Below are 57,091 nucleotides of genomic sequence, written 5' to 3' on the forward strand. Positions count from 1 at the left end.
GATCGACGGCGGCGCGCTGACTTTCGCCGCGCGCCGGAATTTGACGATCGGCGGCTCGTTCGATTTCAGCGCCGGCGAGAGCCCGCTCGCGCCGAGCCTCGGGGGCGTCGGCGGACAGCTGGCGATCAGCGCCGAGAAGATTCTCGTCACGGCTGCGAGCGGGACGCCGGGACGAAGCGGCTATCTCGCCATCGACGCCGAGGGGATCAGCAGGGTCGGAGCGACCACGGTGCTGATCGGCGGCTCGTCGAGCGTCGATGCCTCGGGCCGTCTCGTCGTGACGAGCGTCGCGACCGACGTCGAGATCGAGACGAACGCTGCGCTCCGATTGAGAGCTCCCGAGCTTCTCGTCGTCACGCAATCGGGCGGCGGCGGCATCGTCGTCGACGACCGCAGCTCTATCGCAGTCGGGGTCCACGACTCCGGAACGGCGCCGAGCGGCGGCGAGCGCGACATCGTCGTCGAAGGCGACGGCTCGCTGCTCCGCGCCTCGACGGGCTCCATGGTCGCGATCGCGCGCGCCGGCGCCACGGCGCAGGACGGCAGCATCGTCCTCGGCGCGAGGGTCACGATCGCGGCCAATGCGCTCACGCTCGATTCGAGCGGCTCCAACCGGCTCGGCGACAATGTCGCGCTCACGGCGAAGGCGTTCGACCTCTCCGCGAAGATCATCGATTTCGGCGGCGACGGCGCTTCGGGCGGGCTCGTGCTGAGCGACGCGCTCATCGCCAATTTCGCGGGCGCGGATTCCGTGAGACTGCGCAGCGCCTCGGCGATCAATTTCCACGATGCGGACGGGCTTTCGATCGGCGACGCCGTGCGTCCGATCGGCGCGCTGATCCTCGACGGCGGCGGACTCTATGGCGAGGGCGGCGTGACCAGCCTGTTCGCGTCGAACATCGTGCTGACCAACACGGGCGGCGCCTCGACGACCGCCAACGGGCTCTCGGGACGCAATGGCCGCCTGACGCTCGACGCGACCCAGACGATCACGCGGAGCGCCGGCGCCATGACGGCGAACGGCTTCCGCCGGATCGACCTCGAGGCGGGCGAGGACATCCGTTTCTCCGGCGCGGGCGCGCTCACGGCGAGCAACGGCTCTGGCGACGCCGATGTCGTTTTCTCGACCCCGAATGTCATCGCGACGGCGGGAAGCGCACAGTCGCTGACCGCGAGCGGCGCGCTGACGATCCGTTCGACCGGAGCGGCGGCGGCGGTCGCTCCCACCGAGATCGGCGGCAGCCTGTCGCTGACCGCGGCGAGCATAACGAGCTCCGGCGTGCTGACGGCGCAGGGCGGAACCTTGTCGCTGACGGCGACCGAGGGCGACGTCACGCTCGCCGCCGGCACGGTGGCGAACGCCGCCGGCACGCGCATCATTCTCGGCGACGTCACGCAGGACACGCCCGGCGGAACGGTGCGGATCATCTCGCAGACGGGCGATGTGACGATCGCCGAGGGGGTGCAGATCAGCGTCGCGGCGTCGGGCAGAGGCTATGCGGGCGGCGTCTATATCGCGACGGGCGCCGGCGGCGTGACGACCTTGCGCGGCGCGTTCGACGGTTCCGCCGAATTCAAGGATTCGGGCGGAGCCTTCGTTCTGAGCACGGGGCGCATCGTCGGCGATCTGCCCTGGAACGGCTTCACGCGCCGCTTCGAGGCGGCGATCCACCAGCCGGGCGATCTCGTCGTGCCGACCGGCGTCACGCTCGAATCCGCCGAGGTCCGGCTCGTCGCCGATCGAGGCAGCGTCATCGTCGATGGGACAATCGACGCGAGCGGCCCGACCGGCGGCGTCATCGGGCTCTATGGCGCCGGCAGGACGGTCGATGGCGTGACGACCGGCGGCGTCACGATCAATGCGGGCGCGAAGCTTCTCGCCCGCTATGAGGCGCCGACGCCCGATGATCCCGGCTACGCCAATGGCCAGGCCGCGCTCAATCCGAATGGCGGCCGCATCACGCTCGGCGTGACCGGATATTGGGACGGCGTCTCGCTCAACGCCGACGGCAGCGAGCGCGTGACGCGCGAGGGCTCGGGCAAGATCACCGTGGCTTCGGGCGCGACGATCGACGTGAGCGCGGGAGCGGGCGGGACCGGCGGGACCGTGTCGCTGCGCGCGCCGGTGGTCACCGATGCGAGCGGCCTGCGCGACGTCGATGTCAGCTTCTACGAGAATGCTTCCGATAGCGTCATCGGCGCGAGCGGCGTCACGTTGAACGCTTTCGCCGTATGGAGCACGACCGATCCGACGACGGCGGGGGCGGGCCGGCATTTCGACGGCGTCATCGATCCGGCCGGCTGGTTCGCCGCCGATGGGACGCGGATCGCCGGGACGACCGATCCCGAGACCGGCATTTTTACGCCGACCGGCCCGGTCAACGCCGATCACGTGACCTTCTATCAGCAGACGCTGCTCGGCTTCGTCAACGATCCCTTCGGCGGAGCGAATGAGGCGGTCGCCGCGCATTTCGGCCAGAATGTGCGGAGCTCTCTGCGTCTGCGGCCGGAGATCGATCTCTACAATCCGAACGCCGAGGTCAATCACGGCGACATCACCGTCGCCAGCAATTGGAATTTCGGCGCTGGCTCGCTCGACAGGTCGGGCGCGTTCAACCTGCTCTATCGCACGACCAATGGCGGCGAACCGGGAACGCTGGTCCTGCGCGCCGCCAACAACATCGACGTGAAGGCCACGATCACCGACGGCTTCTACGTGCGCTACGACGTCGGCGGCGCAGAAGCGACCGATGCGGCGACGCTCTACAACAACGAGATCGCGTCCGGTCTCTATCAGACCTATCTCACCATGTTCTCGAACGGCGCGCTGCACTATTCGGCGAGCGGCCTCAACGATCTCGTCGACGCGGTCGCGTCGTGGGAGGATTTCGGCCTGACGGGCCCCGCGGACTCCTCCGCGGCGAGCGCAGGCTTCTTCAGTCTGCCACAAACCGTCTTCGACGGGCTGCAATTCCGTCTGCGCGCGCCGACCGTGATCGCGGGATCGAGCCAGGTCGTGGATCAATACAATCAATATTACGCCAAATATCTCGAGCTGTTCCGCGCCTATGAGACGGAGATCACGGGGCTCGACGCGCATGGCATCGACGTCAATGCGAGCAACAGCGACATCCCCGGCGTCACGGGCGGCAATATCGTCTCCTATTCCGATTATTCCGCCATCATCGGCGCCGTGTTCGGCGGCGTCGAAATCGATCCGTCGACGCTCGTCATCCCCACGGCCCCGACGACGGGCTCGGCCTATTACAATCTCCACGACGGATTGGGAGCGATCCATTTCGCCGAGAACGGCTCCGCGACGGCCTCCTCGTCCGACTACGCCACGCAATGGGCCGCCTATTTCTACAATGTGATCAATCTGAACCTCTACAACACCTCGCGGACGACCCTCGTGGAGCTGTTCGGCGATCCCACGCTCGCTCAGGCCGCCGGCGCCGATGCGGCGCACGGCATCCTCGCCGCCGTCGCCGTCACGCCGCCCTTCGCGCCGCCGGCCTATACGACGCTGCAGCCGGGCTATGTGTCGTCCACCGAGATCAATCCGCCGCACCCCGCCGATCGCATCGCCAATAATCCGGCGATCTACAGCGTCGGCAATGTCGCGGTGACGAACACGACCTCGGCGGCGAGCCTGATGCCGGCGAGCTTCGGAGGCAGCTTCTCCTACGATCTCGTCGCAGGGGCGAGCTTCCTGTCCGGGAACAAGGCGTCGGTCGACCCCAATGCAGTCGTCTCGCTCGCGCAGGCGGTCGATCCGAAGGCGCCCACGGCCAGCATCGTGATCGACGGACACACGAGCTACGCCTTCAGCTACACGGACACCGAGACGCACACGACGACGATCCATATACCGACGCTGGTGCGCACCGGAACCGGATCGATCACGCTCGCCGCCGCAGGCAATGTGGAATTCGTCGACCCGGTCGTTCAAGGCGCCGTCTATACGGCCGGCGCCGCGGCGGCGACGCCCGCCGGCTATGTCGCGCCGTCGTTGACGAGCGCCTATCTCGCCAATCCCAACGGGCTCGTTTCCGCTCCGGCCTGGGGGACAGGCGGCGGATCGGTGGATGCGACGGCCGGAGGATCCATCATCGGCCTCGCCTCGGCGACGGTGAGCGAGACATGGGCGGATTGGCTCATTCACTACGGCTCTTCGGACGGCGATGGCACGCCGTTTTCCTCCTGCGCCGGCGGCGCGACCTCCTGCCAGACGGCGGCGTGGGTCAATTATGCGACCTTCTTCCAGCATTTCGGCGCGCTCGGCGGCGGCCACGTCACGCTGCGCGCCGGAGGCGACATCACCGACATTTCCGCATCGCTTCCCGAGACGATGGCGGTCGCCGGCGGCTTTACGGCCGCCGATCCCGCGCATGCGATCTATTACGGCGGCGGCAATCTGCTCGTGCAGGCGGGCGGCGATCTGAACTCCGGCGCTTTCCTCGTCGGACGCGGCGCGGGCCTGATCGAGGTCGGCGGCGCCGTGCGGCAGACGGCCGACAATCCGATCACGAGCGCCGAGGACGCGGCCACCTATCCGCTGCTGCTCGCCGCGCAGGACGGTTATATCTCGGTCGTCGCCAAGGGCGACCTCACGCTCGGGACGATGCTCGATCCGACGACGACGCGGCAATACGAGCTCGATCTCCTATCCTATATCCAGAGCCTCACGCCGACGGCCTTGCTGCCCGGCTTCGACGGCTCGGATAATTTCCTATGGGGCAATAGTTTCACGAGCTATGGCGCACGGGCGGGCCTCTCGCTGCTCAGCGTCGCCGGCGACGTGAATGCGATGACGCTCGCGGTCGACAATAGTCTCCCGGACGGCCCGGGACTCGTCGCCTCGTCGTCTCTGCTGCCCCCGAACCTTTCCGTCGCCGCGCTGCAGGGCGCCGTGACGATCGGCGAAGGCGGCTCGCGGACGATGCTCGCATTTCCGACCGATAACGCCGGCCATGACTCGGCGAGCCTCACGCTCGCCGCGGCGGGTTCGATCTTTGTCCGCCTGACGCTCGACGCGCCGACGGCCGCCGTCGTCGGAACGGCGAGCAACGAAGGAAGCTACGTCAATCCGCTCGGCCTTCCGTCCTACACGCTCGCGCCGACCGCGTGGTCGACGAGCACGCCGGTTCACGTCAGCGCGGGCGTCGATCTCGACGGCTCTCTCTCGGTGGACAGGCCTGCGCAAATCCGCGTCGGCCGCGACATCGGCGCCGGCGACTTCACCTTCACGGGCCTCAATTTCACCGACACGGATGTGACGAGCGTCGTCGCCGGCCGCGACATCGGCGGCGCCTATCATCTCTACGGCCCCGGCTCGCTGCTGGTCCAGGCAGGCCGTAATGTGCGCAAGCCGCTGAACGCTCCGGAGCAGAGCGTGTTCTCGATCTATACGATCGGCAATGGCTCGGGAGGCGTGCTCGCGGACGGCGTCGTGCCGACGCTGCACAGCTATCTCCCCGACCAGGGCGCGAACATCTTCGTGCTCTACGGCGTCGCCAGCGGCGTCGACTACGACAAAGCGATCGCGCTCTATGTCGATCCGGCCTCGACGGCCGCGAGCGGCGTCGATCTCCTCGGCTTCATCGCCGCGAGCCTCGGCCAATCGCGCGCGTCGGCCTGGACCACCTTCAAGGCCCTTTCGGAAGCGCGCCGGCATCTGTTGATCGACGAGGCCCTGCTCTCCTTCCGTTACGACAAGGCGATCAAGCTCTATGTCGATCCCGCCTCGGCGGGGACGAACGGCATCGACTTCCTCTCCTTCATCGCGGAGAGTCTCGGTCAATCGCGCGCGCAGGCCTGGACGACGTTCGAGGGTCTTTCCACGACGCGCCGGCGCCTGTTGATCGACGAGGCCTTCCTTTCGTTCCTGACCCGCGTCGCGACGGATTATCGCGACTCGTCGAGCCCCTATTATCTGAAATATTCACGCGCCTATGAGGCGATCGACACTTTGTTCCCGAAGAGCGAGCGCGACGACCCCGCCGCGGTCGGGCGCCTCGTCATGCCCTATTCGCTGATCGAGACGCAGGCGGGCGGCGACATCAACATCATCGGTCCGGTCGGCGGCATTCGCGTCGGCTCGGCGGGGCGCGACACGCTCACGCCGGACAAGGAGGGCGTTCTGACGCTGCGCGGCGGCGCGATCCGCGTCTACACGGATCAGACCGTGCTGGTGAACCAGAGCCGCATCATGACGCAGCAGGGCGGCAATGTGGAGATCTTCAGCGGCAACGGCGACATCGACGCCGGCTCGGGTCCGAAGACCTATGTCGCCAATCCGGCGCTGAGCAAGGTGTGCAATTATTCGACCGGCTATTGCTCGGTCAATCCGCAGGGGCTCGTCACCGGCGCGGGCATCGGCGCCATCGTCACTCTGCCGACGCAGGATCCGAGCCTGTCCAACGCGGTGCTTTCGGCGCCGCGCGGCACGGTGGATGCGGGCGCCGCGGGCATCAGGGTCAGCGGCAACATCATCATTGTCGCGCAGCGGGTCAACAACGGGGCCAATATCAGCATCGGGGGAAGCGCGTCCGGCCTGCCGACGACCTCCTCCTCGGTCAATATCGGCGCGATGACCGCAGCGTCGAGCACCGCCGGCGCCGCGGCCAAAGCGGTCGAGACGCCGCAAGCGGGCAATGCGGCTTCGGACGCGCCGTCGATCATCACCGTCGAGGTTCTCGGCTATGGCGGCTCCGAACACGACGCGGAGAGCGCGGGCGCCGCAGCGCCGGCGAGCGACGGCGGGTCGGACGACCAGAAATCGCGCCGGAGACGGTGAGCGCGTCTTCATCGACGAGAATTGGAGCCTTTCCGACTCTCGTCGGGCTTCTTCCCGCCCACGAAGCGGCATGACGCCGCAGAGCCGGGAGAGGCGCCGCGACGGGCGCGCCCGGATTTCGACCCGTCTTCGCACAAATATCCGGCATCCTTCGCGACTTTGCGCGTCCGAACTCATGCGCGCCGTCATGCTCGGGCGCGCCGGCGTCGAGTGTGCTCGCTTCGAAAAAGCCCGCTTCGCGATGCGAATGAAAAAAAGGCCGGGCGCGTCTTGCGACGCGCCCGGCCGAATTCGTGCGAGAGCGAAGAACTTACTTCGCGCCGCCCGTCACGTTCCGGCAGCCGTTGACCTTGCTGAGAGCGTTGTAGGCGGTGATCGACGTGGCTTTCGAGCCCTGCAGATATTGCGCCTTGACGTTCTGGATCCAGTTGCTCGACAGAGACCGGAAGCCATTGTTGACGAGGATCTTGCGGGAGCGATTGTCGTCGTAGAACCAGAGCAGGAACGACTTCAGATTCGCGACGCGGGTCGTGGCCGCGCCGACGGCGCCCGGGCCGTAGCAGCTATAGAGATAGGCGTAGGCGGTGCCGACGAGCGGATAGGCGGCGCTGCCCTTCGCCAGAGGCAGGATGGACAGGCCCGAAATATTGACCGCGGTTCCGCTGCCGGGGAGATAAGTGGTCGTCGGGAAGCCCTTGGCGTAGATGTTGTAGTCGTTGTAGGCCCAGCTCGTCGTCGGCGTGACGCCATAGGCGGCGAGAGACGCCCAGGCCACGTCGGCGTTGGACGGAGTTGGGGGGGCGAAGTTCACCTTCGTCTGGCCGGGGTGGTAGACGCCGGCGGCGCGCTGATAGTCGTTCTGCAGCCGCGCGCTGTTCGGGCGCGTCGTCGTGATCGGATTGTAGGGCGCGACGAAGTCGTTGCTCAGATAGCCGATGCGGCCGTGCTTGGCGGGGTCGTTGCCGACCTCCGACGCGACGGCGTCGCTGCCGGACACGCCGACCCAGTTGACGTTGCGGCCAAAGGCCTTGATGTTGTCGACGAGCTTCTGGAAGCTGTTGTCGGGCGCGACGCTGCTCGTGAAGATCGTCTTGTAGCCGAACTTGTTCTTCGGATCGAGCAGCGGGCAGACCGTCCGCAGGTAGTTGGTGAAGATGAAGCTCGTGCCGCTGCCGTCGGAACGATAGACGACCGTGATCGGCGTGCTGATATTGGCGTAGGACGTGCCGCCGCCGGTGCCCGCGGAGGCATGCGCCGCGTGCCAGGTGTTGGACGCGGCGAAGTTCTCCGTGCCGGCCGAGCCATTGGCCTTGAGATAGGGGATGGTGGCCCTGGAGTTCCAATTCGTCACGAGGCCGGAGAAGATCGCGCAGATCTGCGCGGTGGAGAGCTGGATGCGGTCGCCCGGCCCGTCAGCCAGAATCTGCGACTTGATGGTCCATTTGACGCCGTTGACCGTCTTCACGCCGGTGGCGCCGACCTTCGGAAGATTGACGGCGACGGCGACGGGAGCCTCGAACAGCGGCAGCTGGATCGGCTGACCGAACTTCGCGGTGCTATAGGCGACCGTCGAGGTCGTATTGGAGCGCGTGACGGTGACCGAGGCCGCGGATTGCCAGTTGGACGCAGGCTTGACGTTGTAGGCGGCCACGCTGGCCGTGCCGGTCGTGCTGACGAGAGCCGACGGCAGCGGCGAGTCGCCCGCGCCGAAGTCGAGGCTCGGATAGGGATAGGCTTTGAACGGCGCCGGACCGGCGCTCTCGAGAAACTTCGGCGGATCGGCCGGGAGCTGAACCGTCTGTGCGGCGGTGGTGGTGGTCACGCTGCCACGGAACAGCTGGCGGGGATCGTTGGTCACATAGCCGCGCAGGCCCGCGCTGCTGCCCACGGCGCCGTAGAGCAGCAGGATCGGCGAGGCGGTGCAGGTGGTCGGCAGCAGGCTGGGCGTCGGCTTGTTCGGATTGAAGGCGCTGCTGAAGGTGTAGCCGTCGCCGGTCACGGTCTGATTCAGATAGCAGTCGCCGACCTGACGCAAGGCGAGAGAAGCGAGCGAGCTGCCGCCGCCGAAGATGCCCTTGTTCGCGGCGTGGGCCGGCTGCGCGGCGATCAGGGCGACGGTCGAAAGCGCGAGAAGCGAGCTTCCGTCACGCAGACCTTTGCTGACAGAAAAAGCAGACATGAGTTTCTCCCAATGGATCGTCGTCGTAAGGTCGCGCGAACTCAACCGGCTGCCCGTGTTTCGTCGCCGTCACGCCCCCCTACACTTCAAAGACAGCTTCGGATTGGCGATCGCGAAAAAAAATTTCCCATATTTGCAAAAAATATGAGTCGCAGGCGACGGCGAGCTTTTTTATATTTCGCGTCCGTTCGATGCTTGGCGCGGGAGATCGGAAGAGAATGGCCGCAACGTCGGGCGCGATCGAGTCGTCGGTCGATCGCGTGAATGAAAGCGCCGAGACGTCGGGCGCGCGGCTCGCGCGCGGACGCAAATATCATGCGCGCGGGATCGAGCATGCGCGCGCCGACCGCTGGCGGGACGCGCTGCACGCATTCGAAGAGGCCGCCCGCTGCGCGTCCGATCAGCCAGGCTATCATTATGCGCATGGCGTCGCTCTGTGCCGCAACGATCGTTTCGACGAAGCGATCGCCGCTTTCGAGCGCGAGCTCGCCGTGACGCCCGATCATCCGCGGTCGCTCGCCGAGATCGGCACCTGTCTCGCGCGGACCGGACGAACGCGGCAGGGCGTTCCCTTCCTGCAGCGCGGCCTCGCGCTCATGCCGAACCTGCCGCTCGCGCAATACAGCCTCGGCCTCGCGCTGCTCACCGAGAATCGACGCGCCGAGGCGCTCGCGGCGCTCGACCGGGCGCTGACGCTCGACGGCGCCTTCGCCGACGCCTATCGCACGCGCGGCCTCGCCCGGGTGATGGAAGGGGAATATGACAAGGCGGTCGACGATCTGCAGGCCGCCGCCGCCCTGGACAGCAGGAACTATCGGGCAATGCTCGAGCTCGGCGTCGATTTCGGCGCCGCGGCGCGCGACCGGCAGGCCGGACGCCTGTTCGAGATGGCGGCGAAAGTGGCGCCGGATGTGGCGCTGCCGCAATATGTGTTCGGCCAATTCCTCGTCAACCAGCGCTTCTACGAGAAAGGCCTGCAATATATCGATCGCGCCATCGCGCTCGATCCGCTGCAGTCGGAGCATTTTGTCGCGCAAGGGTTCGGTCTGCTCGGGCAGGGACGCATCGACGAGGCCGTCGCCTCCTATCGCCGCGCCTGCGAGCTCGCGCCCGACAGCGCCAACGCCGCGGGCACGCTGCTGTTCGCCCTGCAGCATTATCCGAGCGTCACCAAGCGCGAGCTGCTCGAGGCGCACGAGAAATGGGCGGCGCTCTATCGGCCGAGCGCGCCGCGCGACCGGCTCGCCTTCGGCAATGATCGCGACCCTTCGCGCAAGCCGCGGCTCGGCCTCGTGTCGGGCGACATGCACCGGCATGCGGCGGCTTTCCTCACGCTTCGCGCCTTCGAGCAGCTCGCGGCCTTCGGTTACGAGCTCTACTGCTACAAGACCGACGCGCGGCGCGAGGACGATGATTTCAGCGAGCGCTACAAGGCCGCGGCGAAGAGCTGGAGCGACGTGTCCGGCCTCGACGACGACGCCTTCGCCGCGCTGATCGAGGAGCACGCGGTCGACATTCTGTTCGATCTCTCGGGACACACCGCCGGCAATCGCCTCGCCGTCTTCGCGCGTCGCGCGGCGCCGATCCAGCTCGGCTGGGCCGGCTATGTCGGCACCGTCGGTCTCGACACTTACGATGGGCTGATCGCCGATCCGGTCGAAATTCCGCCGCAGGACGACGCGTTCTATACGGAGCCGGTCATTCGCCTGCCGGATTGCTATGTCTGCTATCATCCGCCGACCTGCGCGCCCGATGTGACGCCGCTTCCCGCGCTCGAGAGCGGCGTCGTCACCTTCGGCTGCTTCAATCGTCCGGCGAAGATCAATCCCGAGGTCGGACGCGCCTGGGCGCGCATCGTCGAGCAGGTTCCCCGCTCGCGCATTCTGATGGTCTATGGCGGGCTCGACGAGAGCGCCACGCAGGACGCGCTCTATCGCGTGCTGGAGCAAGGCGGTCTATCGCGCGCGCATGTCGAGCTCGTCGGCCGCACCGAACAGCGCGACCTGCTCGACTTCTATGCGAAGCGGGTCGATCTCGCGCTCGATCCCTTTCCCTATTCGGGCGGCGTCACCACGCTCGAGGCCATGTGGATGGGCGTGCCGACGGTCACTTTCGTCGGCGACACATTCGCGGGGCGCCATGCGGCGACGCATCTCACCGCCGCGGGCCTCGCGGATTTTTGCACCCATTCGATCGACGACTATGTCGCGCTGGCCGTGGATTGGGCGAAGCGTCCGCGCGATCTCGCCGCATTGCGCGCCGGACTGCGCGAGAAGGTCGCGGCTTCCCCCCTCAATGACCAGCTGCGCTTCGGGCAAAATCTGTCGAGCGAATTGGAACGGCTCTGGACGCAATGGTGCGATCTGGGGCAGGAGCAGGGCAGGACGCAGGGTCGCAGCGCCGCGGAGTTCGCATGAACGATAGGGCCGAGGAGAATGCGCCGGGCGCGCGCCATCCCGATTACATCCGCGCCGTCTTCGAGCGGTCGGTCGCGATGATCGAGGCGGGCCGGCTCGACGGCGCCGATGTCCTGCTGAGGACATTGGGCGAGGAGCCGAGCGCGCAGGAGGCGGTCTCCTATCTGCGCGGCGTGATCGCCGCGCGACTCGGGGAGCGCGAGGCGGCGCAGAGCCTGTTCAAGACGGCGCTCGGGCATAATCCGCACAACGCCGACGCCCATGCGCAGCTCGGCGCGCTGCTGCTCGAGGAGCGCCCGGTCTCGGCCGCCGCGGCTTTCGCCGCGGCTCTCGCGCTCGACGCGAACAGGGCCGACTGGCATTTCGGATTTGCCGAAGCGCTGCGCCGGCTGGGCTTTGCCGATCTCGCGAGGGACAGTCTCGATGAAGCGCGCGCGCGCGGTCACGCGGGAGCGACGCAGGCCTCGGCGAGCCTCGCCGAGCGAGACGATCGGCGAGAGGTCGAGGATCTGTCCTCCGAGGACGAAACGCTGCTCTGCGACGCTCTGTTCTCCGAGGCGACGCGGCGTCTCGGCGCCGGCGACATGGCGCGCGCGAAAGCCGTCTACGAGCGCGTGCTGAAGCGTGCGCCGTCGCATCTCTTCACTCTCTGCAATCTCGGCGCGCTGGAGTGCGCGCTGGGCGATCTCGAGCGCTCGAATTCGCTGCTCGAGCGCGCGATCGGCGTCGATCCATCTTTCGTCCCTGCGCGCCTCGCGCTCGGGGAGACCCATCTCGCCGCGGGCCGCGCGCGCGAGGCGCGCGCGCAATTCTCGAAGGCGATCGAACTCGAGCCGCAGAGCGCCGCGCCTCATGCGGCCTTTGCGATGGCGCTGCAGAAGCTGGGCGCGCCGAAAGAAGCGATCGAGCATTTTCATCGGGCGATCATGATCGATCAGAATCAATCCGCCGAATTCTACGCCTCGCTCGGCGCCGCACTCGAGGCGATGGGACTGCGCGACCGCGCGGAGATCGCGCTGCAACACGCCGCGGCGCTGGCGCAGGCGTCGTGACGACCGGCGTGTCGAGGCGTCGTTTTTCGCTCCGCGCGATCGGCGCGGCGGGCGTCTTCGCCTGCGCCCCGGCCGGCGCGTTCAAATCGCCGAACGACGCTCCGGCCGCCTGGCGGGACTATGCCGTGCTGGTGAAGAGCCGTGTGCAGGACTGGCTCTCGGGCGATGACGAGCCCGCGCGGCGGTTTCGCGCGACGCTGGATGCGCGTGCGCAGGCGCGCGGGGCGACGGCGCGCGTCGTCGCGCGGCTCTGGCTCCTGTCCGACGGCGAAGTGGCGCGCGCCGAATTCGATGGAGTGGACGCGTCGGCCGTCGTCGCGCTGCGCGCGCTGCTGCTGCATCGGCGCATCGGCGCGCCGCCGCCCGCGGATATGCTGCAGCCTCTTCATCTGGCGCTTTCGTTGCAGATCGAGAACCGCGCCTCGATTTTCGTGGAGAGAGGATGAGCGCCTTTCGATCCATATTTGCGCTCGCCCTTCTGGCGACGCCGGTCATGTTCTCCGGCGTCTGCCTCGCGGCGGAAGAACAGGCGCCGCGGCTCGCCGCTGTGGAAGTCGCGCCACGTGCGGAGCCCGAAACGCCGCGCGCATCTGCGGCGGATTATCGTGCGCTGGTTCACGCCGAGGCGAGCCGCGCCGGCCTGCCGGCCGAGGTCGCCGACGCCGTGATGGCGGTCGAGAGCGGCTATGATCCGCATGCGATCGGCTCGTCCGGCGAGATCGGCCTGATGCAGGTGCTGCCGTCGACGGCGCGCATGTTGGGCTTTTCCGGCGGGACCGAGGCGCTCGCGGCGCCGTCGACCAACATCCGTTACGGCGTGACTTATCTCGCGGGGGCCTGGCGGCTCGCGGGCGGCGATCTCTGCACGGCCGTCATGAAATATCGCGCGGGCCATGGCGAGACGCGCTTTTCCCACCGCTCCGTCGACTATTGTCTCGCCGTGCGCGCCAAGCTCGCGGCGCGCGGCTATCATGTGACGGGAACCGTTCCCGTCGCCACATTCGGCGATCCGCCGCCGCGTGGGGCGATCGGCGCGATGCTCGCCTCGCGCTGCCGGCGCGACTGTCTCGCGGTCGCCGCGCGCGGGCCCGATTTCGACGCGATCAACGCGCGTCTCGATCATCTGGTCGCGCAGGCGAGCGCCAATTCGGTGCGGCTGCGATGAGACGTCTTTCTCTCGCCGCGGTCGCGACCCTGCTGCTCGCGGCTCCGGGCCGGGCCGAAGACGCCGCGCCGGCGAAGGAGGAGATCATCATCGGCGGCGGACCGGCGGCGACGTCGACGGGACAATGCGTCGACGTGCAGATCGGCGCCGACCGTTCCTTTGATTGCCTCAATCGGCTGCTGAGACGCGAGGCGAAAAAGGTCGAGCCGCGTCTGCCGGGGCCGCCCATCGACGCGCGATCGTCGGATCTGAAGACAGGCGTGGTCAACATCCCCGCCATACGCCAGCAATATGGACGCAATTTCGGCGTTTCGGCCGTTCCCTACCGCGACCCCGTGGTCTTCGCGCCGCCCGCGCTGCGGCGGTGATCTTCGCCGAATCCGAACCCCGAGAGCGCCGCGCGATCCGGTTCGAACAGCGGCTCCGTCATCGCGACGAGCGCAGCGACGAAGCGACCCGGAGCATCGGCGGGGCCTACCGCTCGACGCCCAAGGCCGTCTCGTCTCGCGCGCGGTGACGCAGACTGCGCGCTCGCGGCTTGACCTTTGCACGCCATTCCCCTCCTACTGCGAAGCGAAAGGCTCCGCTTGCGCAGCGGGGCGCGCTGGCGAGGATTTTTCGTGGTCGTTTCCCTTCATGCGCGCGGCAGGGCGGCCCGCGTCCTCGCGGCCCTCGCGCTGGCTTGCGCCGCGCCGTCCGCCGAGGCGCAGGACGCGCGCGCCGAGCAGGCGCGGCTCGCCGAGGAATCGCGGCTGCACCCGGCCGATTTCGAGATCGCCTATCGCTATGTGCTGATCTCGGTCGAGCTGCGCGATTACGAGGCCGCGATCGGCGCGCTCGAGCGCCTGCTCGCCTTCAATCCGAGGCTCGCGCGGGCGCAGAAGGAGCTCGGAATGCTCTACGCCAAGCTCGGCGCCGGAGAGACCGCCGCCATGTATCTGCGCGCCGCGGTCGAAGGGGGCGCGCTCGGCCCCGCCCAGCGCGCGCAGATCGAGGCCTTTTTGGCGCAGGCGCAGAAGGAGAGCGAGCCGAGCCGCTGGTCGGCGCGGCTGCAGGCCGGCGTGCGCTCGCAGTCCAACGCCTCCTTCTTTCCGAACAACGGGCTGTTCTCCGCGGGCGGCGTCGGACTGGTCTCGCCGCTGCAGCGCCGCGCCGATTTCAACGCCTTCGAGCTCGCCGACATCGCCAACGACACCGATCTCGACACGCAGGGCGAGGCGCAGTTCGAGACGCGCTTCAAAGGCTACGCCACGCAGCAGTTTCACCTCGCGAGCTATGATGTCGGCGTGTTCGGCTTGACGGCCGGCCCGCGTTTCGCGCTCGATCCGGCGGCCGCGCCGGGCGTCGGCGTCAAGCCCTATGTGACCGGCATGACCTCCTATGTGGGAGGCTCGAATTATCTGAATTCCGGCGGCGCCGGCGTCGCGGTGAGCGCGCCCGTCGGCGAAGAGGTCTTCGTCGAGCCCGGCGTCGAATATCGCTATCTCTCGGTCGCCTCGACGGGGCTCTTCCCGTCCGTCTCCGCGCTCGGCACGGGCAGCGCTGTGACCGCCTCGCTCGGCGGCCTGTGGGCGCCGCGCGAGAACATCAGGCTCGAGACGCGCGCGGCCTTCACCCGCGCCAACGCCATCCGTTTGCCGCAGTCCTTCGATCAGGTCGAGGGACAGGCTCTGCTGCGCGTCGATTTCGATCCGCCGCTCGCCGGCGTCGGGCGGAAATGGTCGCTCGCGCCCTTCGGCCGCGTCTTCCACGCTTTCTACGACGCCGCCGATCCGGTCCTCGATCCGTCGCGGGCGCGTCGCGACACGGGCTGGGCGGCGGGCCTCCTCGTCGAGGCGCCGCTCACGCGCTGGGTCGGCATGTCGGCGGCCTTCGAATATGCCCGCTATGATTCCAACCTGCCGAATTTCCGCACCGACAATCTGTCGGTATGGTTCGGCCCGGTGGCGCGGTTCTAGAGGGGAACGGCATGGCGACAGCAGCGAAAATCGCGCTCGCGGCCGGCGTCGCGCTCGCCGTCTCCGCCGCCGCGGCGGAGACGGTCGGCAGCATCGGCGCCGTCAATCAGTCCGCGCGGGGGACGGCGCCCGGCCAGGCGGCGCGCGCGCTCTCGCTCGGCGCGGCGATCGTCGATCGCGAGCGCGTCGAGACCGATCGCGCCGGCAGCGCGCAGATCGTCTTTCGCGACCGCTCGACGCTGACGGTCGGCCGCAACAGCCAGGTGACCATCGACCGCTTCGTCTATTCGGGCAATAGCGGCGGAGAGCAGACGATCAGCGCCGCCAAGGGCGTGCTGCGCTTCGTCGGCGGCGGCGTCAGCCATGGCGGCGGAGCCTCCATCAAGACGCCGACGGCGACGATCGCCGTACGCGGCGGCGCCGTGCTCGTCGATCTGAGCCGGCCGAAATGCGGCGCGCTGATCGTCGACCAGTTCGGCGCGCTGACCATTCGCACGAAGAGCGGATCGCGCGTGCTCTCGCGCGTCGGCGCGGGCGTCTGCGTCTCGCCGAGCGGGGAGATCGGCGAGGCCTTCCGCGTCTCGGCGGAGATCATTGCCGGCCTGCAGAAAGAGCTGGCGAGCGAGCTCGCGCAACATGGCGGCGTCGACGTCCTGCCGACGGAGGAGGACGCCGAGCGCCTGCTCGGCGGCGACCGGCCGCTGCTCGGCTCCACCGAGAGCGACAGGGGGCCGGGGCTCGACACGCTCAATATGTTCTGGGCCGGCCAGTCGCTCGTGCGCAGCCGCGCCCAGAGCCTCCACCAGCCGGCGCCCGCCCCGCATGCGGAGCCGCCGCCGATGGGCGAGGGCGGCGCGGGTGGGGGCGCGGCCGCGGCCGCGGCCGATTGAAAGGGATCGCGGCCGTCGTGCGCGGGCTCTGGCGGCGCACGCCTCTCTATCTCACGCTGTCGGCGGCCGTCGCGGCGGCATGGCTCTCCTTCGGCCGGGCGCAGCCGCGCCTGCTCGACGACCTGCGCAACTTCGTCTTCGATTCCTTCCAGCGTCTCTCGCCGCGCCGCTATGATCCCGACACGCCGGTCCGCGTCGTGGCGGTGGACGAGGCGAGCCTCGCCGCCTTCGGTCAATGGCCCTGGCCGCGCACCCGCCTCGCGGAGCTCACCCGCCGGCTCGCCGCCGCGGGCGCGGGGGCCATCGCTTTCGATTGCGTCTTCGCCGAGCCGGATCGCTCCAGTCTCGAATTCTTCGTGCGCGATCTGCCGGACGGCCCGGCGAAGAAAAAAATCCTGTCCGCGACCGCCGGCGCCGTGCCCAACGACCGCGTCTTCGCCCGCGCCATCGCCGAGGCGCGGGTCGTGCTCGGCATGACGCTGTCGGAGGAAGGGACGGATCGGGCTCCGCCGCTCAAGGCCGGCGTCGCCACGGCCGGCGACGATCCGACGGAATTCCTCGTCGCCTTTCCGGCCGTCGTGGCTCCGCTGCCGGAATTGGCCGAGGCGGCGCGCGGCCTCGGCGCGACCAATTGGCAGCCGGATCGCGACCAGACCGTGCGGCGCATTCCGCTCGTCGGCGTCGGCCCGGCGGGCGTCGTTCCGTCGCTGGCGCTCGAGACGCTGCGAGTCGCGCAGGACGCCTCGACCATCGTGATCCGCTCCTCTAACGCCAGCGGCGAGGCCGCCTTCGGTCGGCGCACCGGGGTCAATGCGGTGAAGGTGGGCGCGCTCGAGATCGCCACCGGCGCCGGCGCCGACATCCGTCCGCGCTACGCCGCGGCTGCGCCGCAGCGGCGCATCTCGGCCGTCGACGTGCTGCAGGGGCGCACGCCGCGCGAGGCGATCGAGGGGCGCCTCATCCTCGTCGGCGTCGTCGCCGTCGGCGCGGGCGACATTCGCGCGACGCCGTTGGAGCCGGCGGCGGCGGGCGTCGACATTCATGCGCAAATGCTCGAATCGCTGCTCTCGGGCGCGCTGCTGTCGCGGCCCGATTGGGCGCCGGGGCTGGAGCTCGTCGGCGCCGGCTTCGCCTATGGGCTGGTCGCGCTGGCGCTGCTGGTCGCCTCGCCCTTCGTCTCGGTCTTCGCCGCAGCCGGCGCGGTCGCGGCGATGTTCGGCGGCGCCTATCTCGCGTTCGAGCGAGAAGGGCTGTTGTTCGATCCCGCCTTTCCGAGCCTTGCCGCTGCGCTCGCCTATGGCGTCGGCGCGCTGACCCTGTGGCGCTTCGACCGGCTCCAGCGCCGGCGCGTGCACAACGCCTTCGGCAAATTCGTCGCGCCAGCCGTCGTCGACCGCCTCGTCGAGCATCCCGAGCGCCTGGCGCTCGGCGGCGAGACCCGCGAACTCACCGTGATGTTCTCCGATCTGCGCGATTTCTCCGGGCTTTCGGAAGGCATGAGCGCGCAGGAGCTCACGCTGTTCATGAATGATTATCTGACGCCGATGACCGACGCGATCCTCGACAGCGAGGGGACGATCGACAAATATGTCGGCGACGCGATCGTCGCTTTCTGGAACGCGCCGCTCGACGTGGAAGACCATCCGCGCAAGGCGGCCCTGGCCGTGCTCGCGATGCGCGTTGCGCTCGCGAAACTGAACGACGAGCGCGCCGCCAGGGCCGCCGCGCAAGGGCGCGCACATCGGCCCGCCGCGATGGGCGTCGGCCTCAATCTCGGGCTGTGCAGCGTGGGCAATATGGGCTCGACGCGCCGCTTCGATTACTCCATCCTGGGCGACGACGTGAATCTGGCCTCGCGCCTCGAAGGATTGTGCAAGACGTTCCGCACCGACATCATCGCTTCCGGCGCCGTGCGCGGCGCCGCTCCCGATCTCGCCTGGCTCCCGCTCGGAGCGGCGATCGTGGCGGGACGCCGCACGCCGACCGAGATTTTCGCTCTGGCGGGCGACGCCTCCGTCGCGGCGAGCGCCGTCTTTCGCGATTGGCGGAGCGCGCACGAAGCGATGATGGAGAGCTACGGCCGCCGCGCTTTCGGGGAGGCGCGCGAACGGGCGGCCGCGTTCTGCGCTCTGGTCGAGCCGAACTGGCGCGATCTCTACGACGTGCTGCTGCTGCGTTTCGCGAGTCTCGAGCAGTCGCCCCCCGGCGACGATTGGACGCCGGCGTGGACGCCCGAACGCAAGTAGAGTTTCTTGGAAGAGGCGATGAACGAATCCATTCGCAGACGCTTTTGGCGCGAGGTGGAAAAGGCGCATGAGCCGAACGCCTACGCCGTTCTCGACGCCGCCTATCGGCAGCCGCATCGGGCCTATCACACTTGGGAGCACATCGACGCCCTGCTGGACGGCCTTCAGCGTTTCGAGCGTCTCGCCGTGCGGCCCGAGCTCATCGCCATCGCCATTTTCTGGCACGACGCCGTGCATCGCGCGCGCGACCCGGACGGGCGAGCGCGCAGCGACGCGCAGAATGTGCGCGACAGCGTGCTGATGTTCCGCCGCTGCACGAGGCTCGGCGAGGCGGAGGCGCGGGCGGTGGAGGATCTCGTCATGGCGAGCGCCGATCATGCCCAGGCAAAGGCTGCGGCCGAGCATTATCCCGGCTTCTCGGGCGATCTCGATCTCTTCGTCGATCTCGATCTCAGCCCGCTCGCCGCGCCCTGGGAGGCTTTCGTCGACAACACGCGCAAGATCCGGACGGAATCGGCCGGCGTCGAGGAGACGAAATTCGCGGCCGATCAAGCGACTATGCTGGAGAGCTTCGCGCGCGGCGGCGCGCCGATCTTCCGCCGCGCCGAGACGCGGGCGCTGTGGGACGCGGCGGCGCGCGCCAATCTCGAGCGCTGCATCCCGCGCCTGCGGGCGGCGGGCGGAAGGTGGTGAGGGCGTGCGACGGCGAAGCGCGGGGCCGGCCGAGCGGGGCGCCGCGACGCTTGCCCGCCCGATCGCGCGGTGCTAGAACAAATACGGAACTGAGCGCAGCCGCCTTTATTGTGGACAACGGAACCGATGTCCGCCGGCGCCGTTGGGTTCGGATTAGAGTGGCCGGGGTTTCTGAGGGGAGACGACAATGGCGGGCAGCGTCAACAAGGTGATCCTGGTCGGCAATCTGGGGCGCGATCCGGAGGTGCGCACGCTTCCCTCGGGCGATCGCGTCGTCTCTTTCTCCGTGGCGACGACGGAGTCCTGGCGCGACCGCAACACCGGCGAGCGGCGCGAGCGCACCGAATGGCACAACGTGTCCATCTTCAACGAGAATCTCGCCAAGGTGGCCGAACAATATTGCCGCAAGGGATCCAAGGTCTATCTCGAAGGCCAGCTGCAGACGCGCGAATATCAGGACAAGGACGGGATCCAGCGCCGCGCGACCGATGTCGTGCTGCAGCGCTTTCGTGGCGAGCTGCAGTTGCTCGACAGCCGCGGCGGGGGAGGCGGCGGCGATTACGAGGGCGCCGGCGGCTCTGGGTCGAGCAGCGGCGGCTCGAGCTTCGGGCGCTCCTCGCCGATGGAGCGCTCCTCCGGCGACCGCGCGTCCGCGCCGGCGGGCGGCGGTCGTCTTTCCGATCAGCTGGACGACGATATTCCGTTCTAGCAACGGGTCGAAGAAAGCGCATCGCGACGTAACGAAACTGTCGTCTATTGTTGACAGCTCCGTAGAGAACGGCCTATCTGCCACGGGGCAACGCGCCCAAGAAGAAGGGTCGAACCCCGAACAGAAAGGGAAGGAAGAATTCGCGTCCCGGCGACGGCGGCCGCGGCCTTCGTGAAAACGCGGCTTCGGCTTTCGCACTCGGATCGAGGGCGCCGTGAGACCGTTCGTGCGTCGAGCCCGACGAGCGCGATCGGCCGCGGCGCCTCGCCCGAGGACGATTTCGCCGTCCGTGCGGCAAGGCGCCGGACGATGTCCGGCGCTATTCCACCGCGCTTGCCGGAAGCGAAGAACTTCTAGAGGATCGATGACGCCGAGGTCACGCTGACAAGAGTGGAACGCCGGCGCAGAGAAGCAAGAATGAAGTCAAGAGAAGAAGAGGGAAGACAGAGATGAGATTCTACGCCCTTATCGCCGCCGCGGCTCTTTTCGTCGGCGCGTCCGGCGCCGCTTTCGCCGAGTGCGACCCCAAGAAGGCCGACACGGATGTGGACAAGCAGGCAAAGTGCTCGGAGAAGTGCGAGGACGGCTGGATCAGCGGCAAGCAGCACTACAACTCCGACATCCCGAAGCTGAAAGCGGAGAGCGCCGCCTGCTTCCAGAAGTGCGATTGCGCCGCTCATGGCGAGAACATCCTGAAGATTCAGTAAGGACGGCGTTCCGCGCGAGCGGAAACGGATCGGCCGCCGCTGGACGAAACGTCCGGCGGCGGATTTTTTTGCGGCGCGTCGGCGGGGCGGGGCGCCGATGTGATATTTGCGAAAGCGATGACCCGCGCCGATTTGCCTCTCGCCCCTCGCGTGCGCCGGCTGCGGCTCTCCGATTTCCGTTCCTATGCCGTGCTCGATGTCGCGATAGAAGCGGCGCTCGTCGTGCTGGCCGGCGAGAACGGCGCCGGCAAGACCAATATCCTCGAGGCTCTGTCCCTCTTTTCTCCCGGCCGCGGCCTGCGCGGCGCGGACATCGCCGAATGCGCGCGACGCCGGGGGCCGGGCGGCTTCGCCGTCTCGATCGATCTCGAAACCGACGGCCGTATCGCGCAGCTCGGCCACGGCCTCGAAGCCGGCGGGCCCGGCGAGGCGGCTTCGCGCCGCTTCCGTATCGATCGCGCGCCGGTCTCCTCCGCGCGCGCCTTTGCCGATCATCTTCGCCCGCTGTGGCTGACGCCGGCGATGGACGGTCTTTTCGCCGGCCCGGCCGGCGATCGGCGCCGCTTCCTCGACCGGCTGACGATGAGCGTCGACGCCGAGCACGGCGCCCGCGCCGCGAGGCTCGAACGCGCGCTGCGCAACCGCAATCGCCTACTCGCCGAGGAGTCGGCGGACGGCCGCTGGCTGGCGGCGGCTGAGCGCGAGATCGCGGCGCTCGCCGTCGCCGTCGCCGCCGCGCGCCGCGACACGGTGGAGCGGCTGCGCGCGCTGATCGCGGCCGGGCGCGACGACACTTCACCCTTTCCCTTCGCCGATGTGACGATCGACGGCGAGCTCGAGCGCATGGTCGGAGAAGAGCCGGCGCTGCGCGTCGAGGATCATTATCGTGGGCTTCTGGCATCGATGCGCCGGCGCGACGCGGCCGCCGGCCGCACTTTGAGCGGACCGCAGGCGAGCGACCTCCTCGTGCGCCATGGCCCCAAGGACGAGGCGGCCCGCGCCTGCTCCACGGGCGAGCAGAAGGCGCTGCTCACCGGCCTCGTGCTCGCCCATGCGCGGCTGGTCGCGGCGACGGCGGGCGTCGCGCCGCTGCTGCTGCTCGACGAGATCGCCGCCCATTTCGATCCGGCGCGGCGGGAGGCGCTGTTCGGCGAGCTCGAGCGGATCGGCGGGCAGGTGTGGATGACGGGCGCCGATCCGTCGGTCTTCGCGTCGCTCTCGGGACGCGCGGACATGCTGCGCGTCACGCCGGGGCGCGTCGCGTAGCGGGCCGGCGCATGTTTTTCGGCGACCGCTCCGCACGCGTCGCAGCACGGGGCAACCGGCCGGGAGCCGCCTCTCTCGTGTTCACCCGATTGTCCGATCCCGGTCAGAAGCGATTTACCGGAAGCGCGAATCCGACTAAGCCTTTCGACCGGCAAGCCCGTGCCTCCGCCCTCCGCTCGGAAAGCATTGTTCGTGCTGGGCCGAACACCGATCGAGCCGACCGTTCGAGCACGAAGCATAAGGAGGGGTTGCGACCTTTGCTCGCTACAGGAGGTTCTCGCGATGAAGCTGTCAGCCCCGATTCATCATCTGAAGCGTAAAGCCAGACGACTGTCCCGCAGAGAAAAGATTCCGCTGCATCGGGCGCTCGACCTCGCGGCCGCCGAAGAAGGCTTCGGCAGATGGAGCCTGCTGGCGTCGAAAGCAGCGGCGGCGACGCAAATCGAAGGCCTCTTCGCACGGCTCGAGCCCGGAGACATGGTGTTGGTCGGCGCGCGCCCGGGCCAGGGCAAGACCTTGCTCGGCCTGAGATTGGCGATAGAAGCCATGCGAGCCGGAAATCCTGCGTTCTTCTTCACGGTCGAATGCACGAAAAAAGATCTCGCCGAACGCTTCCGCGCGATCGGCGTCGATTGGACGCACTTCGATAGACGGTTCGAGTTCTGCGAAGCCGACGCCATCTGCTCGGACCACATCATAAAGGGATTGGAATCGGCGCCCCGCGGCGCCCTGGCGGTCGTCGATTATCTGCAAGCGCTCGACCAGAGAAGGGAAAGCCCAGAATTGACGGCCCAGGTTCGCGCGTTGAGAGCATTCGCACGCGAACGGAGGCTGATCTTCCTGTTCATCTCGCAAATTCACCGATCCTATGATCCGTCGGCGAAGCCTTTCCCCGATCTCGAAGACGTAAGGCTGCCCAATCCCCTGGATTTGACGCTGTTCGACAGAGCGTGCTTCGTGAACGGGGGAGACGTCCGATTTCGCTCGCTGAACTGATCGTTTCGAGGCGGCGGTCGCGGGCTTCCCGGCCCGCGACCGCCGTCGAGAAGACCGCGTCAATCGCCGAACTCGAATGGTCGTTTCAACTCCTGCCGGTAGCGATGCGCCGGATAGACGCCGATGATCTCGAGCTCCTTGGAAAAGAAGCGCAACTCCTCCAGGGCGCGGGCCAGCGCCGGCTCGTCCGGATGGCCGTCGACGTCGGCGAGGAAGCGCGTCGCCGCGAATTCGCCGTCGACCATATAGCTCTCGAGCTTGGTCATGTTGACGCCATTGGTGGCGAAGCCGCCGAGCGCCTTGTAGAGCGCCGCCGGCACATTGCGCACGCGGAAGACGAAGCTCGTCATGGTCGGGCCGTTGTTCGGCGCCGGCCATTGCGGCGTCTTCGACAGAATGACGAAGCGGGTGGTGTTGTGGGCCGCGTCCTCGACATTCTCGGCGATCACGTCGAGGCCATAGATCGAGGCGGCGAGCGCCGGCGCCAGCGCCGCCTTGCTCTCGTCGTTCCACTCGGCGACCTCGCGCGCGGCGCCGGCCGTGTCGCCGGCGGTGTGGGCGGCGAGGCCGAGCTCGCGGATGATGCGGCGGCATTGGCCGAGCGCATGCACATGGCTGTAGACGCTGCGCAGGCTCTCGCGCGTCGCGCCGCGCGGCGCCATCAGCTGAAAATGGATCGGCAGAAAATATTCGCCGATGATGTGCAGGCCGGAATTGGGCAGGAAATGGTGAATATCGGCGACGCGGCCGGCGATCGAATTCTCGATCGGGATCATGCCGAGCGCGGCGACGCCGTCCGTAACCGCGGCGAAAGCGTCCTCGAAGCTCGCGCAGGGCAGGGGCTCGAGCTGCGGATAGGCGTCGCGGCAGGCAATGTCGGAATTGGCGCCGGGCTCTCCCTGATAAGCGATTTTCGGCTTCTGCGTCATCCGATGCGGCTCCGGAAGCGGCGCCGTCGCCAAGCGCGCCGCGGGAGCGGCGCGCCTCGACGGCGCTTCGGGCGAGGGCGTCAATAGGCGTTCTGGTCTTCGCCCACCCAGCCCTTGTCCGAGCGGACGAAATGCAGCGTGCCCTCGCTCTTGTGCACCTCGCCCTTCTTGAAGCTCTGATCCTGCGCGAGGCCGAGGAAGGCGCAGCGACCGCGCAGTTTTTCGTCCGCGCAATGCGCCTCGTAATCCTCGGGGAACTGCACCTCCGCCTCATACCAGAGCTCATAGGCCTCGGCGCTCGGCGTCTTCACATCGCGTCCATCGACCTTCTTGAAGGAGATCAGCTTGGCGCCGACGCCCTGCTTGGAGAGCAGATTGCGCAGCACTTTGGCGCCGACCGCGTCATTGGGCTCCCGTCCGCCGCCGCAGCCGCCGAGCGCGATCGTCGCCGCCGCCGCGACCGCCAAGAGAAGGCCTGTCATATGCATCGAACTTCCTCCCACGCCCTCTCGGCGCTGTTCTTCGCCGGCGGTCGTCGTTCGTCGCGGCTCCGGCCGGGCCGATTTGCCACAAAGCGGCAGTTCGAGCAAAGGGCGAATCCGGTCAGGGGCGCCATGGCGATGCAGACGCTCGCTTTTCGAGAGCGCCGCGGGGAGGAAACACTGCTGCTTGTCGTTACAGAATGTTGATTTTATGTGACAACGTGGAATTTTGTAGAAAATCCTGCTGGAAGGTTGCATTTTTATGCAGCTGAGTTAACCTCATCTCCGCCAAAACGAGGTGCGCGTCTGGCGGCGTCAGCGGCTCAGAAGAATAAACCGTGGCGTGACATTGCGTTCGATGCGTATCGGCAAACAACTTCGAATACCCTGCGGAGTGCTCAGGTCCGCCGCATCTCCTGGGTCCGTGGGGTTGGCCGGCTGGCGTTGGTTGGAGTGGCCTCCTTAAAGCCAGCGCCAGTCGGCCGCCTTCGTTTCGCTCCCGAACGAAGGCCAGCGAGCGGGACGGCCGCTTCATCAGGGAGATCGCCGAACAGGGACGAAATTCTCCGCCTCCGGGCGGAGCAAGGCGCGCGCCTCGTGTCGACGTCGCAGGACTATGATACGCAACGCCCCCGAGAGCCGCATGGCCTCGGGGGCGTTGCGTATCACGCCGATCGGCGTGGCGTCACTTGATCTTGGTTTCCTTGAACTCGACGTGCTTGCGCACGACCGGGTCATATTTCTTGAACGCGAGCTTTTCGGTCTTGGTGCGCGCATTCTTCTTGGTGACATAGAATGTGCCTGTATCGGCGGTCGACAGAAGCTTGATTTTGATCATGGCGGATTTGGCCATTGGGGCTCGGTCCTGTAACTTGAGATGGACTCTCGCTCCGGTCCCGATCCAACCCGAATCCGGCGGCGAATTGTGCGGCACAATACGAAGGCGCGTCGCATTGTCAAGACGGCGCCGGGGACGCGCGGCGGACGCCGCGAGAGGAAGTCTGCGCGGTCTGTCGATGAGGGCTTGGCAAGGCTCCGCCGAGCGGCTATATCGCCGCCACCGTTCCCCGATAGCTCAGCCGGTAGAGCAAGCGACTGTTAATCGCTGGGTCGCAGGTTCGAGTCCTGCTCGGGGAGCCATTTCGGTACGAAACTGCGAACGCCAAACCCCGCAGTTTCCACTCCATGCTTTCCTCCAGATGCCTCGGTGAGGAGCTGGAGGGCCGTCCGCGGATCAAAATCTGGTCCATCTCTGCCCGCTGGACAAGTTTCTGGACGTGGCTCCTCCTGAAGCTGCCGTCTTCCCGCCGAAATCACGCAGTTCCAGTCATCGGGGCACCGGCTTGCTTTCTACGGCGGGCTGCGGTGCGAACTGGGCGCTGCTCTCGACACCGACATCGCCGAGGCTGTGGAGCTTGATCGTCGGGCGCGACGGCAGCCTCACCGTGAGTTCGAGCTGACCGCCGACCGCCTCGACATAGCTGCGCAGCGTCGACAACATGTCAGCCTGCTTTTCGATCTTGGACACCGACGGCTGCTTGATGTTGAGCGCGGTCGCGACGTCCTCCTGAGCCTTGCCAGCGATTTGACGAAGCTCACGAAGGCTCTCCACCTCCTGCTTGAGTTCCTGATAGCGTGCTTCGATCGCCATGCGCCGAAAGCGCCTGCGCGCCTGCGTCGACCCCACACTTTCCGCACAACCTTGTTCGCCGCTTAACGATTTAGGATTGCGCACTGGCTCGACGGTGATCTCCCCGTATCGGCCGATTGCCGGCTTGCGCCGTTGTCCATTGTGGGCGATGTAGGCCACCATGAAAATCTTGCGGCCAGTCGGCGTGACCTTCACAAGGAAACTTGGGTATGGGCGTATCGCGGAGTTCGTAATCGCGCTCCCTCGCGGTCGCGGCGTCTACGACGGTCTTTGTGAGCTTGATTTTGGGCATTCCTAACCTCCGTTGAGGTCGGATTTCAGGTGCAGAATAGGTGCACCCGGAAAGCCGACCGTAGCGAACATTCGGTTAGGTATGAGTGTCCAAAAACCGAAAAAAGCTAGCGTTAGCAATCGGCTATCTGGAAATCGGATACCCCCGGACACACAAAGGATAGGAGATATCCGGTCTCTCAAAATCCGCCATCATCACGGATATGTCGGTTCGAGTCCGACCGCCCGCACCAGCTGTCCCGGCAACGGTCATACGACACGCCGTTTTTCTGCCTGGGCGACGAGTATGAGGGGATAAAGGCCGAGGCGCCGTCCGGCGCGCGAAGCGCGCCGCCGCTCTCGGATCTTGCCGGAAGACGCTTTCGATCGCGACAGCTCGCCGACTCGACATGTCGCGTCGCTCCGCGACAAGCGTCCGGCCAGGCGTGAGGGCCGCAGGATAGAGCGCGCCATCCCGCCCTTGCGCTCGCCGCCTCACGCCGCGCGGCGCTCGCTCTCCGAGGCGCCGCCGAAATAATCGAGATAGCGCGCGTCGAGCTCGGCGACCTTCACGACGACGAATACGTCGGTCGTGTTGAACTTGCGGTCGACCACCGCGCCGTCGCCGAATTTCGCGCCGACGCGCAGATAGCCCTTGATCAGCGGCGGCAGCGCATTCATCGCCTTGCGCGCATCGACCGTCTCCTTCGCCAGCATCGCCATCGGCACATGCAATTCGCGACAGGCGCTGACGCGCCAGTCTGCGTCGGCGCTCGCGTAATGGGCGAGGAAGCTCAGTGTCGCCGCATGGGCGAGCGGATTGGCGCCCTCGAAGCTCGCGCAACCGATCATCGCGTCGATGCGATGATGGCGCACATAAGCGAGAATGCCGCGCCACAAGAGCTCGATCGTGCGCTTGCCGCGATATTGCTCCATCACGCAGGAGCGTCCGAGCTCCAGGAAGCGCAGGCCGGGATGGCGCGCGAGCAGCGGCTCGAGATCATATTCGCCGGCGGAGTAGAAGCCGCCCTTCTTCTGGGCGACGTCGCTGCGCAGCAGGCGATAGGCGCCGACGACCTTGGGCTTGATCTTGCCGAAGCGGGTGCGCGCGGCGTGATCGATGACGATGAGATGATCGCAGAATTTGTCGAAGCGGTCGGCGTCGCGGCGGGTGATCGCCGCCTTGGCGTCGGGAGTCGCGCCGCCCTTGCGGAAGAAGACTTTGAAACGCAGGCGCTGCGCCTTGCGGATCTCCTTCTTGCCGCAGGCGAGACGCACCTCGAGCGGTCCGAGCCGCGCGAGCGGTCCGTCCAGGCCGCTGGTCTTCTTCTTCGGTCTCAGCAACGGAAAGGCGCCGGCGATGATCTTGCGGCCGGCGTCGGCGTCGATCGCCCACATATTTTCTTTCGTCCCCGCTCCTCGCGCGCCCGCCCTGACGGGGAGCGTCCATGGTCTGGTCCTTAGACCATGGACGGGCGAAGCTTTTGTGACGGCGCGCGCTCGACGCGCGCCGTCGCTCTTTGCGTCACTGCGACTGGGAGGTCGACTGCTCCTGTCCGCCGAGCAGCGGCGTGATGCGGCGAACCGTCACGCGGCGGTTCTCGCGCGCGGGGCCTTGGACCTGCACCTTGAGATATTGCTCGCCATACCCCTGCGTCGTCAGATTTTCCGCCGGCACGCCGAAGTCGCGCGTCAATATCGTCGCGACCGATTGCGCGCGGCGATCGGACAGCGACAGATTGTCGACGTCCGAGCCGACGGCGTCGGTGTGGCCTTCGATGAGATAGACCTCGCTCGGATTGCGGCGGATCGCCTCGTTCAGCGCCGCGGCGATGACCGAGAGCCGCTGCGCCTGGTCGGGCGCGACGGTCCAGGAGCCGGAATCGAAAGTGATCGTGTCGATGTCGACGCTGCGGGTGTAGGCGCGCAGGCTCGGGCTCGCGCGCACCTCGTCCAGCGTGTAGCGGCGCGGCACCGGAGCGACCGGCGGCGCCGTCAGCGCCTCATAGACGACCTGCTCGTCCGCCGCGCCATAATCGACGACATAGCGCTCGCGCGGGATTGCGACGGGCGGCGGCGGCGGCAGCACGACCTCCTCCGTGTAACCGCGCGGCGGGCCGCGGAACGTATTGTCGATGATGATGATCTCGCGTCCGTCCGGGAAGCGGCGGATGCGGCGGAGCAGAACGCCATTGGCGTCGGTGTAGGTGACGACCTCGCCGCCGTCGCGCCGCGGATAGACGGTGACGAATTCGTCGCCGCGCCGCTCGCTGCGCAGATCGACGCCGAGGTCGCGGAACCGTTCGTTCTCGTCGTGGCGGATGTGGACCCCGTAGCGGTCGCGCACGATCGTGCGGCCGGGCTCCTCGATGACGGTGTAGCCGTCGCGGTCGAACTGCCGGCGGTGCGCATGGATCTGGTCGACGCGCGCGACTCCGGGCTGGGCCAGCATGAAGCCGCCGACGAGCCCGGCCGCGGCGCCGATCGCCGCCGCCGCTGCGGGCGATAGGCCCGAGCCGCCGCTCCGCGGCGGCGGGGCGGCGGGCGGTCCGCCGGCGACCGGCGGGACGCCGGGTCCGCTGGGCGGCCGGAAGCGGCCATGCCCGCCGGGAACCCGGCCGTCGGGCGCTTGTCCAACAGGAGCGCCGACGTTCGGCGAGACGGCCGGCGGAGCGCCGGGCGCCGTCGTCAGACCGGGACGGCCGCCCGGCGCGTGGCCGTCGGCCCCATGGACCACCGGGACCCCGGGCGGGGCTCCCGCGCCGCCGATCGCCGGCGCGCCGCCGGTGCGGGAGCTTCGAATATGGTCGAGGTCCCCAGGCGCGCCGGGAGCGCCGACCGGCGTTCCTGCGCCGACGGCGGGGGGAGCGGCGGGGCGGTTGCCCGGGATATGATCGGGGGCGCCGATTGCGGGCGCCAGGCCGGGGCGGGCGGCCGGAGCCTCGGCGCCGCCAGGCGCGGTCGGGGCGCGGGCGGCCGGGACGCGATCGGGGACGCGATCGGAAATGACATGGCCGGCGGCGGGGGCGCTCGCCTCGCCGCCGCCCGGCGTATGCTGCGAACCGCCGAGCGCCGCAGGGACGGACGGGCCCCCCGGTCGGCGCGCGCCGCCGTCCGGCGTATCGCCGGGCGCGCGCGGGCCTCCGCGCTGCGCCGCGCGTGGCGGCGTCTGCGGAGCGGCCGGTCCCGGGGCGCGGCCGGGCGTTCCGTCGGCGGCGGGCGCCGGCCGCGTGTGAAATTCCCCGAGCGCGGGCCGTTGCGGCTGGGCCGGAACGGCGTGCGGCGCGGCAAATGGCTGCGCCGGCGCTACGCGCGGCGCGATCTGGGGTGCCGCTTGCGGAACGGGATGGGCGGCAGCCGCCGGCGGCCGGGCCATGGGCGCATGCGGCTGCTGCGGAACGCCGCCGCCCATCGGGGCGGGCGCCCGCGCCGTCGGCGCGGAGCCGCGCGGCTGCGGCGATCGATCCTTCTTGTCCTTGTCGTCGTGGCCGCTCGGCGTCTGAGCCGGTCGGACGGGATCCGGCGTCTGCGCCGTCGCGTTCGGGCCCGCTGCGAGGATCAGCGCCGGCGTCATCATGCCGGCCAGCAAGATATTCGTCGTTCTGCGCATGTTCGGCGTCCTCCCCGGATTCCGGAAACGAATCGCCAGCGCCGGCGCTCGTCGTGTTCACTTATGAACGACCTGTGGCGTCGCCGATGGGCGAAATTCGCGCCTTTTTGTGACGGCGCGGCGCGGCTCAGATCGCCGCGCAGGCTTCGCTGTGTTCGCCGGGAGCGAGCGCCGCCGCGATCGCCGCGGACAGAGCGGGAAACTCCACCGGCTTGGTGAGCAGGGCGTCCACCCCGGCGCCGAGCGCAGCGCGTTCGTCCTGCTCGAGCGCGCTCGCCGTGAGGGCGACGATCGGCAGACGCCGCGCGCCGACGCGCGATTCTTCGGTGCGGATGAGCCGCGTCGCCTCGAGGCCGTCGAGGTCGGGCATGAAGAGATCCATGAGAACGATGTCGAAGGCGCGGACCCGGCCCGCCCACGCCGCGCGTGCGAGTTCGACCGCCTCGGCGCCGTTCTCGGCGCGCGTGACCAGCGCGCCGAGCTTCTCGAGGCGCCGGCACACGATCCGGGCGTTGATCTCATTGTCCTCGGCCACGAGAATATGCAGCCCGCCGAGCGTCGTCTCGGGCGCGACGAAGCCGGCGTCGCTGCGGGCGGGCGGCGGCGCGGGCGACAGGCGCTCGACGAGCGAGGCGGCGCGCGCCGGCTTGACCAGCCAGCCATCGAAACGGCGCAGCGCCGCTTCGCCGAAGGCGCGCCGCTCCATCGGCGAGAACAGCAGCAGGGCGCGTCCCGCTCCCGCGCGGCGCGCCGCATGGGCGAGCCGTTCGGTCGCGTCTTCGCCGAGCGCGCAATCGACGACGACCGAGTCGAAAGCCATGGCCTCGCCCATCATGCGCGCGGCTTCTGCCTCGTCGCGGGCGATTCGGGCCTGTGCGCCCGCCTCGCGCAGAACCTCGGCGATGAACGGACCTTCGAAGATCGTTGCGGAGACGATGAGAGCACGCGTTCCGGCGAGGCGGGCATCGGGTCTTGGGCGCGGCTCATAGACCGCGTTCGGTCCGCGCGGCAGGGTGAAGACGAAGATCGAGCCCGGCCGCGCGCAGTCCTCGATCTCCAGCCGTCCGCCCATCAGTTCGGCGAGATGGCGTGAAATAGCGAGGCCGAGGCCGGTGCCGCCGTGACGGCGTGTCGACGAGCCGTCGCCCTGCTCGAACTCCTCGAAGATGATTCCGCGCGCGCCCGGCGGCACTCCAGGCCCGGTGTCGACGACACGAAAGGCGAGCGCGCCGCCGGCGTCGATTTCGACCCTCAGGCCGACACCGCCCTGCGAAGTGAAATTGACGGCGTTGCCGGCGAGATTGACGAGCACTTGGCGCACGCGCGCCGCGTCGCCCTCGATGCGTTCGGGCGCATCCGCCGAGATGAAGCCGGCGATCTCCAGACCCTTGGCTTCGGCGCGCGGCGCGAGCAGTTCCACGACGCCCTCGAGGAGCGGGGCGAGGGCGAAGGACTCGATGCGCAGCTCGACCTTGCCGGCCTCGATCTTGGAGAAGTCGAGAATGTCGTCGATGAGCTGGGCGAGCGAGCGGCCGGAGGCGGCGATCGCGTCGACATAGCTTGCCTGCTCCGCGTCGAGCCGCGTCGCCGCCAGCAATTGCGCGAGGCCGAGAACGCCGTTGAGCGGCGTGCGAATCTCATGGCTGACGGTGGCGAGAAAGCGGGACTTGGCGAGACTCGCCGCCTCGGCGCGGTCACGCGCCGCGGCGGCGGCGCGCAGCTCCCAAATCTCGTCCCGCAATCCTTCGAGCTCGGACTCGACCGCCGAACGGCGCCGCGACCGCACGAGACGCATGCAGCCGAAGACCGCGACGGCGAGCAGCGCCGCGGCGGCGAGAAAGACGAGCGTCTGGAGCAAGAAGGACATCCGGATTTCCTGATAGGCTTCGACCATGGCGATCATCCGGTATGGAATGGGAGAAAGTATGAATGAAATCGTCGACCGGCGCGACTCAAGCTGCGGCGCGCGCTCCCCTGTGTTCGCCGCGATAGGCGAGGGCTTCGGCGAGGTGGCGGCGCTCGACGGCCTCCGCTCCGTCGAGATCGGCGATGGTGCGGCCGAGCTTCAGCACGCGATGAAAGCCGCGTGCGGAAAGATGGAGCCGATCCGCGGCGTCACGGATCAGCGCCGCCCCCGAAGCGTCGAGACGGGCCGCTTTCTCGATCGCGCCGGCCGGCGCCGAGGCGTTGGTGGTCGTCGGGGAGAGGTCCATGCGCTCATAGCGCAGCCTCTGGCGCTCGCGCGCGGCGGCGACGCGTCGCGCCGCCTGCGCCGAGCCCTCCGCCGGGGGCGGCAGCACGAGATCGGCGGCCGAGACCGCCGGAACCTCGATGCGCAGGTCGAAGCGATCTATCAGCGGACCCGAGAGCCGCGCCGCATATTGCGCGACGCAGCGCTCGTTGGGCTGCCGCCGGCAGGCGAAGCCCGGATCGAGCGCATGGCCGCAGCGGCACGGATTCATCGCCGCGACGAGCTGGAACCTCGCCGGATAGACGGCGCGATGATTAGCGCGCGAGACCGCGACCTCGCCGGTCTCGAGCGGCTGGCGCAGGCTGTCGAGCGCCTGCGCCTGGAACTCCGGCAGTTCGTCGAGAAACAGAACGCCATTGTGGGCGAGTGATATCTCGCCCGGCCGCGCATGCGTCCCGCCGCCGACCAGCGCCGCCATCGAGGCGGAATGATGCGGCGCGCGGAACGGCCGCCGGTCGGTGAGTTCGCCGCCCGCGAGTTCGCCAGCGACGGAATGGATCATCGACACTTCGAGCAGCTCGCGCGGCGAGAGAGGCGGAAGGATCGAGGGCAGGCGCGCCGCCAACATCGACTTGCCGGCGCCGGGCGGCCCGTTCATCAACAGATTGTGGCCGCCGGCCGCAGCGATCTCCAGCGCCCGCTTGGCGCTCTCCTGGCCTTTGATGTCGGCGAGGTCCGGGAGATCGCCGGCTGGCGCGCGCACCGCCGGCTGCGGCCGCGCCAGGACCTGCGTTCCCTTGAGGTGGTTGACGAGCTGGATCAGCGAGCGCGGCGCGACCACCTCCATCTCGTTCGACGCCCAGGCCGCCTCCGGCCCGCATTCGCGCGGGCAGATCAGCCCATGGCCGCGCATATTGGCGGCGACCGCCGCGGGCAGCACGCCGGCGACCGGGGTCAAGGTCCCGTCGAGCGCCAGCTCGCCGAGAACGGTGAAGCCGTCGAGCGCGTCGGAGGGAATGGCGCCGATCGCGGCCATCACGCCGAGCGCGATGGGAAGATCGTAATGGCTGCCTTCCTTGGGCATGTCGGCCGGCGCCAGATTGACCGTCAGGCGCTTCGCCGGCAGGGCGAGGCCCGACGCCGTGAGCGCCGCGCGCACCCGCTCGCGCGATTCGGCGACGGCCTTGTCGGCGAGGCCGACAAGAGTGAACACCACATTGCCGCTGGCGATCTGCACCTGCACGTCGACGGGTTTCGCCTCGATCCCCTCGAAGGCCACGGTTGCGACTCTGACCACCATGCCCGCGCCCCCGCCCGCTGCGCCGCGCCCCAAACCAATTCGACCGTCGCTATGCTAGCGCGCGCCGTCCGTCCGCGCAAGAACAATATGGGAACAGATCGCGGCGGCGCTCGGGCGGAAACGGCGCGCGAGGTCCTGCGCAACTCTCGCTACGCCGGCAACGTCGTGCTAACGCCTCGGCGCCAGACTAGGAAGGGCCGCGCGAGCGATGCAAAAAGGCCGAGAATCGCCGTCAATCTGACCTGCGGACGGACTGTTGCGACGCGCGAAGGCGCGAGATCGGAAGACGTGAGATGAGCCCGCAAAATCAATTTCGAGGAAAGCTTCTGACCGCGACCCTGTCGCTCGCCTTCGCTTTTGCTTCGGTCGCGCGCGCCGCCGAGGGCGCCGTCGATTGCGGACACAACGGCGACGGATTCGAGACCTGGCTCGATTCCTTCAAGCGCGACGCGGCCGCGGCGGGAATTTCGCAGCGCGCGATCCAGGCGTCGCTCGCCGACGTCTATTACGACCGCTCCGTGATTTCGCATGATCGTGGGCAAAAAGTGTTCCGCCAGAGCTTCGAGCAGTTCTCCGGACGCATGGTCAACTCATACCGGGTGAGCAAGGGCCGGCAGTTGGTGCAGCGTCATGCGGCGCTGTTCAAGCAGATCGAACAGCGCTACGGCGTTCCGGGACCGGTTCTGGTCGCGATCTGGGGTCTCGAGACGGATTTCGGCGCGTTCAACGGAAGTTTCGCGACGATCCGCGCATTGGCGACGCTCGCCTACGACTGCCGCCGCGCCGAGCGCTTCCGCGCCGAGCTGCTGGACGCGCTACGCATCGTCGACCGCGGCGATCTCTCGCCGGACAAAATGCGCGGCGCCTGGGCCGGCGAGATCGGCCAGACCCAGTTCATGCCGTCGTCCTATTTGAAATTCGCCGTCGATTTCAACGGCGACGGATCGCGCGATCTCGTCCACGACACGGCCGACGTGCTCGCCTCGACCGCCAATTTCCTGCACGGCCACGGATGGCAGCCGGGCGCCGGCTGGGACGAAGGTCAGCCGAACTTTCCCGTTCTGCTGCAATGGAACAAGGCGAAAGTCTATTCCAAGACCATCGCCCTGCTCGCCCATCGCATCAACGGCGACTGATCTCTTTTCGAACTCGCACGCTCGACGGCGGAGGTCCTCGAAGGCTCGCGAGCCGGCGGCTCACTCGGCCGGCTCGGGCCGCGGCGTCGTCGTCTTGATCGACGTCTTCGGCCGATGTTTCAGATAGGCCCAAAAAACGCCGATCACGCCGAACGCCATCAGAACGTAATAGGGAAGACTGCGAAAGAAGCTCTCGCCCACCGAGAAGGGAAAGCGCGACACCCAGCGCTCGCCGTGCGGACCCGCCGCCGTGACGATGCCGACGAAGAAGCCCGCCTCCGGGAACACATGCTCGAAATTGATCGTGCCGTTCGGATAGATGCGGGGTGGGCGATAGGCGACAGTCACCGCGTCGAGATCAGCGTTCTCCTTCTCCTCGCCGCCCACATCCTTGACGATGCGGATGTCGATCGCCATCTCGCGCAGCTCGTCCTGCTCGGCGTCGAGCGCGATGATCATATGGCCGGTCGAGGGAATGTCCTCGCAGAATTCGTTTTTCGAGGCGTCGGGCAGATAGCCCGTGAAATTCATGATGTCCGGGCCGATGAAGAGCCGGCACCGGCCCTCGGCCGCGCCGAGCCGCCCATGAGCGGAGGCGGGACTGGCGAATGCGACGAGCGAGACGAGCAACGCCGCCGCGCCGAGCAAGCCGGCGAAGGGCGTGGACCATGGGCGGCGAAACCCATCGATCGACCGCCGTGACGGGACAAGACCGTCGGGCATGATGATTCTCCCCCTAGAGCACCGTTGTTTCGGCCCCGGGTCCGCCCTTCCCCTCGGCCGCCGGCCGTTCGTCGGGCCGGAGTCCGACGCGGTATCGCCGACGCCCCGCCGCCGCCCGGATCGGCTCGCCGCGCCAGGGAAAACATAACCCATAATCGGGAGTTTTCCAGCTCCAGTTCCGGCTTGCGGCAAAATCGACGATCCGCGACATCGAACAGTTCAGGACGGCCGAAATCGCCCCATCCGCCTCTTCGACGCCAATCGCCGAACTGCCCATACGAGTCTCCGGCCCGCAAAGCAGATTCTACTCCGCCGCTTCTCTATCGAACGCCCCGCGATCGATCCCGCCGCCCACCAAAATCTCCCGCTTGCCCGCATGGTTCGCCTGGCCGACCACGCCCTCGCGCTCCATCTGCTCCACCAATGACGCCGCCTTGTTGTAGCCGATCGACAAACGCCGCTGGATATAGCTCGTCGAGCATTTGCGGTCGCGCAGCACGATCGCCACCGCGCGGTCGTAGAGATCGCCCGCTTCTTCCGCATCCATCGAGCCGGGCGCCGCGCTTTCCGGCGCGTCCTCGCCCCCCTCGTCGTCGGTGGTGATGGCGTCGAGATATTGCGGCTGGCCTTGAATCTTCAGGTGCGCGACGATCTTCTCGACCTCTGCGTCCGATACGAATGGCCCGTGCACGCGCGAGATGCGGCCGCCGCCGGCCATATAGAGCATGTCGCCCTGGCCGAGCAGCTGCTCGGCGCCCTGCTCGCCCAGAATGGTGCGGCTGTCGATCTTCGACGTCACCTGAAACGAAATGCGCGTCGGGAAATTCGCCTTGATCGTGCCGGTGATGACGTCGACCGAGGGACGTTGCGTCGCCATGATGAGATGAATTCCGGCGGCGCGCGCCATTTGCGCGAGGCGTTGGATCGCGCCTTCGATGTCCTTGCCGGCGACGAGCATCAGATCCGCCATCTCGTCGACGATCACGACGATGAAGGGCAGCGGCTGCAGATCCATCTCCTCGTGCTCGAAGATCGCCTCGCCGGTCTCCTTGTCGAAGCCCGTCTGCACGGTGCGGGTGATGACCTCTCCCTTCGCCTGCGCCTCGACGACGCGCGCGTTGAAGCCTTCGATATTGCGCACGCCGAGCTTCGACATCTTCTTGTAGCGGTCCTCCATCTCGCGCACCGCCCATTTCAGCGCCACCACCGCCTTCTTGGGGTCGGTGACGACGGGCGTCAGCAGATGGGGGATGTTGTCGTAGACCGACAGCTCCAGCATCTTCGGATCGACCATGATGAGGCGGCACTCTTCGGGCTTCATCCGATAGAGCAACGACAGGATCATGGTGTTGATGGCGACGGACTTGCCGGAGCCGGTCGTGCCGGCGACGAGCAGATGCGGCATGCGCGCGAGATCGACGATCACCGGCTCGCCGCCGATCGTCTTGCCGAGCGCGATCGCCAGGCGATGCCTGGTCTTCTCGAAGTCCTCGCAGGCGAGCAGCTCGCGCAGGAAGACGGTCTCGCGGCGATGGTTCGGCAATTCGACGCCGATGGCGTTGCGGCCGGAGACGACGGCGACGCGCGCCGAGACCGCCGACATGGAGCGGGCGATGTCGTCGGCGAGGCCGATGACGCGCGAGGACTTGATGCCCGGCGCGGGCTCGAGCTCGTAGAGAGTGACGACCGGCCCGGGGCGCACATTGATGATCTCGCCCTTGACGCCGAAATCCTCGAGCACGCCCTCCAGCAGGCGGGCGTTCTGCTCGAGCGCGTCCTGCGACACCTTGGCGCCGGCGGCGGGCTTCTTGGGCTCGCTCAGCAACAGCAGGCCCGGCAGCTCGTAGCGTTGTGCGGCGCCCCTGCTCTCGAACAGCGACGGCTGGCGCTCGCGCATCACGCGCTTGCCCTGCTTCAAGGGACCTGCCGGCTCCATCACCCGCGCGCTCGCGGGCGGCGGGCCGTCCTCGTCATATGAGACGGGCGCGGCCGCGGCGGCGGCTCGCGCCCGCGCCGGCGGCGCGGGCGCGAAGGAGAGTATGTCGAACACCGGCTCGCGCCGCGCCCCGAGCAGAGGCGGCCCGGCGGGGCCGTCGAGCGCGTCGGGCGGACGGCGCGCGAAGAGCCGCGAGAGACGCCTCGCGACATGGGTCTTCACCGTCAACGCCACATGGATCAGCGCCCCGAGCGAGACGAGCGCGACGCCGGGCTCCTCGTCCGCATCTTCCTCGCTCGCCCTTTCGGCCTCGAAGGCGTCCTCATGCGCCGCGTCCGTCCGCGCCTCGAAGCCGAAACCGGCTGCGCCGGTGAGAGAGACGATGGCGACGCCCGAGACGACCGCTGCGACCAGGGCCATGATCGCGCTCGATTCGCCGGCGTAGCGTCGGGGCAGAGACAGAAGCGCGTCGCCGAGCACGCCGCCGAGGCCGGTCGGCAGCGGCCAGCGGTCGGTCACCGGGAGGAAGGAGGCGACCGCCGCCGCGGCGAGCGCGCCGACGATCCACAGGCCCAATCGCAGCAGCGGGCGGTGGATCGCGCGCTGCGTCAGCAAGCGGGCCCCGAGCATGGCGAGGGACAGAACGGCGGCGATGGTGGCGACGCCGAGCATCTGCATCGAGATATCGGCGACGATCGCCCCGCCCGAGCCGAGCAGATTGCGCACCTTGCCGCTCGTCGCATGGTTGAGCGAGGGATCGCGCGCCGACCAGGAGACGAGCGCCAGCGTGGCTGCGAGCGAGCCGGCGAGCAGAGCGGCTCCGGCGAGCTCCGCCGTCCGCCGCGCCGCGAATTCGCGGACGGGCTCTGGAACTCGACGAAGAGCGTTGCTGCGCGGCATGACGGGACGGCCCGATAGTCTTCTGCGGAAACGACAGCGAAGCGGCTTTCGACCCGGGCCTCCGCCGCATGTAGGCTCGGAGCCTAAGAAAGCGGGGTTAAGGGGCGATTAACCCTCGCGGGGCGCCCCGGCGCGGGCGCGCCGTCGCTTTTCCGTCATGCAAAGCGGCGAAGACTGAGGGGGTCCGCGCCGCGCCCGCGCGAAGCGAATTGGAAGATCGGAGCTCGCGATGCACTCGACCCTCGGCGCCGCCTTCGGCCTGACGATTCTCGCGACCTCGGCCCCGGTCCTGGCCGAATCTCTTTCGGACCGGCGCGCCGCCAAAGAGAAGGTCGAGACGGTCGAGCTCGAGATCGCCTGCGGCAAGCTCGACAAGGAGAATTGCGCCATCGTCGTGCCGGAGATCAACTCCAAGACGGTGGCCCAGGGCGTTCGGCTGAAGCCGCTCGAGTCGAAGGGCAGCGTCGAATCGGTGAACGGCCTCTGCGACGGGGATGTGAATGTCGCCGTCGTGCAGGCCGACGTGCTCGCCGCCCGCGTCGGCAAGCCCGACTGCGCCGGCAAGCTCGTCATGCTCGGAGCGCCGCTCTACCCTTATGAAGGCTTCATGGTCGTGCGCGCCGAGGCGCGGGAGGGCAAGTTCGCCGATCTCATCGAGAATCTGAAGCCCGGCAATGTTCTGCGCGTCGCGGCGGGCGGCTCGGGCTCTGGCGGAGAGCTCACGCTGCGCAATGTCCTCGCGAGCCGGCCGGAATGGAAGCTCCTCATCGACATTCAGCCGGACGGATCGGCGACGGCGCTCAACAAGCTGCGCGACCGGCAGATCGACGCCTTCTTCGTCATGGACGGGCCGCAATCCCCCCTGCTGCAGGAGGTGCGCGAGACGGTCGATCCGAAGACCAAGCAGCGGGTGTTCAAATTCGTCGACTTCCGGCCCGATGAGCGCATATCGGGCATGCGCTTCAACGGCCGCGGCCTCTATGCGACGGCGACGCTCGAATCCGGCTGGTTCAGCGCGCTCCGTTCGATCTCGACGCCCGCCGTGATCGCCATCCGCGACGAATTCTATCGCAGTCAGCCGGCCGTCGCGGCCAAGATCAGGCAGGCCGCGGAAGACGCTTCTCCCGCCGTCGCCGCCCGCGCCGGCGCCCGGCCGGACTGGCGCCGGGATTTCGAAGCGAGGTGACATCGAGAGAGCGAGCCTGGAAGGCTCGAGGTCCAGGGACGAACTCGACCGCGATCCTTGTAACTCGAACACCGCATCGCTTCTTCGAAACGCCGAAGTCTCGGCCCGCCGCTGCGGCGCCGCCCGGAAGTCTCCGCGGAAGCGGCTGCCGACGTCGCCGTTATCCCCTTGCCGACGCCGGGCCCCGTGGCCTCTTCCTGCAACGCCGTCGACCGCTTAAGCTCCTATATGCAAGATGTCGTCGTCGGCGCGGGCGTTTCGCCATTCGCGCCAGCGGTCCGGTTCTTGTATGAGGCGAGACGACTAGGGTGCGCTGCACAAACGCGCCTCGGAAAGCGATGCGATGACCAAATGGGTCTATAATTTCGGCGCCGGAGCCGCCGACGGCTCGGCCGCCTTGCGGGACCTCCTCGGCGGGAAGGGCGCCAATCTCGCCGAAATGGCGGCTCTCGGCCTGCCCGTGCCGCCCGGTTTCACCATCACGACCGAGGTTTGCTCCCACTTCTACGCGAATGGCAAGACCTATCCGGCCGGCCTCGAGCCGCAGGTCGAGGCGGCGCTGACCCGGCTCGGCGAGATCGCCGGACACGCCTTCGGCGAGACGAACTGGCCGCTGCTGGTCTCGGTGCGCTCGGGAGCCCGGGCCTCCATGCCCGGCATGATGGACACGGTGCTGAACCTCGGGCTCAACGACGAGACCGTCGAGGCGCTGGCGAAGATCGCCCGCAACGAGCGCTTCGCGTATGATTCCTACCGCCGCTTCATCGAGATGTATTCGACGGTCGTGCTCGGCCTCGAGCATCACGAATTCGAGGACGCGCTCGAGCATTACAAGGCCGGCAAGGGCCACACGCTGGACACGGACCTCGCCGCCGACGATTGGCGCGCTGTCGCCGCGCTGTTCAAGGAGATTGTCGAGAAAGCGACCTCGCGCCCTTTCCCGCAGGATGCGCGCCGGCAATTATGGGGCGCGATCGGCGCCGTCTTCTCGTCCTGGATGAATGCGCGCGCGATCATCTACCGCCAGCTGCACAATATTCCGGAGAATTGGGGCACGGCCGTCACCATCCAGGCCATGGTGTTCGGCAATATGGACGATCGGTCCGCGACCGGCGTCGCCTTCACCCGCAATCCGGCGACCGGCGCGCGCGAGCTCTACGGCGAATTCCTGATCAACGCGCAGGGCGAAGATGTCGTCGCCGGCATTCGCACGCCGCAGGCGATCACCGAGGCGGCGCGCGAAGCCGGGCGGTCCGACCGGCCGTCGATGGAGACGGCCATGCCGCAGATCTTCGCCGAGTTCCGCGACATTGCGCAGCGGCTCGAGACGCATTACCGCGACATGCAGGACATGGAGTTCACGGTCGAGCGCGGACGGCTGTGGATGCTGCAGACGCGCGCCGGCAAGCGCACGGCGCGGGCGGCGCTGAAGATCGCCGTGGACATGTCGAACGAGGGGCTGATCTCGCGCGAGGAGGCGATCCTGCGCGTCGATCCGCTGTCGCTCGACCAATTGCTGCACCCGACCATCGACCCCGATTCGAAGCCGTCCGTTCTCGCGACCGGCCTGCCCGCGTCGCCCGGCGCCGCGGCGGGCGAGATCGTCTTCGATGCGGAAGAGGCGGAAAAGCTCGCCGCCGGCGGCCGCAAGGTGATTCTCGTGCGCGTCGAGACGAGCCCGGAGGACATCGGCGGAATGCACGCCGCCGAGGGCATTCTGACGACGCGCGGCGGCATGACCTCGCATGCGGCGGTGGTGGCGCGCGGCATGGGCAAGCCCTGCGTCTGCGGCGCCGGCGCGATCCGCGTCAGTTACGAGGACCAGAGCTTCACCGTCGCCGGACGGCGCTTCGCCAAGGGCGATCTCGTCACCATCGACGGCTCGGCCGGCCATGTGATCGCCGGCGCGGTGAAGATGCGCCAGCCCGAGCTCACCGGCGAATTCGCCGTGCTGATGGACTGGGCCGACAAGGCGCGGCGCATGCGCGTGCGCGCCAACGCCGAGACGTCCGCCGACGCCCGCGCCGCGCGGCGCTTCGGGGCCGAAGGGATCGGCCTCGTGCGCACCGAGCACATGTTCTTCGAGGGCGAGCGCATCGTCGCGGTGCGCGAGATGATCCTCGCCGACGACGCGGCGGGACGGCGCGCGGCGCTCGCCAAGCTGCTGCCCATGCAGCGTGACGATTTCGTCGAATTGTTCGAGATCATGTCGGGCCTCCCGGTGACGATCCGCCTGCTCGATCCGCCGCTGCACGAATTCCTGCCGAAATCGGATTCCGAGATCGCCGAGGTCGCCCGCGCCATGGGCGCGGACCCGGCCAAATTGCGGCAGCGCGCGAAAGAGCTCTCCGAGTTCAATCCGATGCTCGGCTTTCGCGGCGTGCGTCTCGCCATCGCCTTCCCGGAGATCGTCGAGATGCAGGCGCGCGCGATCTTCGAGGCGGCGATCGTCTCGGCCGCCGCGACCGGCGTTCCCGCGGCGATCGAGATCATGGTCCCGCTCGTCTTCGGCAGGCCGGAGCTCGATTTCGTGAAGGCGCAGGTGGCGGCGACGGCGGCCGCCGTGGCGCAGGAGACCGGGCTCTCGCCCCGTCATCAGATCGGCACGATGATCGAGCTGCCGCGCGCCTGCCTGCGCGCCGCCGAAATCGCGCAGGCGGCCGAGTTCTTCTCCTTCGGCACCAATGATCTGACGCAGACCGCGCTCGGCGTCTCGCGCGACGACGCCGGCGCCTTCCTCGGCGCCTATGCGCAGCGAGGCATTCTCCCTGCCGATCCGTTCGTGACGATCGATCAGGAGGGCGTCGGCGAATTGGTGCGGCTTGCCGCCGAGCGCGCCCGCAGTGCGCGGCCGGACATCAAGCTCGGCATTTGCGGCGAACATGGCGGCGATCCGGCGTCGATCGCCTTCTTCGAGAGCGTCGGGCTCGATTACGTCTCCTGCTCGCCCTTCCGCGTGCCGATCGCCCGCCTCGCCGCGGCGCAGGCGGCGCTGGGCAAGGAGGCGGCGAGCACGGCGTGAGGAGGGGGGGCCGGCGCGATCCGATTCGCTCTCTGGACATCGCCCTCCCCGGTCCGCACATTGGCGGCATGCGCCAGGCCCTCCACCACTTCCGTTTCGAGACGCGCGGCAGAGGCTTCCTCGATGTGACGCGTCCGATCTCCGTCTGGGCGCGTGAGCAGCGCATGACGACGGGGCTCCTCACCCTGTTCTGCCGGCACACATCCGCCTCGCTGGTCATTCAGGAGAACGCGGACCCGGCCGTGCTGCGCGATCTCGAGCGCGCCTTCTCCGCCCTCGCGCCCGAAGGCGCCGGCCTCTATGAGCACGACAGCGAAGGCGCGGACGACATGCCCGCGCATATTCGCGCCGCGCTGACGCAGACGCAGCTCTCCATTCCGCTCTCCGGCGGCTCCCCCGCGCTCGGGACTTGGCAGGGCGTCTATCTCTTCGAGCACAGGCGCGGCGCGCACAGCCGCGAGATCGTCGTCCATCTTCTCGGCGAATGACCCATTCCGAGACGTCGGCCGAGCCGCGCCCGTAACGGAGCCGCAAGCCTAATAAGCGATAAGTTTTCGCGTCGAGCGTTTCGGCGGCTGTGGCTTCCGCGCCACAGCGCGCTGCGCGGGAGTCTGCGTATGAGTCGTCGGTCGGGATTGAGCTGGGCCATCGGCGTAATCGCGCCCTGGTGGTTGGGAGCGGGCCTGTTGGTGTCCTTCACCGCCGATGCGGGCCAGCGGCCGATGGATGGTTGGAGCCTCTCGGCGAGCCGCGCGTACGGGGTCCGCGACATACGCCTCGAAGTCGGCGACGCCGACGATCTGGCCGCCTCGCCGGACGAGCGCGAGCCGCATGTCGTGCTCAAGCAGAACGTCCAGCGTTTTCCCGAGGTGGACCGCACCCACAAGGGCGATCCGCTGATCGCGCTGCGGCCCACTTTCGACTCGTGGAATGGGGCCGTCGAGACGGTCGCGCTCGCGCCCGGCGCCGATGGCGAATCGACGGTCGCCGCGCTCACGCCCGGCGACGACTCGCTCGACGCAAGCGCGCCGACCACGCAGCGTGGCGCCGGCCACGCCTCTCCCCGGCAGCGTGGCACCGCGACGACGCAGCGCGTCGTCTCCACCGAGGCGACCAAGGAGCGCGCCGCCCATGGCGCCACGCCACAGACTCCGCGCGCCGCCGCCCTCGCGTCGTCGACGCCGGCGCAGCGCGACGCGCTGCCGATCGAGGTCGCCGCCGTTTCGCACGCCACAATCGCGCCCCTGGGAGCGCGACGCCCCGATTACGCCGCGCTCATCGATCCCGCAAAGCTCGATCGCGAGAAACGCTGCCTCGCCGAGGCGGTCTATTTCGAAGCGCGCAGCGAGCCCGAGACGGGCCAGGCGGCAGTCGCGCAAGTGGTGCTGAACCGCGTGTCCTCCGGACTCTATCCGTCGAGCGTGTGCGGCGTCGTCTATCAGAACCGCACCCATTACAAGGCCTGCCAATTCTCCTTCGCCTGCGAGGGCAGAAGGCTGCGCGTGACCGAGTCCGACGCCTGGGCGACCGCGACGCGCATCGCCGACGAAGTGATGAACGGCGAGACTTATATTTCCGACGTCGGCCGCTCGACGCATTATCACGCCGATTATGTGAGGCCGCGCTGGGCCAAGGCACTGAAGCGCACGGACAAGATCGGCAACCACATCTTCTATCGCCTGCGGCCGGGCCAGACCTGACGCGCTGCGCGCCTGATCGAACGGCGCCGCCGCTCGCACGCTCCGAGGCGGCGGGAACGACGCCTCCGTCGAGCTCGTTATCCCGGAGGAAACTCCGAGGCCGCCATGGTCAAAGTCGAGCTGGAGCGCAGAAACGCCGAAGTCCTCCTCGATATCCTCGAGCAGCGTCTCGAGACCATCCATGAACTCGAGGGAAGGAACGGCGCGAGCCTGGACGAGCATCTCCAACGGGAAAAGGACGCCATCGTTCCGACGATCGTGGCGATCGAGGCGTGCCTGAAGGCGGCGCCCCACCAATAGCTCGCGCCCTCTCGAGGCCCCTCCGGCTTTCGTCTTCCGACGCCCTAGATAGGGAGACGAAGGCGTTCCGCCCGAGGGAGGTTCTCATGTCGTCTGACACTGACAGCGGCGATGTCCGCGAGGCGGTCGGCGTGTTCGACACGGCCGACGCGCTGCAGGACGCGATCGACGAGCTGCAGAGCTCGGGGTTCGATCGCGCGGACCTGAGCCTGATGACCAGCGAGCATGTCGTCGAAGAGAAGTTCGGCCGCCGCTACAAGAAGGTCTCGGAGCTCGAGGACGACGCCAATGTCCCCCGCACCTCCTATATCGCTCCCGAATCGATCGGCGAGGCGCAGGGCGCGTTGGTCGGCGGGCTGTTCTATATCGGCGCGATCGGCGCCGCGGGGCTGATTTTTGCGTCCGGCGGCTCGATGGCCGCGGCGGTCCTCGCCGCGACCGCGGCCGGCGGCGCGGGCGGGCTGCTCGGCGCCGTGCTCGGCAAGCTGATCGGCGACCGCCATGCGCAGACTTTGCAGGAACAGCTGGACCGTGGCGGACTGCTGCTCTGGGTGCGCACATGGGACGAAGAACACGAGAAACGCGCCGTCGACATTTTGACGAAGCACTCGGCCCATGACGTCCATGTGCATGGGCTGCGCGGCTCCTGAAGCCGCGCGCCCTCGCGCTCTCACGTCGTCGGCTTCGACTCGCGCTTTTTCTCCGCATGCGAGGTCCACCACAGCGATGCGCCGACGAAGCCGGCGAACACGACTCCGATGACGAGCACCGTCATCATCAGCGCCGATTGCTGGATCCAGGCGACGATCGGGACGGCCACCGCCAGAATGACGCCGACGACGCAAATCTGCCAAGCTTCGGCGTGAATGCCGGCGAGGACCGTGGCGAGCGCCAAGATCGCCATCAGAGTGAGGCCGGCGGCGTTGGTGTTCATCACGTCGCGCACCTGCGGCAGATAGACCACATACATGGAGAGCAGCACGGCGAACCAATGCGCCGCCTGGCTCCAGACGAGCCTGACGCGCTCCTCGCGCGTGTCGGCGTTGCGCCAGCCGGCGTGGATGCAGGTGATGCAATAGACCGGCGCCAGCGCCTCCCAATAGAGCGGCGTCAATGCGCCGGTGAAGGTCGCCGCGCCGATGCCGACGAAGGCGGCGGTCAGCATGACGAAATAAGGGAGATCGACCTTCAGCACCCTGAGGAACAGGACCGGCGGCGGCTGCGTCACGACCTCCTCGATCTCCTCCTCGACTTTTTCGATCCAGCTCTCCTCCGGCGCGGGCTTGGTCTCCTCGTCCCGAGGCGGCGCGACGGGCGCGACATCGCGCGAGATCGGCGGGCGGTCATTGCTCATGGGCGGCACTCCCCTCTCGCAGCCCGGCGGCGCGCGATACGGCTGCTCCGACGGCGGTGGTCGAGACGCGCCGTCGACGAGGCGCAGAAGATGCCCAAAGGCGCGGCGAACGTCAATTTTCCGCCGCCGTCTTTTCGGCCCGGCCGTCGAAGCCTTCGAGCGCGACACATCATGCCGCGGGGAAATCCGAACAGAAAGCCCGGAAGGCGGCTGCGCAAATTGAACCGCGCCGGGATTGCCGGAGGCCGTTTCGTTTGAGTCACGCCGCCATGGCGGGCTCATCGAGTTGCGCGTAATAGCGCGCTTCGGCTTCGGCCGGCGGCATGTTGCCGAATTTAGGTCGAGGTCGAGAGTCTTGATCGAACGAAAGTTTGAGATGGTGAGACGCGTGATGCGCATTACGCGTCGTCCTTCTCGTCGGCAGCAGCCGGAGGTGGACGATTTTTTATATCAGGTCCGGCCGACTGGCCGTGAAGGGGATTGATGATGTCGATACCTTCAAAATCGCGCTCGTTGTCGGTGACGACCGTGCAGTCGTTGGCTGCTGCGATCGCGGCGATGATGGTATCCAGCGCGCTGCGCGGCCTTCCTCTGGCTTTGCCATCCGCCATGAGGCGCGCCCACGCGAGCCCCGCATTCTCATCGAAGGAAAGGATGCGTCCGGCAAAGAGCGCTCGGGGACCTTGCGGCCCTTTGAACCAGGCATCGAGTTGATCGCGTCGCTTGCCAGCCGGTTTATCGAGGACACCTCTGTAAACTTCGGCCAGCGTCAGCGACGCGATGAACAGGTCGTCGTCGGATTGCTCGGCCATCCAAGCGATCAGCGACTCTGAGGGCGCGGGTTTGGTGAAATTGCTGATGATGTTCGTGTCGAGCAGGTAGCGCATCAAATGTCGACTTTCCGTCCTTCCTCATGCGGACGGGTCAGATCGAGCTCGGAGCCGATTAGGGGCGAGGCCAGCAGCGCCTTGAGAATGCCGCCTTTCTCGGGCGGCTCGCCGCCGACGTTCTGCTCGACGGCGGCGCGCAGGCGATCGGAGTCGGGGCCACCCTCCGCAAGCCTGCGGGCGACGGTCCGAACCAGTGCGCGGTCTGAATCGCGACCAGTCACCTCGAAGCGGACCAGTCCCTTTTCGGCCAGCCGATTGCGAAAGTTGGCGATTGCGCGTTGCTGAGAAGGCTTGCTCATCTCAGGGTCTCCGGCGTATATCCGGAATATATCCAGAATGCGCGGGACCTGCAAGGCCGGTAAGGTCCAGATTGCGGATTCCGCCTACGCCGGGGAACGCCGATGCACTCCGAAACGCCCGCCTAGGGCTACCTTTTTGCCGAAAAGGGCAAGTCTTTACGCTACGCGAGGGTTTTCGGATGCGCGCTGAGAGCCCGACTTGAAATTCATCCGATCTGAGGAGCGAGCCTCGCCAGCCTACGCGTGAGCAGGAAAGCAAGGGCGACGAGCAACCACGCCAGCGATATCGCAGCGACAAAGACCGGCGATTCGGCATTTATCGCGACGCCTTCGGGTGGACCAATGATGAAAGAGTCCTTTGGGAATTGGTTCAGAGACGCCAGTACCAGGCGCGCTGCTGTCCGTGTCGATCGTCGGACTGGTTATCGGCGTGGTCGTTATGGATTTCGGTCTTCAGGCCGCGCACGTGACGAACCAAAGCCTAATCTATCGCGTCCGCCCCTGAGGCCCGCAGTCGGCTCGCTGCGGCCTACATGCTATTCGGCAGGCTGCGGCGTTCCATAGCTTCGACGCTCGCGTTTGCGAGCGGCGGTTGGCTGGCCGTGTGCCTGCTTGGCTCTGTCTCCAGTATGCTCGCCCTTTTGTTTTGGGCGGTCAACACGTGTCGAATGAGCTACCGGAATAGAGCGGAGGATGCTGTAGGGAGGCGAGATGGGTACGCTTTCAGGTGATCAATGGCTGAGAGGATGGAGCCCGGCAAACCTCATTGAAGGGCTCCCATATTGGGCGCTGGCGACCCCGATCGTGGTAACAGGAGGATAGGTGGTAACAGGAGGATAGATGGTGCGGGCGGTCGGACTCGAACCGACATGTCTTGCGACGGCGGATTTTGAGTCCGCTGCGTCTACCAATTCCGCCACGCCCGCGATGGACCCGCTTATAGCGCTTCCGAGCGTTCGCGCAACCGTCGCCGACCTGATGTCTGCTCGTTCCGTCTGGCGCGGACGGGAACGGCGCAGGCTGTAGCAGACGCTCACATGAATGAACGCCATAGCCGCGCCGTGCGGCGGGCGTGGATCGAGGCCGCGGCGGCTCGGCGACGTCGGCAAACACCGGCGAACTCGGCCATTCCACCGCGGCCGACAACGCTCGTCCGACCCGGCTTCCTCCCGCGAGCGGTCGCAAGCGGGAGGAGCGCGCGTCGCGAGTTCTCTACGACTGCTGGGGCGGCAGCTTGCCTTCGGGCGTCACCTTGTCGATCGCCTTGGGCAGATATTCGGCGATCTGCGCCGCGACCTTGTCCATCGGAATGCCGAATTTGGCCCCGAGCTCCTTCATGCGCTCCGAGCCGAGAGTCTGCTGCACCTGCTCGGCGGTGATGGGCAGATTGGGGCCGGTCCCGACCCAGGACTTGACCTTGTCGCCATAGCCGCTCTTCTCGAAATCGGCGATGACATTCTGCAGTCCGCCGCGCTTCTCGATATAGCCGTTGATGAGAGTGGCGATCTCGACGCCGATGACGCCGCCCACTATTCCGTCGAGCAGACCCATATCCATTCTCCTTCGCGTGGCGTGAGCCTCGAGCGCCGCAGCCGGAGCGGCCGCGACGACGCCGGTGACATAGGGCGCGGCGTCGCCGCGTCGATGCGGCGCCTCGGCGCGAGCGGCGAGGAAGCGCGACAGGGTGGCGAGCGCGCCGAACGCCGTGATAGCCTCGTCCCGGAGCGTTGCGGAGAACGAATATCCAGCCGAGAATCGAGGAGTAGCCATGGCGGCGGGCCACGTGAAAATTTTGTTTCATCTCGATCCGGAGGACTGGCACGGCCACGGATCGGAGACGCTCTGGGCCGAACATGTCGAAGGAAGCGGCTGGACGAAATTCAGGATCAGAAACTCTCCCTTCTTCGCGATGGACGTGTCGTTCTCGGATGTCGTACGCGCTTCTCCCCGCGACGACAGCTTCATATTCGAGTTCGATCGCGTCACGGAGAGGGGCGGTCATTCGACTTATATGCTGCTCGTCGACGACGAAACGGAATTGGCCTGCGGGAACTGGAAAATCTTGGAGAGGATGGGTTGTTCCTACGAGAGCATGCCGATCGACCTCGGCATCGGGAGAAAGATGCTGCTCAGCGTGGACGTGCCGCGCGATGTCGACATCGTCGAAGCGCATGGGCTCATAGCGGATGGCGAAGCGAGAGGCGCCTGGCTCTACCAAATCGGCTACACCACTTTCGTGCATGGATCTCTGCCTATTCATCGGCCCGAGCATCTTCAATAGGGCAAGCGCTCTCGAGCGTCCGGGCGAGCTTCGCCGCGGCGGTCGACGAAAGGCCATCTTCTCCGAGAGCGTGAGTTTCGGGGACCGTTCGGTCTCGCCGAGGCGGATCTTCACGACATCCATTGAGCCGCCCGCAATGGGCGAGAGGGAGTGGTTCGACGCCGCGCATCTGGATCCTGTCGCTCTCGGAAGGATGCGCGAAAGCGCCGCGCCCTTTCCTTTATTTCCGCACGGCGCCGGCGTATATGACGCGGCGGCGCCCCCACGGGGGCTTCGAAGGCGGGACTTTCAAGGGCCGGGACCATGGCAGGGCACAGTCAGTTCAAGAACATCATGCACAAGAAGGGCAAGCAGGACGCGATCCGCTCCAAGCTCTTCTCCAAGCTCGCCCGCGAGATCACCGTCGCCGCCAAAACGGGCCTGCCCGACCCCAATATGAACGCCCGCCTGCGCGCCGCCGTGCTCGCCGCCCGCGCCGAGAACATGCCGAAGGACAATATCGAGCGCGCGATCAAGAAGGCCTCGGGCGCCGACGCCGAGAATTACGACGAGGTGCGCTACGAGGGCTACGCCCCGGGCGGAGTCGCCGTGATCATCGAGGCCCTGACCGACAATCGCAACCGCACCGCGGGCGAGATCCGCTCCTATTTCACCAAGGCGGGCGGCTCCCTCGCCGAGACCGGCGCCGTGTCCTTCATGTTCGACCGCGTCGGGCTCATCGAGTTTCCCCGCAAGGCGGCGTCCGAGGACGCGATGATGGAGGCGGCGATCGAGGCGGGCGCCGAGGACGTATCGGCGACGGAAGACAGCCACGAGATCATCACTTCGGTCGAGGGTCTGCGCGACGTCGCCAAGGCGCTCGAGGCCGAGTTCGGCGAGCCCAAGAAGGCCGCGCTGGTGTGGCGGCCGCAGAACACCATCGCCGTCGACGACGAAGCCGGCGAGAAGATCGTGAAGCTGATCGGCACGCTCGAGGACAATGACGACGTGCAGAACGTCTACGCCAATTTCGAGGTTTCGGACGCTCTGCTCGCACGCCTCTCCGGCTGACGAGCTTGTTTCGGAGACGGTCATGGCGAAAGCTATTCGCGTGCATGAGCTCGGCGGACCGGAGGTCCTGCGTCTCGAGGAAGTCGAGCCGACGCCGCCGGGGCCGGGCGAGGCGCAAATCGTGCAGCGCGCCATCGGCGTCAATTTCATCGACGTCTATTACCGAACGGGCGCCTATCCGACGGCCTTGCCCTATACGCCGGGCCTCGAGGGCGCGGGCGATGTAATCGCCGTCGGCGAGGGAGTAGACCGGCCGAAGGTCGGCGATCGCGTCGCCTATGTCGGCGCGCTCGGAGGCTATGCGGAGGTGCGCAACATTTCGGCCGGTTCGCTGGTGAGGCTGCCGAAGTCCTTTTCTTATGAGACCGGCGCGACGATGATGCTGAAGGGCCTCACCGCGCAATATCTGCTGAGGCGGACCCACAAGGTGAAGAAGGGCGACCGGCTGCTGGTGCACGCCGGCGCCGGCGGCATGGGCCAGTTGCTCTGCCGATGGGCGAGCGCGCTCGGCGCCCATGTGATCGCCACTGTCGGCGACGAGGAGAAGGCCGAGATCGCCCGCGCCGCCGGCGCCGAGCACGCCATCCTCTACCGCAGCGAGGATTTCGCCGCGGCGGTGCGCGAGATCACCAAGGGCAAGCTCTGCGACGTCGTCTATGACGGCGTCGGCCGCGCCACTTTTCCCGCCTCGCTCGATTGTCTGCGGCCCTTCGGCCTGTTCGTGAGCTTCGGCTCGGCCTCGGGAAAGATCGACGCCTTCGACATCAATCTCCTGTCGCAGAAGGGTTCGCTGTTCGCGACGCGTCCCTCCTTGTTCACTCATATCGCGCGCCGCGCCGATCTCGAGGAAATGACGAAGGACGTGGTGCGCGCGGTGAAAAAGGGCGACCTCTTTTTCGAACGTCCGACGCTCTATCGGCTGGCCGACGCCGCCCGCGCCCATGCCGATCTGGAGGAGCGGCGCACGACCGGGGCGCTGGTTCTCATTCCTTGATGCAAGAAGTCGAGAACCGTGACATTTTAGTCACAGTGGCGTGACAAAGCCGTCGGCCGTCGGCGCCACAGAATCTAGCGCGTTGAATTGGCGAAAGCTGCCGGTGCGCCCGCGCTGGCGTCGGCGTGCGACGGCGGCGCGACCCGGGCCGTAGACGCGCTGCGAGCGCCTACGCTCTGGACAAAAAGGACGAAATATGCCGCGCGCGGCCGGGAGGAATCGGATAGGATTCTCAATCGTCCCGGCTTCGAGGTTCCTCCCACCTCACGATGGGCCCGGACCGCCTTTCAAAACCCGGCCATAGGCCGGGTTTTTTTTGCGTACGCCCGGCGCTCCGCGGCTCGGGCGTGACTATTGCATATAGATGGTTGCAATCGTGCTGAAAACGGCTCATCTTGTGAGTGCGGCGCCAGCGCCGCGAAACATGAGGGTCGCAAGCTGACGACAAGTGCTCTCGAAGGGGCGGCGCGCTCGCCGTCCCGGCCGGCCGCGGGGCCGCACGGCCCGCTCTCCGGCTCCATCACGCCGAAGATCCTGTCGAGCCTCGAAGACGCCAAGGCCGAGGACGTCATCTCCATCGATCTGCGCGGAAAGACGACCATCGCCGATGACATGATCATCGCGAGCGGCCGTTCGACCGTGCATGTCGGCGCTATTGCCGACAAGGCGCTCAAAGCCTGCAAGGAAGCCGGACTCGTCGCACCGCGCGTCGAGGGGCTGCCGCAGTGCGACTGGGTGCTGATCGACGCCGGCGACGTCATCGTCCACATCTTCCGTCCGGAAGTGCGCCAGTTCTACAATCTCGAGAAGATGTGGGGCGGGGCGCGCCCGACGGAGCTGCGCGTCGTCTGACGCGCAGGAGGTCGGCTCGAGGAGCAGGGGCGTCATTCGCGCCGCGCGAATGACTGCGATGGCCGATGCGTTTCGGACTTCTGTGTGTCGGGCGGCTGAAGGCCGGCCCCGAGCGCGAGATTTACGCGCGCTATGCGGCGCGCATCTCGGCCATGCGCAATCTCGGCTTCGCCGGACTCGATCTGCAGGAGATCGACGAGAGCAGAGCCCGCAGCCCCGCCGAGCGCATGGCGCAGGAGGGTTCGGGCCTCATCGCCGCTCTGCCCCCGGGCGCGGGCCTCGTCGTGTTCGACGAGCGCGGGCGCGCCGCGACCAGCGCCGATTTCGCCCGCCTGCTCGAGAGCGAACGCGACAGGGGCGTCAAGGCGCTCGCTTTCGCCATCGGCGGCGCCGAAGGTTTGGCTCCTTCCGTGCGCGAGCGGGCGCAGGCCGCGCTCTCTTTCGGCGGGATGACCTTGCCGCATCAGCTCGTGCGCATCCTCGCCGCCGAGCAGATCTATCGCGCGATGACGATTCTCTCCGGCCATCCCTATCATCGAGGATGAGGCGATCTTCGCCACGCTCGGGCGCATTCGCCCGGACATGCGTCATGCGAGCCGTCCGCATGTGTCTGTCGCGCATGAACGGATCGGAAGAAATTCGTTCCGGCACGAGCGCGGACCGAGTCGTGCGGCGCCGTCCGTCAGGCAATGATGTCCGGCGTGAGCTGATCCTCGAGAAAGGCCAAGCGATCGCGCAGCAGCAATTTACGCTTCTTGAGCCGCTGGATCTGCAATTGGTCCGCGGCGCCGACGGCGATCAGCGCGTCGATCGCCGCTTCGAGGTCGTGGTGCTCGAGGCGCACGCGCTCCAATTCCATCTGGATCGCCGCGCGTTCGACTTCGCTGAGCTCATCGACCATTCGCCACCACACCGACCGGAGCCGCGCCCGCTCTCGCCCTGCGGCGGCCGAGTCGCAGCGCGCGATTATCGCCCGCCGGGGGCCCCCTGTTCAAGCCATATCACGACAGGCCACAGCCATAGGCGTCACGCATCAGGGCGATGTCGGCGAGCTTGGCGTCGAGCGCGCTCCAGTCGTCGGCGGCGGCGATCGGCGTCCAGATCGCCTCCACCTCCTCGATCAGCATCGTGCAGGGCGATTCGCGCCGGAAATAGGGATGGTCGAGATTGGCCGCGGGCGCGGCTTCATGAGCGGCCAGCGCCTCGTGCAGCGGGCCGAACTCCGGCGCGTCATAGAGCGCGGCCTGTGGGCTGCGCGCGGCGCGCTCGCGGCTCACGAGGCCGCCGCGCCAGTCGAAGAAGGTCTGCTCGAAGCCCACCTGCGACTTGCCGAGAAATTCGAGCAGGCCTTTGGCCAGCGCCGTCTCCGCCTCCGGTTCGTTCGCCGGAGCCAAGCCGAGCCGGTCGAGCAGAGCGAGCCGAAACTCATGCTGGATGATCGGCTGAAAATCCCCGAGGATTTTTTGCGCCCGCGGGAGGCCGACGAGCGGCAGCAGGGTTTCTGCGAGGCGCGTCAGATTCCAGCCGAGCGCGCCCGGCTGGCGGCCGAAGGCGTAGAGTCCGCCGTCGTCGAAATAAGCGGCGGTGAATTGCGGATCATAGCGCGGCGCGAAGCGCCAGGGGCCGTAGTCGAAGCTCTCGCCGGTGATGTTGATATTGTCGGAGTTGAGCACGCCGTGCACGAAGCCCGCCGCCATATAGCGCGCGCCGAGCCGCGCCACCCGCGCCGCGACGCGCTCCAGGAAGTCCCCGGCGCGGGTCTCCGCCGGCGCTTCGGCGAGCTCGGGGAAATAATGGGCGACGCTATAATCGACGAGCCGGGTCATCGCCGCCTGATCGTCGAGAAAGGCGAGGCGCTGGAAGGTGCCGATGCGGATATGGGAATGGGAGAGCCGCACCAGCACGGCGGAGCGCGTGGGGGAGGGCTCGTCGCCCCGATAGAGCGATTCGCCGGTCTCGATCAGGCTGAAGCTCTTCGACGTGTCGACGCCGAGCGCCTCCAGCATCTCGGTGGCGAGAATCTCGCGCACGCCGCCCTTGAGCGTGAGCTTTCCGTCGCCCTGGCGCGACCAGGGCGTGCGGCCGCTGCCCTTGGTGCCGAGATCGAGCAGCCGGCCGTCTTCGGCGTCGCGCAATTGCGCGAACAGGAAGCCGCGACCGTCGCCGATGTCCGGATTATAGACGTGGAATTGATGGCCGTGATAGCGCAAGGCGAGGGGCTCGGGAAAATTCTCGGGAAGCCGCTCAAAGCGGCCGAAATGGGCGATCCATTCGTCGTCGGTCAGCGTGTCGAGCCCGACGCGGGCGGCGGCGCGCCGATTGCGATAACGCAGGACATGGCGGGGAAAGCGCGCCGGCTCGACGAGGTCGAACAATGCGTCGCCCAGCGTCGAATGCAGAGGCGCGGGGCGATAGCGCGGGGAGAACGGCATGAGGAGCGCCTCTTCGGGAAGATGGGCCTGCGGGTTTTGACCGTCGGCGGGACGAGGCGAAGAAGCAAGCGTGGCGCCCGGCGCGATCGTTCGGGGTCGAGATACAAAAAGGCGGAGATCGCTCTCCGCCTCGGGCGCTATTTCGGAAATAAGCCGGGCGTCGTCAGTGCAATGTCGCGCCGTGCCGCAGCTTGACGATCTCGTCCTTGAGCTGAAGCTTCTTTCGTTTGAGCTCGTGGATCTTGATTTCGTTGCGTCGGGGGTGGTTCAGCTCCTGCTCGATTTCTTTCTTGAGCGCCTCGTGACGGCGTTCCAGCTCGACGAGATGACCCTGTAGCGACATAGTGGCGCCTCCTTTGGTTTCGTCTCCAAGACAGAAGGACGAAGGAAGTGTGACACAAAGCCCGCGTCCCGCAAGGGGGAACGACGTCGCGGCGGTTACGAAAATCGTTGGGGAAGCGCTCGATTCTAAACGAATTATCGATCATTTCCCGCTTATGCCGCGGGCTCGTCCGCGCGCGGCGGCGGCCCACTGCGCCTTGCTCCGGCCAGGGAAAAATCCTATACAAGCGAAGCGGTTCAGGCCGAAGGCGGGCGTAGTTCAGTGGTAGAACGACAGCTTCCCAAGCCGCAGCACTGACGCGCAATTTCATTCGATATAACAGAAGCTTGCGGTAAGGCTACCACCGTGCAGCGGGATTTTTCGCGGAACTCCCGTCCTCGTCGGATATCCGGACGGGCGCTCCGCGTGGCCGGGCAGGACTCGAACCTGCAACCAGACCGTTATGAGCGCTTTCGCGGCAACGAACGCCGCCGATTTCCAGCGGTTTTCGGCGATGATATTTCACGTTCTGTTCCGCCAATCCTGTGCGCATCCTGTGCGCACGTCCATCCGGCAACTGCTCGACCGCCGGGAGGTGGCGCGCCTGCCGTTCGTCGTCATCGATTCTCGCGAGAATCATTCCGAGGTCGTCGCGCCGCCGATCATTTCGGCGCGCGAGCCAGAAGAAGCGCAGATCGTCGGAAAAATCAGCGCTAAAAAAAACGAAAAAACTGCGTGTCATTATTGCATGACGTGCAGTTTTTTCGTATAAACAGGGTGTCGGGCAATTCTGCTCGACGACCTGGAGTGTGACAATGAGCATCAAGCTCACGGTGACACTCCGGTGGGGGAGATGGCGAGTGAGCATCGCCATCTCCTTCTAAACCGGAGGGGGCGGGGTGGGGCGAAGGCCTCATCCCGCTTCCGAAGGGGAAGATAAGCCGGGCCGACGGAAATGCCAATGACCAATGAGGAGCTGGCGGCGCTACGGAAACGCCTCGGACTGACGCAAGCGGAGATGGCCGGGCGCATGGGCCTCGGCCTTCGTGCTTACCAGACGCTCGAGGCCGGCGAGTCGCTGCGCGGACTGCACGCCGCCGCAGCCGAGAGAGTCGCCCTGACGGTCGCCGTCGAGCGCGGCGACCCAATGCTTGCGCCGGTCGATGTCAGGAGGGAGGCGCTGGCGCTGGCGCGAATGGTGACCGGGTGACGCAGCGCTGGAGAGCCGTGTGGCATGATGTATCAGCGGAAGTTGCGCGCCCTCACCTTGATCGTGTCGATGTGCAGATCGGGAATGTAGATGTCACGGGTGCGCAGGCCTTTCGGGGGCAGCTCACGCGGGTCGGGACCGCCACCCGCCGTAACTTGGTCGCCATGCCCGTGCGGCGGCGGAAACGGCACGTCGCGGCTGCCCAGCGTTGCTAGATCGGCCGACAGATCGGCGAGCTGCTGCGTAACCAGATGGACCACCTCCCCCTCACGCTGAGCGCGTCCGCGAACGGCCAGCATGCTGGCTCCCATCACGACACGGCGGAACTTCTCGAAGGTCTGTGCCCAGACGACGAGGTTCGCTATGCCGGTCTCGTCCTCGAGTGTGATGAACAGCACGCCCTTGGCGCTGCCGGGTCTTTGACGCACCAACACCAGACCGGCCGCCTCTAGCCATTGGCCGTCGCGCGCCGCCATCGCTTCCGCGCATGTCACGATGCGCCGGCGTCGAAGATCCTCGCGTAGGAATGACAATGGGTGCGCGCGGAGCGTGAGCCCGACATGGCCGTAGTCCTCGACGACTTCGCCGCCTGCCGTCATTGGCCACAGCGCCGCGGCGGGCTCATTCGCCTCGGGCGCGATCTTCTCCTCGCGGGCGGCAGCGGCGGCGAAGAGCGGCAGCGGCTCGTCGCGGAGACCCTTGATCGCCCACAGGGCCTCGCGGCGGACGGCGCCCAGGGTCGGACGGAAGGCGTCGGCCTCGGCGAGCCTCACGAGCGCGGTCGAGGGCACGCCGGCGCGGCGCCAGAGATCGTCGATCGAGGCGAAAGGCCGGTCGGCGCGCGAAGCGATGATCGCAGCGGCGTGGGCGTTCGTGAGACCTTTGACCATGCGCAGGCCCAGACGGACGGCGAAACGATCCTCGTCATCGGTCGGCTCCAGCGTGCAGTCCCAGCGCGAAGCATTGGCGCAGACTGGCCGAACATCGACGCCGT

Annotated in this window: 48 protein-coding genes and 2 tRNA genes (2 of these 50 running past the window's edge); 29 read left to right on the forward strand and 21 right to left on the reverse strand. The window is 67.5% G+C overall.

The window, feature by feature from the left end; translation table 11 throughout:
- On the forward strand, positions 1-6,799 hold the 3' portion of the coding sequence (locus AC6IW9_RS14500) for a filamentous hemagglutinin family protein (protein WP_497764584.1). 5,489 nt of this gene lie to the left of the window's left edge; 6,799 of the gene's 12,288 nt are visible here — the last part of the coding sequence; its start codon lies off the left edge, out of view; it ends in the stop codon at positions 6,797-6,799.
- 310 nt (positions 6,800-7,109) lie between these two features.
- Here the strand turns inward: AC6IW9_RS14500 and AC6IW9_RS14505 are convergent, their stop codons facing one another.
- Positions 7,110-8,978, reverse strand: a complete 1,869-nt coding sequence (locus AC6IW9_RS14505) for a substrate-binding domain-containing protein (RefSeq protein ID WP_497764585.1) — start codon at positions 8,976-8,978, stop codon at positions 7,110-7,112.
- A gap of 218 nt (positions 8,979-9,196) precedes the next feature.
- Between AC6IW9_RS14505 and AC6IW9_RS14510 the strand changes: the two genes are divergently transcribed.
- The 13 genes from AC6IW9_RS14510 to AC6IW9_RS14570 all read left to right on the forward strand — a co-directional run bounded on the left by AC6IW9_RS14510 (position 9,197) and on the right by AC6IW9_RS14570 (position 23,077).
- A complete protein-coding gene (locus AC6IW9_RS14510) occupies positions 9,197-11,395 on the forward strand; it encodes a tetratricopeptide repeat protein (RefSeq protein ID WP_497764586.1) in 2,199 nt (732 codons plus the stop codon).
- A complete protein-coding gene (locus tag AC6IW9_RS14515; protein ID WP_497764588.1) occupies positions 11,392-12,447 on the forward strand; it encodes a tetratricopeptide repeat protein in 1,056 nt (351 codons plus the stop codon). The genes AC6IW9_RS14510 and AC6IW9_RS14515 overlap by 4 nt, the downstream gene beginning before the upstream one ends.
- On the forward strand, positions 12,444-12,893 hold the full coding sequence (locus AC6IW9_RS14520; protein ID WP_497764590.1) for a hypothetical protein: 450 nt from the start codon (positions 12,444-12,446) through the stop codon (positions 12,891-12,893). The genes AC6IW9_RS14515 and AC6IW9_RS14520 overlap by 4 nt, the downstream gene beginning before the upstream one ends.
- Complete coding sequence (locus AC6IW9_RS14525; RefSeq protein ID WP_497764592.1) at positions 12,890-13,612, forward strand: lytic transglycosylase domain-containing protein; 723 nt, start codon at positions 12,890-12,892, stop codon at positions 13,610-13,612. Before AC6IW9_RS14520 ends, AC6IW9_RS14525 begins: the two co-directional genes overlap by 4 nt.
- Entirely contained in the window at positions 13,609-13,980 is a 372-nt protein-coding gene (locus tag AC6IW9_RS14530) for a hypothetical protein (RefSeq protein WP_497764593.1), read from the forward strand. Before AC6IW9_RS14525 ends, AC6IW9_RS14530 begins: the two co-directional genes overlap by 4 nt.
- A gap of 252 nt (positions 13,981-14,232) precedes the next feature.
- Positions 14,233-15,570, forward strand: coding sequence for a tetratricopeptide repeat protein (locus AC6IW9_RS14535; protein WP_497764594.1), 1,338 nt, complete (start codon positions 14,233-14,235; stop codon positions 15,568-15,570).
- An 11-nt stretch (positions 15,571-15,581) separates the two neighbouring features.
- Positions 15,582-16,460 (forward strand): FecR family protein, encoded by an 879-nt coding sequence (locus tag AC6IW9_RS14540; protein ID WP_497764597.1) that lies wholly within the window; start codon positions 15,582-15,584, stop codon positions 16,458-16,460.
- Entirely contained in the window at positions 16,457-18,706 is a 2,250-nt protein-coding gene (locus AC6IW9_RS14545) for a CHASE2 domain-containing protein (protein ID WP_497764599.1), read from the forward strand. The genes AC6IW9_RS14540 and AC6IW9_RS14545 overlap by 4 nt, the downstream gene beginning before the upstream one ends.
- An 18-nt stretch (positions 18,707-18,724) precedes the next feature.
- The gene (locus AC6IW9_RS14550) at positions 18,725-19,399 is read left to right on the forward strand and encodes an HD domain-containing protein (RefSeq protein ID WP_497764600.1); all 675 of its coding nucleotides are present in this window, start codon (positions 18,725-18,727) and stop codon (positions 19,397-19,399) included.
- Between the two features lie 187 nt (positions 19,400-19,586).
- Entirely contained in the window at positions 19,587-20,108 is a 522-nt protein-coding gene (gene ssb / locus AC6IW9_RS14555; protein ID WP_497764601.1) for a single-stranded DNA-binding protein, read from the forward strand.
- A 449-nt stretch (positions 20,109-20,557) separates the two neighbouring features.
- Entirely contained in the window at positions 20,558-20,815 is a 258-nt protein-coding gene (locus AC6IW9_RS14560) for a hypothetical protein (protein ID WP_497764604.1), read from the forward strand.
- Between the two features lie 117 nt (positions 20,816-20,932).
- Complete coding sequence (gene recF / locus AC6IW9_RS14565; RefSeq protein WP_497764605.1) at positions 20,933-22,081, forward strand: DNA replication/repair protein RecF; 1,149 nt, start codon at positions 20,933-20,935, stop codon at positions 22,079-22,081.
- A gap of 282 nt (positions 22,082-22,363) precedes the next feature.
- Positions 22,364-23,077 carry a DNA helicase gene (locus tag AC6IW9_RS14570; protein ID WP_497764606.1) on the forward strand — a complete coding sequence of 238 codons (714 nt, stop codon included), beginning with the start codon at positions 22,364-22,366 and terminating at the stop codon, positions 23,075-23,077.
- Positions 23,078-23,136: 59 nt separating this feature from the next.
- Here AC6IW9_RS14570 and AC6IW9_RS14575 read toward each other — a convergent pair whose 3' ends face one another.
- The 3 genes from AC6IW9_RS14575 to rpmG all read right to left on the reverse strand — a co-directional run bounded on the left by AC6IW9_RS14575 (position 23,137) and on the right by rpmG (position 25,341).
- On the reverse strand, positions 23,137-24,006 hold the full coding sequence (locus AC6IW9_RS14575) for a prephenate dehydratase (protein ID WP_497764607.1): 870 nt from the start codon (positions 24,004-24,006) through the stop codon (positions 23,137-23,139).
- Positions 24,007-24,086: 80 nt separating this feature from the next.
- Positions 24,087-24,488 (reverse strand): hypothetical protein, encoded by a 402-nt coding sequence (locus AC6IW9_RS14580; protein WP_497764608.1) that lies wholly within the window; start codon positions 24,486-24,488, stop codon positions 24,087-24,089.
- Between the two features lie 685 nt (positions 24,489-25,173).
- Positions 25,174-25,341, reverse strand: coding sequence for a 50S ribosomal protein L33 (gene rpmG / locus AC6IW9_RS14585; RefSeq protein ID WP_497764609.1), 168 nt, complete (start codon positions 25,339-25,341; stop codon positions 25,174-25,176).
- 211 nt (positions 25,342-25,552) lie between these two features.
- Between rpmG and AC6IW9_RS14590 the strand changes: the two genes are divergently transcribed.
- Positions 25,553-25,628: transfer RNA gene (locus AC6IW9_RS14590), tRNA-Asn, on the forward strand.
- 187 nt (positions 25,629-25,815) lie between these two features.
- Here AC6IW9_RS14590 and AC6IW9_RS14595 read toward each other — a convergent pair.
- The 5 genes from AC6IW9_RS14595 to AC6IW9_RS14615 all read right to left on the reverse strand — a co-directional run bounded on the left by AC6IW9_RS14595 (position 25,816) and on the right by AC6IW9_RS14615 (position 33,510).
- The gene (locus tag AC6IW9_RS14595) at positions 25,816-26,301 is read right to left on the reverse strand and encodes a helix-turn-helix domain-containing protein (protein ID WP_497764611.1); all 486 of its coding nucleotides are present in this window, start codon (positions 26,299-26,301) and stop codon (positions 25,816-25,818) included.
- A gap of 603 nt (positions 26,302-26,904) precedes the next feature.
- Positions 26,905-27,807: a l-ornithine N(alpha)-acyltransferase gene (olsB, locus tag AC6IW9_RS14600; RefSeq protein WP_497764613.1), complete on the reverse strand. Its 903-nt coding sequence runs from the start codon at positions 27,805-27,807 to the stop codon at positions 26,905-26,907.
- Positions 27,808-27,934: 127 nt separating this feature from the next.
- Positions 27,935-30,019, reverse strand: coding sequence for an OmpA family protein (locus tag AC6IW9_RS14605; protein ID WP_497764615.1), 2,085 nt, complete (start codon positions 30,017-30,019; stop codon positions 27,935-27,937).
- Between the two features lie 127 nt (positions 30,020-30,146).
- A complete protein-coding gene (locus AC6IW9_RS14610; RefSeq protein ID WP_497764618.1) occupies positions 30,147-31,886 on the reverse strand; it encodes an ATP-binding protein in 1,740 nt (579 codons plus the stop codon).
- Positions 31,887-31,971: 85 nt separating this feature from the next.
- On the reverse strand, positions 31,972-33,510 hold the full coding sequence (locus tag AC6IW9_RS14615; RefSeq protein ID WP_497764620.1) for a YifB family Mg chelatase-like AAA ATPase: 1,539 nt from the start codon (positions 33,508-33,510) through the stop codon (positions 31,972-31,974).
- A 293-nt stretch (positions 33,511-33,803) separates the two neighbouring features.
- Here AC6IW9_RS14615 and AC6IW9_RS14620 point away from each other — a divergent pair, with 293 nt between their 5' ends.
- Positions 33,804-34,646 (forward strand): lytic murein transglycosylase, encoded by an 843-nt coding sequence (locus AC6IW9_RS14620; protein WP_497764621.1) that lies wholly within the window; start codon positions 33,804-33,806, stop codon positions 34,644-34,646.
- A gap of 60 nt (positions 34,647-34,706) precedes the next feature.
- Here AC6IW9_RS14620 and AC6IW9_RS14625 read toward each other — a convergent pair whose 3' ends face one another.
- Genes AC6IW9_RS14625 through AC6IW9_RS14635 form a run of 3 tightly spaced genes read right to left on the reverse strand, consistent with a single transcriptional unit; the run spans position 34,707 to position 38,205 of the window.
- Positions 34,707-35,369, reverse strand: a complete 663-nt coding sequence (locus AC6IW9_RS14625) for a hypothetical protein (RefSeq protein ID WP_497764622.1) — start codon at positions 35,367-35,369, stop codon at positions 34,707-34,709.
- A 13-nt stretch (positions 35,370-35,382) separates the two neighbouring features.
- Positions 35,383-35,646 (reverse strand): hypothetical protein, encoded by a 264-nt coding sequence (locus tag AC6IW9_RS14630; protein ID WP_497764625.1) that lies wholly within the window; start codon positions 35,644-35,646, stop codon positions 35,383-35,385.
- 27 nt (positions 35,647-35,673) lie between these two features.
- Positions 35,674-38,205 carry an FtsK/SpoIIIE family DNA translocase gene (locus tag AC6IW9_RS14635; RefSeq protein WP_497764626.1) on the reverse strand — a complete coding sequence of 844 codons (2,532 nt, stop codon included), beginning with the start codon at positions 38,203-38,205 and terminating at the stop codon, positions 35,674-35,676.
- Positions 38,206-38,434: 229 nt separating this feature from the next.
- Between AC6IW9_RS14635 and AC6IW9_RS14640 the strand changes: the two genes are divergently transcribed.
- From AC6IW9_RS14640 to AC6IW9_RS14665, 6 genes are all read left to right on the forward strand, one after another.
- A complete protein-coding gene (locus AC6IW9_RS14640; protein ID WP_497764628.1) occupies positions 38,435-39,391 on the forward strand; it encodes a TAXI family TRAP transporter solute-binding subunit in 957 nt (318 codons plus the stop codon).
- A gap of 343 nt (positions 39,392-39,734) precedes the next feature.
- On the forward strand, positions 39,735-42,413 hold the full coding sequence (gene ppdK / locus AC6IW9_RS14645) for a pyruvate, phosphate dikinase (RefSeq protein ID WP_497764630.1): 2,679 nt from the start codon (positions 39,735-39,737) through the stop codon (positions 42,411-42,413).
- Positions 42,414-42,481: 68 nt separating this feature from the next.
- Entirely contained in the window at positions 42,482-42,901 is a 420-nt protein-coding gene (locus tag AC6IW9_RS14650; RefSeq protein ID WP_497764632.1) for a secondary thiamine-phosphate synthase enzyme YjbQ, read from the forward strand.
- A gap of 129 nt (positions 42,902-43,030) precedes the next feature.
- Complete coding sequence (locus AC6IW9_RS14655) at positions 43,031-44,113, forward strand: cell wall hydrolase (RefSeq protein ID WP_497764633.1); 1,083 nt, start codon at positions 43,031-43,033, stop codon at positions 44,111-44,113.
- Positions 44,114-44,218: 105 nt separating this feature from the next.
- A complete protein-coding gene (locus tag AC6IW9_RS14660; RefSeq protein ID WP_497764634.1) occupies positions 44,219-44,413 on the forward strand; it encodes a hypothetical protein in 195 nt (64 codons plus the stop codon).
- 86 nt (positions 44,414-44,499) lie between these two features.
- The gene (locus tag AC6IW9_RS14665; protein ID WP_497764635.1) at positions 44,500-45,063 is read left to right on the forward strand and encodes a hypothetical protein; all 564 of its coding nucleotides are present in this window, start codon (positions 44,500-44,502) and stop codon (positions 45,061-45,063) included.
- Positions 45,064-45,083: 20 nt separating this feature from the next.
- Here the strand turns inward: AC6IW9_RS14665 and AC6IW9_RS14670 are convergent, their stop codons facing one another.
- From AC6IW9_RS14670 to AC6IW9_RS14690, 5 genes are all read right to left on the reverse strand, one after another.
- Positions 45,084-45,767, reverse strand: coding sequence for a hypothetical protein (locus AC6IW9_RS14670; RefSeq protein ID WP_497764636.1), 684 nt, complete (start codon positions 45,765-45,767; stop codon positions 45,084-45,086).
- Between the two features lie 398 nt (positions 45,768-46,165).
- Positions 46,166-46,654: a PIN domain-containing protein gene (locus AC6IW9_RS14675; protein ID WP_497772534.1), complete on the reverse strand. Its 489-nt coding sequence runs from the start codon at positions 46,652-46,654 to the stop codon at positions 46,166-46,168.
- Positions 46,654-46,956 carry a hypothetical protein gene (locus tag AC6IW9_RS14680; protein WP_497764638.1) on the reverse strand — a complete coding sequence of 101 codons (303 nt, stop codon included), beginning with the start codon at positions 46,954-46,956 and terminating at the stop codon, positions 46,654-46,656. Before AC6IW9_RS14680 ends, AC6IW9_RS14675 begins: the two co-directional genes overlap by 1 nt.
- An 841-nt stretch (positions 46,957-47,797) precedes the next feature.
- A tRNA-Leu gene (locus AC6IW9_RS14685) sits at positions 47,798-47,882 on the reverse strand.
- 286 nt (positions 47,883-48,168) lie between these two features.
- Positions 48,169-48,726 (reverse strand): YidB family protein, encoded by a 558-nt coding sequence (locus AC6IW9_RS14690; RefSeq protein WP_497764639.1) that lies wholly within the window; start codon positions 48,724-48,726, stop codon positions 48,169-48,171.
- On the opposite strand from AC6IW9_RS14690, the gene AC6IW9_RS14695 reads away from it, so the two are divergent.
- The 5 genes from AC6IW9_RS14695 (at position 48,725) to rlmH (ending at position 52,678) form a co-directional block, all read left to right on the forward strand.
- Complete coding sequence (locus AC6IW9_RS14695) at positions 48,725-49,237, forward strand: DUF4265 domain-containing protein (RefSeq protein ID WP_497764640.1); 513 nt, start codon at positions 48,725-48,727, stop codon at positions 49,235-49,237. The genes AC6IW9_RS14690 and AC6IW9_RS14695 overlap by 2 nt on opposite strands.
- Before the next feature lie 303 nt (positions 49,238-49,540).
- On the forward strand, positions 49,541-50,287 hold the full coding sequence (locus AC6IW9_RS14700; RefSeq protein ID WP_497764641.1) for a YebC/PmpR family DNA-binding transcriptional regulator: 747 nt from the start codon (positions 49,541-49,543) through the stop codon (positions 50,285-50,287).
- Between the two features lie 22 nt (positions 50,288-50,309).
- A complete protein-coding gene (locus tag AC6IW9_RS14705) occupies positions 50,310-51,281 on the forward strand; it encodes a quinone oxidoreductase family protein (RefSeq protein WP_497764643.1) in 972 nt (323 codons plus the stop codon).
- A gap of 354 nt (positions 51,282-51,635) precedes the next feature.
- Complete coding sequence (rsfS, locus tag AC6IW9_RS14710) at positions 51,636-52,133, forward strand: ribosome silencing factor (RefSeq protein WP_497764645.1); 498 nt, start codon at positions 51,636-51,638, stop codon at positions 52,131-52,133.
- Positions 52,134-52,198: 65 nt separating this feature from the next.
- Positions 52,199-52,678, forward strand: a complete 480-nt coding sequence (rlmH, locus tag AC6IW9_RS14715; RefSeq protein WP_497764647.1) for a 23S rRNA (pseudouridine(1915)-N(3))-methyltransferase RlmH — start codon at positions 52,199-52,201, stop codon at positions 52,676-52,678.
- Between the two features lie 137 nt (positions 52,679-52,815).
- Here rlmH and AC6IW9_RS14720 read toward each other — a convergent pair whose 3' ends face one another.
- The 3 genes from AC6IW9_RS14720 to AC6IW9_RS14730 form a co-directional block, all read right to left on the reverse strand.
- Positions 52,816-53,034 (reverse strand): YdcH family protein, encoded by a 219-nt coding sequence (locus AC6IW9_RS14720; RefSeq protein ID WP_497764649.1) that lies wholly within the window; start codon positions 53,032-53,034, stop codon positions 52,816-52,818.
- Positions 53,035-53,134: 100 nt separating this feature from the next.
- Positions 53,135-54,565, reverse strand: a complete 1,431-nt coding sequence (locus tag AC6IW9_RS14725; protein ID WP_497764652.1) for a protein adenylyltransferase SelO family protein — start codon at positions 54,563-54,565, stop codon at positions 53,135-53,137.
- A 163-nt stretch (positions 54,566-54,728) separates the two neighbouring features.
- Complete coding sequence (locus AC6IW9_RS14730; protein ID WP_497764653.1) at positions 54,729-54,908, reverse strand: YdcH family protein; 180 nt, start codon at positions 54,906-54,908, stop codon at positions 54,729-54,731.
- Positions 54,909-55,350: 442 nt separating this feature from the next.
- Here AC6IW9_RS14730 and AC6IW9_RS14735 point away from each other — a divergent pair, with 442 nt between their 5' ends.
- Entirely contained in the window at positions 55,351-55,659 is a 309-nt protein-coding gene (locus AC6IW9_RS14735) for a hypothetical protein (RefSeq protein ID WP_497764654.1), read from the forward strand.
- A 189-nt stretch (positions 55,660-55,848) separates the two neighbouring features.
- Complete coding sequence (locus AC6IW9_RS14740; protein WP_497764655.1) at positions 55,849-56,097, forward strand: helix-turn-helix domain-containing protein; 249 nt, start codon at positions 55,849-55,851, stop codon at positions 56,095-56,097.
- Positions 56,098-56,129: 32 nt separating this feature from the next.
- On the opposite strand, the gene AC6IW9_RS14745 is transcribed toward AC6IW9_RS14740, so the two are convergent.
- Positions 56,130-57,091 carry the end of an error-prone DNA polymerase gene (locus AC6IW9_RS14745; protein ID WP_497764656.1) on the reverse strand. 2,308 nt of this gene lie beyond the right edge of the window, so 962 of the gene's 3,270 nt are visible here — the last part of the coding sequence; its start codon lies beyond the right edge, outside the window — the gene reads right to left on this strand; it ends in the stop codon at positions 56,130-56,132.

The sequence above is a fragment of the Methylosinus sp. shoA genome, assembly GCF_059718125.1.

Bases quoted from the DNA above. Each gene is read 5' to 3' on its own strand.
- AC6IW9_RS14670 (WP_497764636.1), bottom strand. From the start codon at position 45,767: ATGAGCAATGACCGCCCGCCGATCTCGCGCGATGTCGCGCCCGTCGCG.
- AC6IW9_RS14660 (WP_497764634.1), top strand. From the start codon at position 44,219: ATGGTCAAAGTCGAGCTGGAGCGCAGAAACGCCGAAGTCCTCCTCGAT.
- AC6IW9_RS14505 (WP_497764585.1), bottom strand. From the start codon at position 8,978: ATGTCTGCTTTTTCTGTCAGCAAAGGTCTGCGTGACGGAAGCTCGCTT.
- olsB (WP_497764613.1), bottom strand. From the start codon at position 27,807: ATGTGGGCGATCGACGCCGACGCCGGCCGCAAGATCATCGCCGGCGCC.
- AC6IW9_RS14695 (WP_497764640.1), top strand. From the start codon at position 48,725: ATGGCGGCGGGCCACGTGAAAATTTTGTTTCATCTCGATCCGGAGGAC.
- AC6IW9_RS14530 (WP_497764593.1), top strand. From the start codon at position 13,609: ATGAGACGTCTTTCTCTCGCCGCGGTCGCGACCCTGCTGCTCGCGGCT.
- AC6IW9_RS14625 (WP_497764622.1), bottom strand. From the start codon at position 35,369: ATGCCCGACGGTCTTGTCCCGTCACGGCGGTCGATCGATGGGTTTCGC.
- AC6IW9_RS14615 (WP_497764620.1), bottom strand. From the start codon at position 33,510: ATGGTGGTCAGAGTCGCAACCGTGGCCTTCGAGGGGATCGAGGCGAAA.
- AC6IW9_RS14525 (WP_497764592.1), top strand. From the start codon at position 12,890: ATGAGCGCCTTTCGATCCATATTTGCGCTCGCCCTTCTGGCGACGCCG.
- AC6IW9_RS14630 (WP_497764625.1), bottom strand. From the start codon at position 35,646: ATGGGCAGTTCGGCGATTGGCGTCGAAGAGGCGGATGGGGCGATTTCG.
- AC6IW9_RS14610 (WP_497764618.1), bottom strand. From the start codon at position 31,886: ATGTCCTTCTTGCTCCAGACGCTCGTCTTTCTCGCCGCCGCGGCGCTG.
- AC6IW9_RS14570 (WP_497764606.1), top strand. From the start codon at position 22,364: ATGAAGCTGTCAGCCCCGATTCATCATCTGAAGCGTAAAGCCAGACGA.
- AC6IW9_RS14700 (WP_497764641.1), top strand. From the start codon at position 49,541: ATGGCAGGGCACAGTCAGTTCAAGAACATCATGCACAAGAAGGGCAAG.
- AC6IW9_RS14730 (WP_497764653.1), bottom strand. From the start codon at position 54,908: ATGTCGCTACAGGGTCATCTCGTCGAGCTGGAACGCCGTCACGAGGCG.
- AC6IW9_RS14665 (WP_497764635.1), top strand. From the start codon at position 44,500: ATGTCGTCTGACACTGACAGCGGCGATGTCCGCGAGGCGGTCGGCGTG.
- recF (WP_497764605.1), top strand. From the start codon at position 20,933: ATGACCCGCGCCGATTTGCCTCTCGCCCCTCGCGTGCGCCGGCTGCGG.
- ppdK (WP_497764630.1), top strand. From the start codon at position 39,735: ATGACCAAATGGGTCTATAATTTCGGCGCCGGAGCCGCCGACGGCTCG.
- AC6IW9_RS14510 (WP_497764586.1), top strand. From the start codon at position 9,197: ATGGCCGCAACGTCGGGCGCGATCGAGTCGTCGGTCGATCGCGTGAAT.
- AC6IW9_RS14605 (WP_497764615.1), bottom strand. From the start codon at position 30,019: ATGCGCAGAACGACGAATATCTTGCTGGCCGGCATGATGACGCCGGCG.
- AC6IW9_RS14640 (WP_497764628.1), top strand. From the start codon at position 38,435: ATGCACTCGACCCTCGGCGCCGCCTTCGGCCTGACGATTCTCGCGACC.
- AC6IW9_RS14705 (WP_497764643.1), top strand. From the start codon at position 50,310: ATGGCGAAAGCTATTCGCGTGCATGAGCTCGGCGGACCGGAGGTCCTG.
- AC6IW9_RS14595 (WP_497764611.1), bottom strand. From the start codon at position 26,301: ATGGTGGCCTACATCGCCCACAATGGACAACGGCGCAAGCCGGCAATC.
- AC6IW9_RS14575 (WP_497764607.1), bottom strand. From the start codon at position 24,006: ATGACGCAGAAGCCGAAAATCGCTTATCAGGGAGAGCCCGGCGCCAAT.
- AC6IW9_RS14540 (WP_497764597.1), top strand. From the start codon at position 15,582: ATGGCGACAGCAGCGAAAATCGCGCTCGCGGCCGGCGTCGCGCTCGCC.
- AC6IW9_RS14620 (WP_497764621.1), top strand. From the start codon at position 33,804: ATGAGCCCGCAAAATCAATTTCGAGGAAAGCTTCTGACCGCGACCCTG.
- AC6IW9_RS14735 (WP_497764654.1), top strand. From the start codon at position 55,351: ATGAGCGCTTTCGCGGCAACGAACGCCGCCGATTTCCAGCGGTTTTCG.
- rlmH (WP_497764647.1), top strand. From the start codon at position 52,199: ATGCGTTTCGGACTTCTGTGTGTCGGGCGGCTGAAGGCCGGCCCCGAG.
- AC6IW9_RS14680 (WP_497764638.1), bottom strand. From the start codon at position 46,956: ATGAGCAAGCCTTCTCAGCAACGCGCAATCGCCAACTTTCGCAATCGG.
- ssb (WP_497764601.1), top strand. From the start codon at position 19,587: ATGGCGGGCAGCGTCAACAAGGTGATCCTGGTCGGCAATCTGGGGCGC.
- AC6IW9_RS14690 (WP_497764639.1), bottom strand. From the start codon at position 48,726: ATGGCTACTCCTCGATTCTCGGCTGGATATTCGTTCTCCGCAACGCTC.
- AC6IW9_RS14675 (WP_497772534.1), bottom strand. From the start codon at position 46,654: ATGCGCTACCTGCTCGACACGAACATCATCAGCAATTTCACCAAACCC.
- AC6IW9_RS14720 (WP_497764649.1), bottom strand. From the start codon at position 53,034: ATGGTCGATGAGCTCAGCGAAGTCGAACGCGCGGCGATCCAGATGGAA.
- AC6IW9_RS14550 (WP_497764600.1), top strand. From the start codon at position 18,725: ATGAACGAATCCATTCGCAGACGCTTTTGGCGCGAGGTGGAAAAGGCG.
- AC6IW9_RS14515 (WP_497764588.1), top strand. From the start codon at position 11,392: ATGAACGATAGGGCCGAGGAGAATGCGCCGGGCGCGCGCCATCCCGAT.
- AC6IW9_RS14655 (WP_497764633.1), top strand. From the start codon at position 43,031: ATGAGTCGTCGGTCGGGATTGAGCTGGGCCATCGGCGTAATCGCGCCC.
- AC6IW9_RS14725 (WP_497764652.1), bottom strand. From the start codon at position 54,565: ATGCCGTTCTCCCCGCGCTATCGCCCCGCGCCTCTGCATTCGACGCTG.
- AC6IW9_RS14740 (WP_497764655.1), top strand. From the start codon at position 55,849: ATGACCAATGAGGAGCTGGCGGCGCTACGGAAACGCCTCGGACTGACG.
- rpmG (WP_497764609.1), bottom strand. From the start codon at position 25,341: ATGGCCAAATCCGCCATGATCAAAATCAAGCTTCTGTCGACCGCCGAT.
- AC6IW9_RS14635 (WP_497764626.1), bottom strand. From the start codon at position 38,205: ATGCCGCGCAGCAACGCTCTTCGTCGAGTTCCAGAGCCCGTCCGCGAA.
- AC6IW9_RS14560 (WP_497764604.1), top strand. From the start codon at position 20,558: ATGAGATTCTACGCCCTTATCGCCGCCGCGGCTCTTTTCGTCGGCGCG.
- AC6IW9_RS14650 (WP_497764632.1), top strand. From the start codon at position 42,482: ATGCGCCAGGCCCTCCACCACTTCCGTTTCGAGACGCGCGGCAGAGGC.
- AC6IW9_RS14580 (WP_497764608.1), bottom strand. From the start codon at position 24,488: ATGACAGGCCTTCTCTTGGCGGTCGCGGCGGCGGCGACGATCGCGCTC.